The sequence below is a fragment of the Halosimplex amylolyticum genome, assembly GCF_051414035.1.
Classification (GTDB): domain Archaea; phylum Halobacteriota; class Halobacteria; order Halobacteriales; family Haloarculaceae; genus Halosimplex; species Halosimplex amylolyticum.
In genome coordinates this window covers 1,918,256-1,973,967 of sequence record NZ_JBLKNW010000001.1, presented here as the reverse complement: position 1 = coordinate 1,973,967, position 55,712 = coordinate 1,918,256, and the positions used below count along the sequence as shown (strand labels likewise).

Below are 55,712 nucleotides of genomic sequence, written 5' to 3'. Positions count from 1 at the left end.
CGGCCAGTTTCTCGGGGTCGTCCCAGTTGTTGACGGCCTCGACGATGGCGGTGCCCATCGATTCGGGGTCCTCCGCGCCGAAGATGCCCGAGCCGACGAAGATGCCGTCGCAGCCGTGGTGCATCATCAGCGCCGCGTCGGCGGGCGTCGCGATGCCGCCCGCGGCGAAGTTGACGACCGGCAGGCGCTCCATCTCGGCCGTCTCGTGGACGAGGTCGGCCGGAGCGTCGTTCTCGCGGGCCCATGCCTCTCGTTCCTCGTGGGTCATGCCCTGGAGCTCGCGGATGGCGCTCTTGATGTTGCGCTGGTGGTGGACCGCCTGGTTCACGTCGCCGGTGCCGGCCTCGCCTTTGGTCCGGATCATCGCCGCGCCCTCGTCGATGCGGCGCAGGGCTTCACCGAGGTTGCGCGCGCCGCAGACGAACGGGGCGGTGAACTCGCGCTTGTCGATGTGGTACTTGTCGTCGGCCGGCGTCAGGACCTCGCTCTCGTCGACCATGTCGGCGCCGACGGCTTCGAGGATCTGGGCCTCCTTCGTGTGGCCGATGCGGGCCTTGCCCATCACCGGGATGGAGACCTCGTCGATGATCTCCCGGAGCGAGGCGGGGTCGGCCATCCGGGCGACGCCGCCGCGCTTGCGGATGTCGGCCGGGACGGCTTCGAGGTTCATCACCGCGACGGCGCCCACGTCCTCGGCGATGCGGGCCTGCTCGCGGTTTACGACGTCCATGATGACGCCGCCCTTCTGCATCTTCGCGAACCCGCGCTTGACCAGCTCGGTCCCGCGGCGGAGTTCCTCAAGATCCGTTTCGTCGGTCATGTCCTCGACTTGGCGACGGACTCACTTAACGGGTATCGTTTGCGCGTCTCCCCTCGCACCGCCCGCTCCGTCCGCCCCGCCGTATCGCCGTGTGTTAACACTCTTGAGTCGGTCGCTCGTTGCCGGGAGCATGACGGACGCGCAGCCGACGGACGGCCCGTTCGCGGCCGCGGTGACGGTCGACGTCGACGATCGGAGCGGCTGGTCGGTCTCGCCGCGGATCTTCGGTGCCTACGTCGAACACTACGGACGAGAGATCTACCCCGGCATCTACGCCGAGCACGCGACGAACAACTCCTTCGAGGAGTGGAACTTCGACCGGAAGACCGCCGAGCGGAGCCGCCTCGCCTACGACGAAGACGCGATCCCGGAACACGACAGTATCGCCTACCCGTGGCGACCGGTCGGCGACGCAGACTACGAGACGCCCAGCGGGGGCGTACACGGGGGTGAACAGCGCCGGTTCCAGCGCGTCACAGTTGCGGACGAGGCGGGTGGCGTCTCCCAGCGGATTCCCTTGCCGGACTACCGCACCGCCGAGTACGACCTTTCCGTCTCGGTTCGCGGTGAGGGCGTCGACGCCGTCGAGGCGCGACTCACGACTCTCGACGGGGAGGCGTTGGCCTCAACGGAGATTCCGCTCACTGGCGAGTGGGTCCGCCACGAGGACCTCCGACTCGCTCTCGCCGGCGAGAGCGACGCGCGCTACCCCGCCGAGGGGACCGACGGCCGCTTCCGCGATAACTCCGCCCCACACGGCGAGTTCCGGCTCCAGTTCGTCGTCGAGGGGGAGGGCCACGTCGACCTCGACTGGGTGACGCTCATGTCCGGCGACGCCGTCGACGGGACGTTCAACCCCGAGATGCTGGAGCGGATGGAGGAACTCGACGTGCAGTCGATCAAGTGGCCGGGCGGCAACTTCGCGAGTCACTACCGCTGGCGCGACGGCGTCGGGCCGCTCGAAGACCGGCCCGTCAGCGAGGCGCCCGGCTGGGGCGGCCTCGAACCGAACTTCCTCGGAACCGCGGAGTACGTCGAACTCTGCCGAAAGCTCGGCGTCGAGCCGATGATCACGGTCGGCTGGTGGGAGGAGATCGGTCCCGAGGAGGCCGCCGACTGGGTGGAGTACTGCAACGGCGACCCCGAGGAGACGGAGATGGGCGCGCTGCGCGCCGAACACGGCTACGAGGAGCCGTTCGACGTGCGCTACTGGGAGATCGGCAACGAGGTCTGGGGACCGTGGCAGTTCGGTCACACTTCCGACCCGTGGGAGTTCGCCCGCGGGTCCGACGACCGCGAAGGCGTCGACGCCTACGACGACGCGATGACCGCCGTCGACCCTGAGATCACGGTGTTCGCGGACGTGCTGGATCCCAGCTATACGCGCTTCGAGGCCGACGCCGACGAGTGGGCCGAGGCGCTGTTCACCGAGGTCGGCGACCGCATCGACGGCGTCGACACCCACCACTACAACTTCGGGATCCGACGCAGTGACGACGACAGTCCCGAGGAGTGGGTCGAGGAGCGAGACGCCGACCCCATCGACTACATGGAGACGCTGGTCGCGTACCCGACGCAGTACGAGCGGGAACTGGCCGGCCTCGCCGACGACGCGGGCGCTCACGGCCTCGACCCGTTCGTGATCAACGTCGGCGAGTGGGGGCTGTACCCGCATCTCGGCCAGGACTGGCCCGAAATCGGGATGGGGACGACCGCCAGCGCCGCCTACACGGCGGGGATGTTCGGCGCGTTCGTCCGACAGGGCGAGGCGGTCCGCCGGGCCTCCCACACGCACATGCCGGTCAAGCAGTTCCCCGACACCGGCGGGTCGAACTCGTCGCCGCTCGACCCCGTCGCGCGGGTCCAGCGACTCTACGCCGAGGTGCTCGCCGACGGCCGCTCGTGGCACGCGCTCGGCGTCGACGTCGACGGCCCGACGCGCACGCTCCCGGAACTGGGCACGCGGATCGAGCGCATGGAGGGCGTTCCGTACGTCGACGCGACGGCCGTCGTCACCGACGCGGGCGAGGAACTGGCGGTCTTCCTGGCCAACCGCAACCTCTCACACGAGGGGGCGGTGACCGTCGACCTCGGATCTGCGGCGGCCGGCCGCTCGGTCGCCGTCGACGCGCTGGAACCGACCGGGAGCCCGCACGACGTCCAGGAGTCCCGCTCGGAACCCGACGCCTACCGGATCGAGCGCTCGACCGGGACGGCGAGCGACGACGGGACGGTCGAGGTGACGCTCGCCCCCTCGGCGGTGGCGCGGCTGCGAGTCGACTGATCGGGGGTCGACGGCCGTTCGAATCCCGTCGCCCGGATCACTACCGTTTTTGCCGGCGGGGGCCGTCCCGTCTGCCATGTCCGCCTCCGACGGGGTCGGCCGACGGGTCGAACGGGTCGTCGCCCGGTACTTCGACGCATCGCTGCCCGACTCCGAGGGGCTCCCCCGCTACGTCGCGCCCCTCCCCGACTGGGTCGAGGACGTCGGCCTGCGACTCGCCTGGCCCATCGCGCTGGTCAACCTCGTCGGCACGCTGTTCGGCTTCTGGTACTACGCGGGGCAACCGACAGACTTCGCGCCCCCGCTGCTCGGAGGCCAACTCGGGGCCGCGCCCCTGGTCGCCTACCCGCTCATCCCCGACTCGCCGGTCGCGACCATGTTCATCGGCCTCTCGCTGGTCGCCTGGCGGCTCGATATCGACGCCGGCCCGCTGCACATGCTGGCCTTCTTCGGTTGCATCAAGCTCGGTCTCTGGACGCCGTACGTCCAGCTCGTCCTCAACGGCCCCGGAGGGATCGCCGCCTGGCTCTACTGGTTCCTCATCGTGAGCCACCTCGCGATGGCCGTCGAGGCGTTCCTGATCCACCGCTACGCGGCGTTCTCCGTGGGATCGGTCGCCGTCGCGCTGGCGTGGTACGGCTTCAACGACGTCGTCGACTACTTCTGGCCCATCCTGGAGGGGCCCCACCACACGTGGCTGCGGGCCGAACCGTTCGCCGCCGTCGGCGTTCCAGAGCACGCCGTCCTCGCCCACGACCTCGCCGCGGGGTGGGCCGTCGCGCTCACGCTCCTCGCGACCTTCCTCGCGCTCGCGACGCGCGTCGAGAAGGTCAAGCGGGGCGCCAGCTAACTCGCTTCGGTCGGTGTCGTCGCCCCGGACGCGACTCCGGGAACGTCCTTCCGCAGTCCGAAGCTATACCCACGACTCCCGCTAGCACGTGATATGGTATCGATTACCGACGCGGAGCGCAGGTCGTTCGCCCGGAACGGGTTTCTCGTTCTCGACGACCTCCTCGACGCCGGCTCGGTCGCGGCGGGACGCGAAGCGGTCGTGGACGCTATCGACGTCGACCCGGACGACCCCGAGCAGGTCGTCGGCCACGGCTACGACGTGGACGTCGAGGGCGTCGACCAGGCACCGTTCACCCGGATCGCGGAGGCGCTGTTCCCCGCGGCCGAAGGGCTCGTCGGCGAGGACGTCCTCGCGCCGCCGGGTTCGGGGATGCAGGTCGCGCTCAACTTCCCCGACGAGGACGCCGGTGCGGCCACCACCGGCCCGAAGTCCGTCGACGGCCACCTCGACGGCTACGCGAGTTTCGACGAGAATCCCGAAGTGACCACGTTCCAGCTGGGGGCGGCCGTCTACCTCGACGACGTCGGGCCGCGCGGCGGGGGCTTCACCGTCTGGCCCGGTTCCCACCGTGTGGCCGCGGAGTACTTCGACGACCACGCGCTCGAAACGGTCGGCGGCAAGCCGAACAACTCGCAGATCCCGGCGCTGGGCGACGAGCCCGGCGAGTGGGACTACGACGAGCGGCTGCACGACCAGTGCGACCCCTACGAGATCGCCGGCGACGCGGGGACGGTCGTCCTCTGGCACGGCCTGCTCACGCACAACGCGGGCATCAATAACGGCGAGCGGGTCAGGATGGCCGCCATCTCCCGGTTCGCGCGCGAAGACCAGGACGAGATCCGCCGCGACGCCGCCGCGAACCTCTTCGAGTACTGGCCGGCGATGGCGGGCGTCCCGATGGTCGCGGGCGGAGAGCCGGTCGTCCCGGAGTGACCGGCATCGCCGGACGAGGGCGGAACGGAACCCATACGCCCGTTCGCTGGCTACACCGCGGCGATGACCGACACCCTCCTCTCGCGCGAGGGCGACCCCGTGGCCGGCGAGTTCGTCGAGCGCGAGAACCGGTTCGTGATCCGGGTCGACTTCGGCGACCACGTCGGCGACGTGTACCTCGGCGACCCCGGGAAGCTCCGCAACGTGCTCGTCCCGGGCTACGAGATCCTGTGCGAACCCGTCGACGACCCCGACCGCACCACCGACTACGACGCCATCGCGATCCGCGTCGACGGCGACGGCGGGAGCGATCCCGTCCAGGTGAGCCTCCGCGCCGCGCTCGCGAACGACCTGTTCTTCGCAACCTTCGACGCTGGCCACCTGCCGGCGTTCGACTGGGCCGGGGAGGTCACGCCCGAGCCGTCGCTTCCTGATCACGGGCGCGCGGACTTCCGGCTCGAATCCGCTGACGGCGACCGGACGGCCTACGTCGAGGTGAAGTCCACCACCCACGTCGACGAGGGCGTCGCGAAGTTCCCCGACCGCCCGACCGAACGGGGCCGACGCCACCTCCGCAGTCTCGAATCGCTCGCCGCCGACGGCGTCGAGGCCCACCTCGTCTTCGTCGTCCAGCGGCCCGACGTCGAACGGTGGGAGCCGTTCCGCGAGGTCGACCCCGAGTTCGCGGACCTGCTCGCACAGGTCGCCGACGCCGGCGTCGAAGTGCACGCGCTGGTCACGGAGTTCGATCCGCCGCACTACCGTCTCCGGGAGACGGATCTCCCGGTAAAACTCGACTGAAGGGACTCGAAAACTGAACACCGAGAGATGATGGCATCGCAACTGTCTTCCCTCGGTTTTACGACGTTACTCGGTCTTCTTGCCGATCGCCCCCTCTAATTTCCGGCTCGGCGTCCTCTTGCCAGGAGTTCGCGCAGCGGCGACAGTTCCAGTGGTTGTTCGTCGGTGCGACCTTGTGCCCGAACGGGCAACGGAGCCGCCAGCTATCCGCCTGCGTCTCGATCTTCAACTTCTCGGCCGACATATCCGGTCATCTGGTTTCTCATGGAGTATATAAAACCCAAGTCTGAGGGTCTCAGTGACAGTGGAATACAAAATTATGGCTCTGTTGAACTCCTCGGAGAGTTACAGGTTCGGTCGATAGTTTGACCGGATGCAAGCCCTCCCAAAGTCGCGGGTACTCCGGTTTGTTGAGCAGGCATTTCACTTGGCTCGTCGAGCTGTCGCTCGGTACTCTTCGAAGTTCTCGAAACGACGGTACTCAGGTCATCAGCACATCCTTCTCCTGTGTCTCAAAGTGCGGAAGGACACGACCCATCGAACTCTCCTTGACGAACTCGTCGAGATGCCCCGCATTCGGAAAGCGATTAACCTCACCGAACTCTCTGCGCCGTCAACGCTGTGCAAAGCGTTCGACAGGCTTGGTATGGATGGTTGGCGCGTCCTGCTCAACCTCTCGATCACACGACTCCCGACTATCGGTGTCGTCGGGATCGGTGCCTCTGGCATTGACCGGAGTCACGCCTCGAAACACTACACGAAGCGAACGAAGCTGACGATTCAGCAGTTGAAAGTTACACTTCTCGTGGATACGGGAGCGAATGCCATCCTCGACCTCCACGTGACGACGACCAGAAAACACGACTCGAAGATCGCGCCGTCGCTCATCGAGCGGAATACCGGTAAAGGAGCGATTCTCATCGGCGACAAGGGATACGACGACCAGAATATTCGCGCGTTAGCCCGTGAAGATGGCACTCGTCCCCTGATCAAGCACCGAGAATTTTCGTCGCTCCACAAAGCGTGGAATGCTCGGCTAGACGCCGACCTCTACGGGCAACGTAGTCAGAACGAGTCGATGAACTCTCGCCGTAAACGGAAATATGGCGCATTCATCCGCTCACGGCGCTGGTGGAAGCAGTTCCGTGAACTCGTTGTCGGCTGTCTCACTCACAACATCGAAAAGTCACTCTGAGCGTTCAATAGAGAGCGTAGATATAACAGTTCATACCAGACGAGGCTCACTCACCCGGGTTTTGAGCAAACAGAATCTCCGCCGCATGCTGGTGCGGTTCGTTCCCAGAGTCATCGTCAAATACAACCTCGTCGTATTGAATTGTCTTCCAGTCTTCGTAGTGGTCTGCCAGTTCGCCCGGATCGTAAAAGTACTCGTTTTCCGTCCAGTCCGGCGGCGTTGGGATTTCGGGGTGGTCGACGAACGCGAAGATAACGTGAACCCCGTTGGCATTCGTTTGAGACTTGAAATTGTCGAACTGTCGTTTCCGGTTTTCAGGACGGATATACTGGACTGTCCCTGCCGAGTAGACAACATCAATGCTCGTAGTGAGGGCCAGTTCGTTCGCATCTGCCCGAATCGTTTCAATATCGACGGCTCGACGCTCGGCGAGTTGTTTTGCCTTTTCCAAACCGTTCCGAGACACATCGACAGCATACACTTCCCACCCGTGCTCGGCGAAGAGAACGGAGTCTCTCCCTTCGCCAGCTCCGATATCGATAGCTGTTGGTTCGTTCGCTACGCTGGACGCGATCTCGACCGTTCGTTCGGCCATTTGGTTCGGTTCCGTTCCCCAGTAATACTCTTCCCTTCCATAGACCTGTTCTCGCTCTTCAGAGTTCATCGCTCGATGCTTCTTAGCTAACCCGGTTAATAGTGGTAGACTCGCAGTCCTATCTAATGGCTGTTTCAGCGAAAAAGTATCGGACTACTAGGATTTCAACAGAGCCGAGGATTCAGAAATCATCTCTAGAGGAGGCTCGGGGGGGAACCGCCTATGCTTATACCTCTGAACAATATCCACTTTCGTGTTTACACACAAGTGGGAAATACAGGTTTGCTACCCTTCGTGCTGGACAACGATCGTGTACTGAATTTAGAGGTTGTATTTGGGGCTATCCGAGAGATAGCTTTCTAACTGTCTTTACCTCGGTTCTTGCTCAACCAAACCGCGATCAGAACGAAGGCGAGTCCTTCGAGTCTGGCGACTTTGTACACCCACGGCTTGAATTCGTATGTAGTCTCCCCCATAGTTGTCACATCCATCATGTAGTCGATGAGCTGTCTGGGGAAGAACAACTCGAGGACGCCAAAGACTGCCAGAACGATGCGAAGTAACATACTCCAATGGTTGGTCGCCAACAGCAAATACCCAGCGCTAGTTCCAATCATCTGAAAAATAAGTGGATACGTTATCTGAATCCAGACTCTGTTCGCACTGCTGAATATGCGCCCTGTATTTTGCATGCGAGTCTTGACAAGACCTGGATAGATGGAGCGTGCAAGACATAGCGGCTGTATACAGCAAACTGCTGCTGTTCGTTTCACGTGCCCAGTGACGAAACAGCCGGGGGAAATACGTATCAATCAGGTCCACTCTCCACTTAAGAAGGCACTCACGGCGGCATGTGATTCGAGAAGCGTTCGGCTCATGCCCCGTGTGAACAAAAGGGAGTGGATCTCAGTCTGATCGGTCGTTCGTTTCACTCAGGAAGCCTGAGTTTCCATCCTCCCATTTTGCGAGGGTTTGACAACCAGGCGTTCGACCCCCACCAGGACGGCCAGCGCGGCGAGCGCCGTCGCTAAGAGTGGAACGAGGGGTTGCTGGTACGCCGTAAGTTGCCCGGAGTCCGATAGCGAGGAGACGATACCGAATAATGCCATGCAGTTGTGAAAGACGAGCGCCCCATAGAATGACCCGCCAACGAAGTAGAAGAGTCCGGTCCCTACACCGACTACGGTGAGTAGACCGACCATCTCGACCGTGTTAAACGGTGGACTGTGGGCGAAGTGGTAGATGCCGAAGAGCACCGTCGAGACGACCAGTGCGCTTCCAATCGTAAGGGAGCGATGTACACCACGGTCGCGCAATAGCGCTGCTATACTGCCTCCAACGACAACATAGCAGACGACCACCTCGGCAATCGAAACAGGGAGCACCTGTGCGAACACGTTCGTGACAACGACCGGGTCGGTCGTCGCTGGCTGTTGCAGGACGTAAAGCCCTAATCCGAGGATGCCACCGACGAGAATTGCGGCGACGGTGCGGGGAACTGACCGGAAACCGAGATCCGCTCGAGTTGTGAAGTCTGATGCGACGAACTCCCGAACGACAAGCAAGGCCAGCACCGTCCCGACGACAATGTTCGCCACACCGGTGTAGACCAACCGGTCCGTCACGGCTTCTGGACGACGTAACGTCTGAATACGCCCCTCTAAAAGCCACGTCAGTGCCGTCCATGCAACGTAGGTTCCGAGCGCCACGACCGTCTTCGCGATAGGGGAAAAACTGCGCAGTGAGAAGATCTTCAGCGCCTTCGCGGGTGATTGGGCAATCGAGGCCATATGCAACGATACGTCAAGGTGTGACATAACAGAGCACCTTGCATCTCAGTGCAAGGAATAGAAAGGGCACGTCAACTTCGTGTTTACGAAGAAGTGTGAAACCCGATTTCAGCCGACGATGACGACGGCGTTCTCGGTCTCGATCATCTCGCCTTCGCCCGAGTAGGTCCGGGCCTCTTCGATCTCGTACATCTCCGCGTCTAGTTCGACGCCGGCGACCTGGAGTTTCCCGTCGACTTCTTCGAACTCGCCGGCCTCGATGGCGGCGTCGATGTCGCCGACCTCGCTGCCGTATTCGGGCCCGACCAGCGAGTAGTCCAGGTCGACGCCGGTGACCTCGGTCGAGACGTCGGGCGCCTCGTCGAGCGTCTCCAGCGAGTCGACGTGCATCGCCTCGGCGATGGCGTTCTCGAAGCCGGCGACCCCGCCGTAGATCCGGACGCGGTCGAGGTCGGCGTTCAGCGGCAGGCCCTCGTCGGTCTTGTACCGGCGGAGCGCGGCGATGACCTCCATCGCCCGCTCGCCCGCGTCGAGGTCGGCGTCGTAGCCGCGAGTCTCCGGCCAGTCGGTCGTGTGGACGGAGTCCAGTTCGTCGCCGTCGTCCGTGTCACCGTCGCCGTCCGCGTAGAGCCGTTGCCACAGCTCCTCGGTGACGTGCGGCAGGAACGGGGCGAACAGCTTCAGGAAGGTCCGGTGAGCGGTGACCAGCGCGTACTCCGTCGAGGGGTCGCCGCCGTCGCTGAGTCGCTGTTTCGCGATCTCGAGGTAGTCGTCGCAGAAGGTGTTCCAGAAGAACGACCGGAGTTCGTTGCGCGCCTTCGAGAACTCGTAGGCCTCGAACTGCTCGGTGAGCGAGGCGACGGCGTCGTCGAGTTCGGCCAGGATCCAGCGGTCGACGGCCGCCAGGTCCTCCTCCGCGGGCGCCTCGACGGCTTCGGGGGCGGGAGTCAACTGGTCGATCAGCCGCGAGGCGTTCCAGATCTTCTGGAGCAGGCGCTCACCCGCTTCGAGGTCGCCTTCCTTGTAGGGGAAGTCGTCGCCGACCGAGGCGCTGGCCGACCAGAAGCGGATCGCGTCGACGGGGTACTCGGCCATGACCTCCTCGGGGAGGACGACGTTACCCTTCGACGAGGACATCTTCTCGCGGTTCTCGTCGAGGACGTGGCCGTTGATCATGACGTTCTCGAAGGGCACCTCGCCGGTGTGCTCGTAGCACTTGACGACGGTGTGGAACAGCCAGAAGGAGATGATGTCGTGGCCCTGCGGACGCAGGTCGAACTGGTAGAGCTCCGGGTGCTCCATCGTGAACTCTTCTTCCTGTGCGTCCCAGTCCCAGCCCGCGTTGATCAGCGGCGTGAGCGACGAGGTGGCCCAGGTGTCGAAAACGTCCTCCTCCGGGCGGAAGTCGCTGCCGCCGCACGCCGGACAGGAGTCGACCGGCGGGTCGTCCGAGAGCGGGTCGACCGGCAGGTCTTCCTTCTCGGCCATGATCGTCTCGCCGCACTCGTCGCAGTACCAGACGGGGATCGGGATGCCGGAGTCTCGCTGGCGGGAGATGCACCAGTCCCACTCCAGGCCCTCGATCCAGTGCTGGTAGCGGGTGAACATCTTCTCGGGGTACCACTCCATCTCGCGGCCTGCTTCGAGGTACTCGTCCGTGCGGTCGAGCATCTCGACGTACCACTGCTCGGTGACGAGGTACTCGACCTCCGTCTCGCAGCGCTCGTGGACCTGGACGGTGTGGTCGTGGTCGCGGCTCTCGACGAGCGCGCCGACCTCGTCCAAGTCCTCGATGATGGCCTCGCGGGCCTCGACCGTGGACATGCCCTGGTAGTCGCCGGCGAGGTCGGTCATCGTCCCCGACTCGTCGATGGCGATCCGGAGGGGCAGGTCGTGGGCCTGGTACCACTCGATGTCGGTCTGGTCGCCGAACGTACAGGACATGACGACCCCGCTCCCGGTCTCCATGTCGACGCGCTCGTCGGCGATTATCGGGACTTCCTGCCCGAAGATGGGGACCCGCGCCGTCCCGCCGACGAGGTGCTGGTTCTCGTCGTCGTCGGGGTGGACGAACACGGAGACGCAGGCCGGCAGGAGCTCCGGACGCGTCGTCGAGATGGTGAAGGTGGCGTCGTCGTCGGGTTCGTCCTCGCCCTCGCCGGTCTCGACCAGGTCGAACGCGATGTCGTTGAACAGCGTGTGCTTGTCCTTGTCCTCCTGTTCGACCTGGGAAATGGCCGTCTCGCAGTCCGGACACCAGATCGTCGGGGCGCGCTGGCGGTACTCGCGGCCCTGCTCGTAGAGGTCAACGAAGGAGAGCTGCGAGATGCGCTGGACGCGCGGCTCGATGGTCTTGTAGGTGTTCGTCCAGTCGATGGACATCGCCAGCGACTGCATCTCCTCGGTGAACTCCGCCTCGTAGTCGGCGCAGACCTCGCGGCACTTCTCCTGGAACTCCCGCCGAGTGTAGTCCTGGTGGCGGATGCCCAGTTCTTGCTCGGTGAGCCGCTCGGAGGCGATGCCGTTGTCGTCGTAGCCGAACGGGAAGAACGTGTGCTCCCGGGCCATCCGGTGGTAGCGGGCCGTGAAGTCCTGCAGCGTGTGCGCGTAGAGGTGACCCATGTGCAGGCTCCCCGAGACCGTCGGCGGCGGGGTGTCGATAGAGTAGACGAGGTTCGGGTCGACGTCGGCGTCGCCGTCGTACTCGTAGGTGCCCTCGGCGACCCAGCGGTCCTGCCACGTCGGCTCGACCGTTTCGGGGTCGTACTCGCCCGGCAGCGCGTCGCCGCCGTCGGCGCCCTCTCCGTCGGCCGCGTCGGCGTCCGCGGCGTCGCTATCGGTGCTCATCGCGAGTCACTCCCCTGGAGTAGCGAGCCGGCGTTCTCGCCCAGTGGCGAGCAGGCACTCCTGCGGAGTGGCGCAGGCGTTCGGGCGGCTCGTGCGGTGGTTATCGGTCGATGCGGTCGGTCGGGTTGCAGTGTGGCGTCGTCCATTGGTCTGTATCGGGTGCTAGTCGGAGCGTCGATGCGAACGCGTCGTCAGAATGGAGGTGTGTGGGGCTAGGGGGCCCCTACACGTACCGCGACGGCTGCGGACGCCGGGGGCTCGTTCGTCGCGCGAGCGTGGAATCCGGCGAACGGCCCTGTCATCGGTACAGAGTGGACGAGGCGGGAAAATAACTCTTACGTCATGCCGACGGCCGCGGTCGACGGCTCGTCGACCGGCGCCCGCGTCAACAGAAGTTCTGCGTGGCGTAGACCTTCGTTTCGCCGTCGACCTCGGCGGTGGCGACGCCGATCCCCTCGTAGTCCCAGTACGACCGGAGGACGTTCTCCCGGTGACCCTCCGAATCCATCCACTGGTCGACGATCCCGCGCCCGATGGCGGTCTCGTTGCCGTCGTAGGAGGCCGACCCGTCGTCCGACTCGACGGTGACGTTCGCCCAGGTGTAGGCGATGTTCTCGGCGCCGGTCACGTACTCGTTGCCCACGCCGGTGTCGATCCGGCACTGGTACCCGAAGCGCTCGTAGCGGTCGGCGCGCGTCTCCCCGCCCGGCGAGGTGTGGGCGAAGTACCCGGCCTCGGCCATGTCCCGACTGTGATACCGCGCGGCCGCCCGCAGTTTCGGCGCCATCCGGAGGCGGGAGTGACCTCGCTCCGTCCGGATCTCGTTGACGCGGTTGTGGATGGCGTACTCGACCTTCGAGACGTCGAGGTCGCTCTCCCCGCCGTCGGTCGGCGGCGCCGTCGGGGGTTCGGGAGTCGGCGTGGGGTCGATCGACGGGGGATCGGTCCCCTTCACGCCGGGCTCGCGCCCCTCGGCCGGCGTGGCGGTCGCCTCGTCGAGGAGGCTGATCCCCTCCCCGTCGTTCGGCACGTCGTCCCCGTCTTCCCCGTGATCGCTGGAGCCGTCCAACTCGACCGCGACCTGCACGGGGCCGACGTCGGTGACCGCGACCACACCCGTCACTGCCAGCGCGGCACCGAGCCCGACGAGCAGCAGTTCCTTCGTCGCCATCTACGTGTCAGCGTATTACTAGTCTGCCCTTCTATACTTTTGCTGTCGGGGATATAACACGACCGGACTTCACGAGTCGACGGCGAATCTCTCCTCACCACCGTGCCCGACATGCGCGCTCCAGAACCGCCCGTCGCCACCCGTCCAGTCCACTGCTGGCTGTGAGCGAACGCGAATTCCTGCTCCGTGCCGGTCGACGACCAGGATGGAGCAAGACCGACAATACCCTGTCGACGGCCGGGACGGAGCAGGACCGAGAAAACCCACGTGATTTACTGTGTATGTTTATGGGAGATTCGGCCCAATATTCGGACGATGCGCGCAGCCAGACTCCACGAGTACACGGACGATATGTCGAACGGGCTCACGGTCGAGGCCGTCGACCGGCCGGAGGTCACTGGGGCGAGCGACGTGTTGGTCGCGGTCGAGGGTGCCGGATGGTGCCAGACGGACAACCACATCATCGAGGGGATGTGGGACGATTACGTCACGCAGGACCTCCCGATGACGCTCGGTCACGAGAACGCCGGGACCGTCGTCGAAGTCGGCGAGGGCGTGCGGACCGTCTCGGAGGGGGACCAGGTGATCTGCCACCCGGTCCAGACCTGCGGGACCTGCCGCCCGTGTCGCCAGGGCGAGACCATGTACTGCGAGAACCAGTCGTTCAACGGGCTGACGGTCGACGGCGGGTTCGCCGAGTACCTCCTCACGGACGAGCGGTCGGTCGTCGCGCTCCCCGACGGCGTCGACCCGATAGACATCGCGCCGCACGCCGACGCCGGGATCACGGCCTACCACGCCGTGAAGAAGGCCGTCGACGACCTCGATCCCGGCGACACCGCGGTCGTGATCGGTGTCGGCGGACTCGGGCACATCGGCCTCCAGTGTCTCGACGCGATGAGCGCCGCCGACATCGTCGCGCTGGACGTCAAGGAGTCCGCCCGCGACCTCGCGAGCGACCTCGGCGCTCGCCACACCGTCGATCCGTCCAGCGAAGACGTGCCGCAGGTGATCGGGGACATCACCGACGGGACCGGCGCACGGCAGGTCCTCGACTTCGTCGGGGCGGACTCCACGACCGCGCTCGCGCCCGACGTCGTCGCGGCCGGCGGCGACCACCACGTCATCGGCTACGGCGGTCACGTCCACGAGCCCACACAGGCGCTCGTGAACGGCGAGTTCGCCTTCCAGGGCAACATCGTCGGCCGATACACCGAACTGCAGGAACTCGTCGCTCTCGTCGAGCGCGACGCGGTCGACCTGCACACCAGTCGCTACGACCTGGACGAGATCAACACCGTCGCCGAGAAACTCGAACACGGTGAGATAGACGGCCGCGCCGTAATCACGCCGTGAGCTGACGACGTGCGTTTCGCGTACCGGCGCGTGCGGCGGTTGGCTCCGCGGCCAGTCACGACCGCTCGTCTGCGGCGTCGACCTCGCCGTGCTCCCTCCCCGACCCGGGGCGTGCTGCGACTCACCACAGCGCCGAACCCACCAGCAACAGCGCTCCGACGGCGGCGAACGCGGAGACGAACTACTAGTTACAGCCGTCCACCCAGACGGACGTCACGCCGGAGAGGCCGCGGAATCCGGGGTCCCCGCCGTGGCGCGCGCCACCGCGGTCTCGCTGACGACGCCGGGCGTCGTGACGAACCAGAGAGCGACGAACAGCAGCCCGAGACCGCCAGCCACGCGACTCGTGCGTCGTCGATCCATCGTCAATCGTCCGAGTGTGCGCGAACCCAGAGTTCGCCGATGCGTGACAGGCGCGTCCGGTAGGACTTCCCGTGTTCTTCCTGTTCGATGTAGCCTTTGCCGCCCGGGCCCAGTCGGTCGACGTTGTAGATGACCTTCGAGCGGAAGCTGTCGGTGTACTCCTCGCCGAGTTCGCGCGCGAGCCCCTGGGCCAGCTCCGAGACGGACTCGAATTCGCCGTGCTCGCCGAGGGTGAAGAGGATCAGCTCCTCGAAGGGCTTGACGTTGGAGAACGAGGCGACGGGGAGTTCGAGGATGTGCTTGCCGTCGAACTCCTTGGCGCCGATGGTGGTGCCGCGCTCGTCGAACTCCGAGAGGAGTTCCTCGGCGGCGTCCAGCCGCTCGGTGACTCGCTCGGCGAGGTCGGGGTCGTCGACTGCACCCTGGAGGTCCGAGAGCAGGTCGATGCCGCGGTGGAGTTCCTCGGCGAGTTCGGTCTCGAGGTACTTCTCGGGGACGGTGTAGTAGGTGTGGATGCGCTGGCGGTCCTCCTCGCGCTCGACCATGATGGAGTGGGCGGCGGTGGCGAAGGCGAACGAGACGGTGCGGGGCATCGCGGAGATGTTGACCCAGACGCTGGCGTCGTCCTCCCTGTCGAGTTCGGCGTTGATGAGTTCGAACGCCTGCTCGAACGCCTCGTCGTAGTCGTAGACGTCCTCGACGACGAACCGCTCGGTGGTCGCGCCCAGGAGGTTCCGGTAGTCCTTCTCCAGTTTGGCGGCGAGGTTCCGCGAGTACTCGACGTTGGCCTCGCTGCCGACCGCCCCCTCCAGCAGCACGACGCGGTCGACGTCGAGCCTGTCGCGCACGAGCGGCGCGATCAGCCGGTCGTAGTCGAACCCGACCGGGACGATGTGGGTCTGCATACGCGGAGAGACGGCCGGTGTTGATAAAAAAGGCCAGTCTCGGCCCCGGCGGCGACGGGCAGTGGGACACCGACGATAGCGTCATACCGATCAAACACGATCGATCATCATGGAGCGCACCGTTGAGGTCGTGCCGGAGGCGGGGATCCACGCCCGTCCTGCGGCGGAGTTCGTCCAGACCGCGAACAGGTTCGGAGCGGAGCTCACGGTCGGCCGCCCCGACGAGGAGATGGTCAGCGCGAACAGTATGCTCGCCGTCACCGGTCTCAACGTCCGCAACGGCGAGACAGTTCGAATCGTCGCCGAGGGCGACGACGCCGCCGAGGCCCTCGACGCGCTCGAAGCGGTCCTGACGACCCCCGTAGCGGGGGACGACGGGGAGACGGCCGACGGCGAGGGAGGCGAGACGCCGTGAGGACCCTCTCCGGAGTCGGGAGCACGCCGCTGTCGGGCGTCGGGCACGCCCACTGGTACCGCCCCGAGACCGACGTCTCGTTGCCCGACCGACCCGATACGGACTCGGTCGACCCCGAGACGGAGGCGATGCGCTTCCAGCGGGCGCGAGACGAGGCGGGCGAGGCGCTCGATGCGGCGCGCGACCGGGCGGCCGAGCGCGTCGGCGAGGCCGAGGCGGCCGTCTTCGAGGCCCAGCGGCAGTTTCTCGACGACCCGCAACTGGTCGGGGAAATCGAGGACTCGATCGCCGACGGGACGCCCGCCGAGCACGCTGTCGCCGACCGTTTCGGGGAGGCGGTGGCGCAGTTCGAGGGGATGGAAGGGCAGATGGCCGAGCGCGCGGACGACCTGCGTGACGTGCGCGACCGACTCCTGCGCGCGCTGCTGGACGTCGACGCTGTCGACCTCGCCGCCCTGCCGGCGGGGACTGTGCTGCTGGCCGAGCGGCTGACTCCCAGTGACACGGCGACACTGGACCCCGACGCCGTCGCGGGAATCGCGACCGCGACCGGTGGCCGAACGGCCCACGCGGCGATCATCGCCCGCGCGCTGTCGATCCCGGCCGTCGTCGGCGTCGGCGACGAACTCGCGGAAATCGAGGACGGCGCCGCGGTGCTCGTCGACGGCGAGGCCGGTGAAGTCGTCGTCGACCCCGACGAGCACAGACGCGCCGCCGCCGGCGGCGTCGAGGCGTCCGTCCGCACCGGAGGCGTGAGCACGGTCGACGGCCGCGCGGTCGAGGTGGCGGCCAACGTCGGGAGCGTCGCGGAACTCGACCCGGCGGCCGAGCGGGGGGCCGACGGCGTCGGCCTGTTCCGGACGGAGTTCCTCTTTCTCGACCGCGAGTCGCCACCTGGCGAGGACGAGCAGTACGAGGCTGTCACCGCCGCGCTGGAGGCGTTCGCCGACGAGCGGGTGGTCGTCCGAACGCTCGACATCGGTGGCGACAAGTCGGTTCCCTACCTCGACACGCCGACCGAGACGAACCCGTTCCTGGGTCGGCGGGGCGTCCGCCTCTCACTGGGCGACCACGCGGACCTGTTCGAGACGCAGCTGCGGGCGCTGCTGCGCGCGGCCGGCGGCGACCACGGCGACGGCCTGGCGGTGATGTTCCCGATGGTCGCTCGCGTCGAGGAGGTCGAGGCCGCCCTCGATCGGGTGGGAGCCGTCGCGGACGACCTCGCGTCGGAGGGGGTCGACCACGCGCTGCCGGAACTGGGGGTGATGGTCGAGACGCCGGCGGCGGCGTTCCTCGCGGACGCGCTGGCCGAACGGCTGGACTTCCTGAGTATCGGCACGAACGACCTCACGCAGTACGTCATGGCCGCCGACCGGGAGAACGACGGCGTCGCGGACCTTCACGACCCGCTGCACCCGGCGGTCCTGCGCGCGATCCACCGCACCGCCGAGGCCGCCGACGGGAGGGACGCGTGGGTCGGAATGTGCGGCGAGATGGCGGGCGATCCGGCGCTGACGGAACTGCTCGTCGGCCTGGGGCTGGACGAACTCAGCATGAGCGCCGTGACGGTGCCCGCGGTGAAAGAGCGCGTCCTCGAGACCGACGCCGACGAGGCGGCGGCCCTCGCCGAGCGAGCACTGGCGTGTCGGACCCGCGAGGCCGTCCGAGACCTGCTCGAACGGGAGTGACGGCGGTCGACGGGCGGTGTCCGTCACGGCGGACGAGCGCTACAGCTTGTCGATATCGCGGGCGTCTTCGGCCTGCTCGCGGACCGTGTCGAGCGTGGCCGTCGGGCTGGTGGCGGCGACAGCGGCGTTGACCGCGCCTTCGAGGACGGGCGCGTCGGCGATGACCGCCTCCGCGTCGGCCGTCTCGATTGCCACCTCGGCGTTCATCACGGCGCTCCCGAGGTCGACGAGGACGACGACGCCGTCGCCGTCGTCCGCCGCCGCGAGCGCCGCCTCGATGTCGTCGGAGACGGTCCCGATGCCACCCTGACCGTCACCACCGACCGCCTCGATGCGCGTGTCTCCGCCCATCTCGGCGGCGATCTCGGCGATCCCCTCGGCCGCCCGCTTGCTGTGGGAGACGACGGCGAGTCCGACCATCACTCCTCCGGGTCCCCTTCGTCGGGGACCGTCGGCGACGTGGCGTCGACATCGGCCGCGCCGGCGGCGTCGAGACGGTCGCGGGCGGTCTCGAGAAGCGCCTCCATGATGAACAGCGTACTCGTCGCGCCCGGGTCCTGGTGGCCGACCGAGCGCCAACCGAGGTACGACGCGCGACCCTTGTTGGCGCGGATCGGGACAGTGAACGCCGCGCCGCGCTCGGCGGCGTCGACGGCCTTCGCGAGCGCCTCGACCGGCGGCAGGTCGTCGACCTCGACGGACTTCTTGAACGTGTGGACCGCCGGGACGAGCGCGTCGACCATCGTCTGGTCGCCGACGCTGGCGTCGCCTCGGTCCCGGACTTTCTCGAGGTACGTCTCTGCGAACGCGACGGCGGACTCGGGGGTGAGCCCGTCTTCGAGTTCGGCGCTGGCGAAGACCAGCGACCCGCCGTACAGCGGACCGGACGCGCCGCCGACTTCCGACATGAGCGTCTTTCCGGCCGTCTTGGCGACCGTCGCGGGGTCGGGGTCGTTCAGGTCGCGGACGGCCTCGGCGGCGCTCGCCCAGCCGCGGGCCATGTTCCCGCCGTGGTCGGCGTCGCCGATGGCCGAGTCCAGTTCCGTGAGGCGCTCGCGCTCGCGTTCGATGCGCTCGGCGACGCGCTCGACCGCGGCGACGGCCGCCTGCCCGTCCGCGCTCATCGCACCGTCAGTGCCGGCGTGTCGACCGGCGCGCCGAGCAGGTCCTTCAGTTCGTCGTCGACGGCGCAGACCGTGATCGAACAGCCCGCCATGTCCAGCGAGGTCATGTAGTCGCCGACCCACGCGTCCCAGGTTTCGAGGCCGCGCTCGTCGAGGAGCTCCTGAAGCCGGCGGTTGACGACGAACAGTTCCATCAGCGGCGTCCCGCCCATCCCGTTGACGACGGTGACCACCTCCTGCCCCTCGTCGAGATCCAGGTCCGCGAGGACCGATTCGGTCAGCTCGTCGGTGACCTCGTCGGCGCTCATCGTCCCCGTCCGTTCCGTGCCGGGTTCGCCGTGGATGCCGATACCGAGTTCGATCTCGTCCTCGCCGAGGTCGAAGGTCGGTTCCCCCTTCTCGGGCGTGACACACGAGGTGAGCGCCGTGCCCATCGTCCCGACGTTGTCGACGACCTTCTGGCCGACGCGCTGTACCTCTGCCAACTCGGCGCCCTCGGCGGCCTTCGCTCCCGCGGCCCTGTGGACGAGGATGGTCCCGCAGACGCCGCGGCGACCGGAGGTGTACAGCGAGTCCTCGACCGCCACGTCGTCGTCGACGACGACCGTCTCGACATCGACCCCCTCCATCTCGGCGAGTTCGATCGCTGTCTCGAAGTTCATCACGTCCCCCTCGTAGTTCTTGACGACCGCGAGCACCCCCTCGCCGCCGTCACAGGCGTCTATCAGTTCCTCGAACTCGTCGGCGGTGGGCGAAGAGAACACGTCGCCCGCCGCGGCGCCGTCGAGCATGCCGTCGCCGATGTAGCCGGCGTGTGTCGGCTCGTGTCCGCTGCCGCCCCCGCTGACGACACCGACCTTCTCGAGTGGTGCGTCTCCCCGGACCACTACCTGCGTGTCCGGGAGCCGGCGGAGCCGGTCGGGATGGGCCGCTATCATGCCGTCGAGCATCTCGTCGACGACGTCGTCCGGGTCGTTGATCAGTTTCTTCATACAGTCTATAATAATGAATCGTGAATGAATAAGTGTTGAGTCGGGCACGGCGTCGGCCGAGACCGATAGGGTGGACGGTGGATTCCGGCGTGCGAATCAGGTGGGTCCAGTCAGTCCGCGCCGGTCGCGTAGACAGAGGCGTCTTCCTCGGGCGCCGGACTGGTGAGCAGCGAGACGCCGACCGTCAGGACCAGCCCGAGGACCATCCCGACCACCGAGGATGTCCAGCCGCCGAGATAGCTCCCGGGGACGACTTCGAGGAAGACGCTGGCGAGGTAGAACGCCTGGCTCGCGCCGACGCCGACGTACATGCCCCACCTCGTCGTCCTCGGCCAGTACAGCGCGACGGCGACCGGCAGCGCGAGCTGGGCGAACCCGCCGAAGGCGGTTTCGCCGATCTCCAGCAGCGTCGCCGGCTGGAACAGGCTCGCGACGAACGAGAGCGTGGCGAAGACGGCCACGCCGACGCGGCCCAGGAACGCCTCGCGCCGTTCGGTCGCTTCCTCGACCAGCGGGCGGTAGACGTCGCGGGTGAAGTACGACGACCCGGAGAGGAGCATCGAGTCGCTTGAACTCATCATCGCGGCCATGGCGCCGGCGATGACCAGCGCGGCGAACCACGCGGGCGTGTACTCGGCCAGGAGCAGGGGCAGGACGTTCTCGTTCGGCCCCGCGGAGATGCCGAGGCCCTTCGCCCACGCGCCGAGCATGAACGCGGGGACGAAGAGGAGGACGACCAGCACTGGCCACAGCGGAAGCGTCCGCTTGATCACCGCTCTCGACTCGGCGACGAAAAAGCGCTGGTTGACCTGGGGGAACATCGTGACGCCGAACGCGATGGAGATGGCCGTCGAGAGGACGTACTCGGGCGTGTAGAGTCCACCGCCGAGCGCGAGGAAGTTGCCGTCGACGTCGCCCAGTGTCGCCGTCGCGGCACCGACGCCGCCGACCGCGCTCGCGATCCAGACGAAGGCGGCCCAGACCATCACGAGCATGAACGCGCCTTGCAGCGTGTCGGTCCAGGCGACGCCGCGCATCCCCGAGAGGGCGACGTAGACGATCATGAACAGGGTGATCCCGCCGGCACCGACCCAGTACGGGACCGCGCCGCCGGTCAGCGCCTCGATGGCGGTCCCGGCGCCCTGCTGCTGGAGCATCACGTACGGGAACAGCCAGAAGATGCTGATCGCGGCGACGAGCACGCGCAGGGGGAGCGACCCGAAGCGGTCGCCGAGCATCTCCCCGAGGGTGACGTAGCCGTTTGCCTTGCCGACGAGCCACTGCTTGTACCCCAGCACGTACCAGAGGATCCCGAAGATGACGCCGTCCATCAGCCCCATCACGAGGATCCACTCGGGCCCGGCGCCGTAGCTGATGTTCGGGCCCGCGAAGAACGTGAACGCCGAGAGCAGGGTGGCGAACGTCGTGAAGAGGAGGACGACCGTCCCGAGCGTCCGGGACGCGAGGTAGTAGTCCTCGGCAGTCCGCTCCGTGAGTCGATACGCGACGAGACCGATCGCCAGCGCGACGATCATGTAGCCGACGATGATCCCGACCTGCAGCGGCACGTCAGCCATCGCGGCCCACCTCCTCGACCCCGAGGCCCCACGCGCGACGCGAGAAGACCCAGAAGACGACGGCCGTGAGGCCGAGCCAGCCGACGTGGTACCAGACCCAGATCGGCAGACCGGCGGTCACGCCGTCTGCGCCCCACATGAACCACGGTACCGCCAGCGCCGCGAGCAGTATCCCGACTGCCGACCAACCGAGTACGCGTGCCCGTTCGTGCATACACTGCGTGTTTGACTACACTCCCGTTAACCTTTCGTCGTTCGTGAACGAACAACTTGATCGAAGAGTTATTCTCTTCAATATCGTTGGCCGCCGACCGTCGGTCGTGCGGGTCGGTCTCGGGCGACGACGCTGCTATCGGACAAAACCGAAGCGAGCGCGGGGCATCGCCGGACGCGCGTAGCGGAGGACTCGTGGACAGTGGGCCGATCCGCAGATATTAGAGTCTTCGAGTGACAAGTTAGGAGTGTTCCATGAGACGGTTCATGGACGGACATTCACCATCACATGGCCCCGGACAGGGGCAGTTCATCAATGTACGATTCAGCGAAATATCTCATTCACGCGGACATCAGGACGAGCGGGGTGGTCGAGCGGAGTGACGTCGTCGGCGCGGTGTTCGGCCAGACCGAGGGCCTGCTGGGCGACGAACTCGACCTCCGCGACCTGCAGGAGTCGGGGAAACTCGGTCGTATCGACGTCGAAGTCGAGTCCGAGCGCGGGAGTTCCTTCGGCGAGATAACGATCGCCAGCGGACTCGACCGCGTCCAGACCGCCATCCTGGCGGCCGCCCTGGAGAGCATCGAACGCGTCGGGCCGTCACAGTCCGACGTCGAGATACGCGACATCGAGGACGTGCGCTCGGCCAAGCGGAGGCAGGTCGTCGAGCGCGCGAAAGAACTCCTGGCGGAGTTCGACGCGACGACCATGTCCAGCGAGGACCTGGTCGAGGAGGTCCGCCGGAGCGTTCGCGTCGAGGACATCACCGAGTTCCACGGGCTGCCGGCCGGCCCGCGAGTCGCGGACAGCGACGCGATCATCGTCGTCGAGGGCCGCGCCGACGTGCTGACGCTCCTGAAGTACGGCATCAAGAACGCCATCGCGGTCGAGGGGACGGACGTGCCCGACGCCGTCGCGGAACTGACCGCGGACCGCACGGTGACCGCCTTCCTCGACGGCGACCGCGGCGGCGACCTCATCCTGAAGGAACTCGCGCAGGTCGGCGACGTGGACTACGTCGCGCTCGCGCCGACGGACCGCTCCGTCGAGGATCTGTCGCGCGGGGAACTCATGAGCGCCCTCCGCGACAAGGTCCCCTTCGAGACCGTCTCGGCCGCCGACGCCAAGACCGACGAACCGCACGGGCTGGCTGCCACGGACGGGAGCGCCCAGCCCTCGCCCCCCGACGGCGATTCCGGGACGACCGATCCGGATTCCCCGGTCGAACCCGACCGTCCCGAGACGGCCGGCGAACCCGACGACGCCGACGAGGGCGACGCCCCGCCGGCTGCCGACGCGGAGAAAGTCGACCGCGGCGACTCGTCGCCGGAGTCCTCCGGACCCGACGGCGATACGCAGACGGCGAGTTCGGCGGGCGGGTCCGCGGAGGCCGCCGTCGCCGAACCTGCCTCCGAGACGACCGAGCGGGCCGCCGGCGCGGCCGCGCCGGACACGCTCGCGAGTCACGTCGAGGCGGTGATCGGAGGCGCCACCGGGGAGGTGCGACTGCTCGACGCGACGTACGAACCGATAGCCGAGGGCACGGCCGACGAGGCGTTCGCCCTCCTGGAGTCGTGCGACCAGATTCCGGCGTCGGTCGTTCTCGACGGCAAGCTCTCCCAGCGCCTGCTCGACGTGGCCGCCCAGCGTGGCGTCGACGTCTTCGTCTGCGCCGAGGAAGGGGAGTTCGTCAAACAGCCGGTGAACGTCCGGGTGCTCACCGCGGACGAGGTCTGAGCACCGGACTCACTCGTTTTCGTCGATCTCGCGGACCAGCAACACGCCGTCTCCGCTCTCGTAGTGGGCTTCGAGTCGTTCGCACCGCTCGAACCCGCGGTCGCGGTAGAACTCGCGGGCGCGCTCGTCGACCTCCCGGACGGTCACGCGCAGTTCCGCGACGCCGGCGTCGCGGAGTCGCTCGACCAGCGCGTCGACCAGTGCGGAGCCGTGGCCGGCGCCCTGGGCGCCGGGGGCGACGGCGAGTTCGGCGAGGTAGCCCGCGTCGTCGTCGCCGTCCGCGACGGCGAGCGCGTAGCCGACCGGCGTCCCCGCGTCGCCCCCCGTCTCCGATCCGGTCGCGACCAGTAACGTCGGCGGGCCGTCGACGGCCACGGTCAGCAGTTGCTCCCATGGCTCGGCGAGTACCGTCTCCTGGATCGCGCGCAGCGCCGGCAGGTCGTCGGGTCGGCCGTCGCGGACGACGGTCATAGTGCGACGGAGCCGACGACGGCAACGGCCGCGAGCCCCGCCGCGACGCCCGCGGCCAGGGTCGCGAAGAAATTGACGCCCTCGTTCTCGAGGAAGACGCCTTCCACGGTCGCGCCCAGCAGGCTATCGACAGTCATCCCGACGACGCCGCCGAAGACGACGACGCCGGCGCCCAGGGCGCCGACCGTCTCGAAGACGCCCAGCGAGATGGCGGCGATGAGGACGGCGCCAGCGAACCCGGCGACCTCGCCCTGCCAGGTGACCGCGCCGTCGGTCCCCGGCTCGACGCGCTGGAACGTCGTAATCAGCCGCGGATTGTCGAAGACCCCGCCGATCTCGCTGGAGAGGGTGTCGCTCATCGCCGCCGAGATGGAGCCGGCGAACGCGAACAGGAACAGCTCCGGTTGGAGCCCGGTCAGCGTCGGGCTCGCCGACCACCCGAGCAGCGCGAACAGGCCGACCAGCGAGTTGGCGAGGACGTTCCCGCTGCCGCGGGCGCCGTCGTTCTCCTCGGCGATGCCCCGGGCCTGTTTCTCCTCGTAGCGGAACTTCGTCGAGAGTCCGCCGACTCCGAAGAAGGTGACCAGCAGGAGGAACCAGCCGACGTCGCCGAGCACGATGGTCTGCAGGCAGAGGAAGACGCCGGTGATCATCCCCGGGAGCGACGCCGTCTCCAGGGCGTACGCGAGCGCGCCGAGCAGGACCGCGACGGCCAGCGCGACGGCGACCCCGGAGGTGTGGACCGACAGCGGCAGGTCGGCGAACAGCCAGAGGAGCAGGCCGATGGATATCATGACGAGGGGGTCGTCGCGCTCGAAGAGGACGGCGCGCAGGAGCGCACCGAGGAGCGCGCCGCTCGCCGAGAGGAAGGCGACCAGCGGCCAGTCGACCGCGGCGTCGACGAGCAGCGCAGTGGCGTACTGTCCGACGCTCCCGGCGATGGCCCCGGAGACGACGAACCCGGCGGTCGCGAGGACGGGCTCGTCGCGGACGGTCCGGACGAGGTGGCCGCCGAGGTTCCCCCACGATAGCAGGAGGACGGTGCCGACGAAGACGGGCAGCGGCATCGCGAACCGGACCGCGAGGAGCGAGAGCGCGGCGGCCGCGAGGGCGAAGCCCGCGAGACCGTAGAGCCGACCGTCGCGGCGGTCACCCGGTCGGGCGAAGAGTTCGAAGAGCGGTCCCTCGTCGACGACGTAGAGCGCGATGGCGGCGACGAGGAGGAACGGGCCGGGCGCGGCGACGGTCGCGAGCGCCCGACTCGTGTTGCTGGCGATCGGTGGGACGGCCAGCGCGAGCGTCCCGACGAGGGCGAACGCGCCCGCACGTCGGACTGTGTGTGTCACGCTACTGTCGGTATCCCGCGGAGAGCTACTTACCGTTTCCGAACCGTCCCGCCCGTGCAGACGCCGTGACACGTTCCCGACCAGGTCGGCACGCGAGAGCGGCGACCGCCGGTGGCGGCGTCCCCGCCGCTGACCCGCCGCGGGCCCGCCGACGCCGAACGTGAGATTTAGGGCGCATCCGTCGGAATGGCGGGTGTGGGCCTCTACGAATGGTATCTCACCCTCCGCCTGCGCAACAGCGACGCCGACCTCCCCGAGACCGTCGCGGTCATCGTCACCGAGCGGGACCTGCTCGAAGCCGACGCGTACCTGACGCTCGAACGATTCTTCGAGTGGGCCGTCGAGTTCGGCGTCGACCGGATCGCCGTCTACGTCAGCGTCCTCGACGCCGAGGTCGTCGACACGATCCGCGAGGAACTCGCGGACGTGCGGGCGCCCCGTGAACTCGCCGTCCGCGGCCCCGAAGACGAGGAGCAGGCCGACGCCCCCATCGTCGTGAGCATCGGCCTCGGCGGGAAACACGAGTTCGCGACCGCCGTCCAGGCGCTCGCGGAGGAGGTCGAGGCCGGCGAGTTGGCCCCCGAAGACATCGACGAGACCGCCATCGAGCGGGAGCTGGTCTTCCCCGTCCAGCCTGACCTGGTCATCAAGACCGGTGCCGAGCGCCTCTCCGATTTCATGATCTGGCAGTCCGTCTACTCCGAGCTCTACTTCACCGACGTGAACTGGCGGGACTTCCGTCGGCGCGACTACCTCCGGGCGCTGCGGGACTACCAGAATCGTCAGCGGAGGTTCGGGCGCTGAGCACCGCGAAGCGCCCGAACGTCGAGAGACGAGCGGAGCGAGTCTCTCGGAAGTTCGGCCGATAGGCCGCACCGATTGCGGGGCGTTTCGCGGTGCGGACGCGCGACCGATGCGGCAATTTATGCCGCTGGTAGCCGAAGTGACGATTGTCATGAGCGACCCACTCCAGCCGCGGATCATCGACGAGTTACTTCGCAGGGGTCGGTACCTCTATCCGACCGACGTCGTCGACGTGATCGAGCGCTTCCACGGGGTAGCGGGGCCCGGCGTCCCGCGGACGGTCGTCAGGCAGTACGTCGCCGAGTTGTTGGACCAGTTAGGTACCAGGGCGCCGTACACCCTCGAACGGTTCGAACGGATCCTCGACGGTCGCATCACTGACCTCGATCTGTGGCTTCCCGACGCCCTCTACGAGGTCGGGGCCGGTCGGGTGAGCGTCTACCCCGCCCACTGGCACCGGGCGCTCGGCGGCGTCCGCGATCCCGTTCGGTACGTCGAAGTCATCGCCGCCGACCTGGCGGCCGCCAGGGGCGCGACCCCGGACGAACCGTCGCCGCCCGTGCCGAGACCGATCCTGATCGACGCGATGATGGTCCTGGGCGGGACGAGTCGCCCCGAGGCGGGCGGAGCCCTCCAGACGGCCCGCCTCGACGGCCGGCTCGTCGTCGAACCCTTCCAGAACCCGGAAGCGGACGTCTGGGTCGCCAAGGCGAGTAGGCGTCGACCCGCGCCGGTCGACTCGACCCCGCCGATCCGCTCGACGGGCACGGTTGACCCGACAGTTCGACCGGCAGACCCCGACGTGGGTCGACCGTAACTGGCGTTCGGTCCGACGGTCGAGTTGGGTGATACTGGCCGACCCGGAGAGTAGGCGGCTGGGGTCGGGGGAGGAACGACCCGCCGTCGGACTCGCGACGAAACGGGAACGGGTTCAGTGAAAGGTCGCGCCGTCGCCGATCCGCGTCTGGTAGACGCGGGACTCCACGCCGACGTCCTCGAAGGCGTCGACCATGGCGGAGGCGATGGCCCGCTGGTCGGAGTCGTAGCAGGCGGCGATCACGCTCGGACCGGCGCCGCTGATGGTCACGCCGGTCGCACCAGCGTCGAAGGCGGCCTGCCGGACGTCGTCGTAGCCGTCGATGAGTTTCGCGCGGGCCGGCGTGACGACCGCGTCTTCCATCCCGCGGCCGACGAGTTTCGGGTCCGAGCGGTGCATCCCCGTGGTCAGCGTCGCGGCGTTGCCGACGGTCTCGACGATGTCGCTGACGCGCGCGCCCTCGGGGACGACCTCCCGGGCGTCGCGGGTCGAGACGACGATGTCCGGCAGGCAGGTTACCAGCGGGATGTTCGCGTCGACTTTCGAGACGCCCCGGGGGGTCGCGATCGTGAACCCGCCGAGGATGGCCGGCGCGACGTTGTCGTCGTGGGCGTCGCCGGAGACGACGGCCTCGCCCTCCGCGGCGATGGGCACGAGTTCCTTGCGGGTGAGGCCGCGGTCGTAGAGGCGGTTCAGCGCGACGGCCGCGGCGGCCGCGCTCGCGGCCGAGGAGCCGAGTCCCGAGGCGGGACGGACGCCCTTGTCTATCTCGATGTGCGCGGGCGCGTCGAGCGCCTCCGCGACGGCCCCGACGGTGTTGTCGTCGGGGTCTTCGGGGATGAACTGGCTGCCGGCGCCGGTCACGTCGATCGTCGTCTCCGCGGCGCGCTCGACCCTGACCACGTCCGCGGGTCTGTCCAGCGCCACACCGAACACGTCGAAGCCACTCCCGAGGTTCGCGCTCGTCGCCGGCGCCCGCACCGTCACCATATGCGACGCAATTCCCGGAGTGCGGGCAAAAAGGTAGCGGAGTCACGTACCGACGGTCGATCGAACCGTCGGACGGCGGTCCGGTGGTTGCGACTCGATCGCCCGGGCAGAGCGCCTCCGGGGCGGTTACCGCGTGTCGGCCCGTCACAAGCTCTAATACGGAGAAGTCGAAACTCGGGGGTCGTGACTCGGCTCGATGGCTAACGAGGCGCTCTACTGGTTGGTCGCCGTGACCGCCGTCGGGGGCGTCGTCGAACTGTCGCTGGCGCTCGTGGCCGTTCGCAACCGCGAGACGCCCGGCGCGCGGGCGTTCGCCTGGTTGACGTTCGCGGCCGGTGGCTGGTCGTGCCTCCAGGTCGTCTACCTGGTGACGGCGAGCGGTGCGGTCGCGCGGGTCGCCTATCAACTGACCGCGCCCGTCTCCTACCAGGTCGCGATGCTGTGGTTCGTGTTCGCCGTCGTGTACACCGGACGCCGCGAGTGGCTCACTCCGATGCGACTCGTCGGCCTCTGGACGCCGCTGACGGTGTATCTCTTCGTCCGATGGACGGCGCCCGTCCACGGCGTGTTCCCCGCGCCCGTCACTGTCCGGACCGTCTCCGGGATCACGGCGCCGGCGGTCGAGCTGACGCCGAGCGTCCTGGGTGCGACGCTGGTGGCGTACTGTTACGTGCTCGCGGGGTTCGTCCTGCTGCTCGCGTTCACGTTGCGCTCGCGGAACGTCTACCGCAAACAGGCGGCGGCGATCGTCGTCGGAGGCCTGTTTCCGGCCGTCGGCACGGTGGCTTACACCGCCGGGACCAGCGTTCATCCCGGCGTCTCGCTCTCCCCGCACCTGTTCGCCGTCCACGGCGTCGTCACCGCGCTCGCGCTCTTTCGCTACAACTTCCTCAGCGTCGCCCCGGTGGCCACCGACCTGCTCGCGGAAGAACTCGACGAACCGGTACTCGTCCTCGACGACGACGGGGTCGTCCTCGACCACAACCCCGCCGCGACCCGTCTCGTCGCCGACGAACGGCTGGTCGACGAGGCCGCCGGGGACGCCCTCCCACAACTCTCGGGACCTCCGGAGGACGGGACGCAGATATCGGTCGACGCACCGGGCTACGACCGGGACCGCTCGGTGTTCTCGCTCACGGTGACCGCGGTCGAAGACCAGTTCGACCGCTCGCGGGGGCACCTCGTCCTCCTGCGGGACGTCACGGACCAGAAACGGCGACTGGAACAGCTGACCGCGGTGCAGGCGGCGACCAGGCGCTTCATCAGCGCACGGACGACCGCCGAGGTCGCCGACATCGCCGTGGCGTTCGCGAGCGACGTGCACGACCAGCCGTACGCAGCGTTGTTCCGATACGTGGAGGGGGCCGACGCGCTCGTCGCGAGCGCCGTCACCGACCACCTCGCCGCGGAACTCGGTGTGGAAGACAGCGCGTCGCTACGCGTCCCGCGCGGGTCGGGGCCGCTCTGGCAGACGTACACCGGCGGCGAGTCGGTCGCCTTCGAGGGCGAGCGCGACGTGGTGGTCGGCCCGTACGCGTTCGGGTCCGTCTCGGCGCTGTTCCTGCCGCTGGGAGACCACGGCGTGCTCGTCATCGGGACCGACGCGGCCAGCGACTACACGGCGGTCGACGAGCAACTCGGCGGGATCCTCGCGCGCACGACCGAGACCGCGCTGACCCGCGTCGAACACGAGGGCGAACTCCGCGCGAGCCGGATCGCCGTCGAGCGGCGCAACGAGCAGATCGAGTTCTTCAACGGCGTCCTCCGCCACAACATCCGCAACGCGATGCTCGTCGTCGACGGCCACGCCGGGCACCTCCGCTCGCGCGTCGACGGGGAGGCCGACCGCGAGAAGGTCGACACCATCCGCGAGTGGTGCCGGGAGCTGACGGAGTTGACCGAGAAGATACGCGCGATCAACGACACGGTCACCGCGAGCGAGAGCGAGCGGCTCGAACGGGTCGACCTCTCGGCGATGTTGCACGAGCGGGTCGTCGACCTGTCGGACCGATACGAGGGGGTCGCCATCGACTACGACGCCGACGGGGGGCTCACCGTCGCGGCGAACGACCTGCTCTCGGACGTCCTCTCGGGCGTCCTCTCGAACGCGGTCGAACACAACGACGCGGCCCGACCGCGGGTCTGCGTCGACGCCGAGCGAGCGGACGGGTGGGTTCGGGTCACCGTCGCCGACAACGGTCCCGGACTCTCCGAGGACCTCAAGACCCGCGTGTTCGAGCGCGAACTGGCGACCGGCCAGACCGCCAACGGCTTCGGACTCTACTTCGTCTCGGTGATGATGGACCTCTACAACGGGAACGTCCGCTTCGACGACAACGACCCGCGCGGGACAGTGGTCGTCCTCGAACTCCGCCCGGCCGACGACGCGCTGGCCGAGTCGCCCGGGTGAGCGGCCTGCGTGGTGGTCGCCGGCCGTTCTGGGCACCGACTCGTCTTGTCGCCGGCTGTTCTGGGTACCGACTCGTCTTGCCGCCGGTTCGTCCGGCCGCTGGATCGCCGCCCCGGCGGGGTCGACCGAGCGAAAGGGCTTTTCCCGTGACCGTGGAACCGGCGGGTATGATCGGAGTCGTCGGCGGCGGAATCGCCGGGCTCGCGGCCGCGTATCGCCTCCAGCAGCGCGGCCGCGACGTGCAGGTCTTCGAGGCGAGCGACCAGGTGGGCGGGCTGGCCGCCGTCTACGAGACGGCCGGCGACCCCATCGAGACGTTCTACCACCACCTCTCGGCTTCGGAGGGGACCATCGTCGAGTTGATCGAGGAACTCGACCTCGGCGAGGACCTGGAGTGGCGCTACAAGACCGACTCCTACTACGTCGACGGGGTGGTCCACCCGATGGAGAAGGCGTGGGAGATCCTCGCCTACCCCCACCTCTCGATCTACGACAAGTTCCGCCTCGCCATGCTCGTCAAGGAGATCGACGTGCGCGGCGGCTGGCCGAAGTTCGACACCTACGACGACATCACCGACTTCGAGGACGTGCCCATCAAGGAGTTCCTGCTGGAACACACGACGCGGCACGTCTACGAGTCGTTCTGGGAGCCGCTGCTCGACGCGAAGTTCGGCTCGCGCAAGGAGGACGTCTCCGCCGCGTGGCTGCTGGGCCGCGTGAAGTTCCGCGGGGAACGCGATCCGATCCGGGGCGAGCAACTCGGGTACCTCGACGGCGGGTTCGGCCGTCTGCTCGACGAACTGCTCGCCGCCGTCGGGCGCGACACCGTCACCACCGGCGCCCGCGTGACGGAGCTGACCCAGTCCGGCGGCGCGGTCGAGTCGTTGACCGTCGAGCGCGACGGCGAGCGGGCGAGTCACGAGGTCGACGGCGTCGTCGTCGCCGCGATGCCGAACGTCCTCGAGGACCTGACGGGCTACCCCTGCGAGATCGACTTCCAGGGGACCGTGTGCTCGGTCTGGAGCATGGAGGAGTCGCTGTCGGACACCTACTGGCTCAACATCAAGGACGAGGCGCCGTTCGGCGTGTTCATCGAGCACACGAACTTCGTCCCGCGCGAGCGCTACGGGGGCGAACACCTCTACTACACGGCGAGTTACATCCAGGACCCCGCGGAGGACCTCTGGCAGATGTCCGACGCGGAGGTCGAGGCCCACTGGCGGGAGGGGATCGGCGACCTGTTCCCGCAGTTCGACCCCGATAGCGTCAACTGGGTGAAGACGGCGCGCAACCCGCGGACCGCGCCCATCTACGAGCGCGGGTACCTCGACATGGTCGTCCCCTACGACCTGAGCGACGAGGTGGCCGAGGGCGTCTACTACGCAGGCATGGCCTCCCGGGCCCAGTACCCCGAGCGCTCGCTCAACGGCGGGATCGAGGCGGGCTACGCGTGCGCCGATCTGATCACCGGCGAGTGAGGGACTCGCGATCGGACGTTCCAGGCACCGATTCGTCTTTCGCGGGCCGCGCGACGGGTGCGCCAGGTAGGGCACCGAACTGAAGCAATTGGCACGTATTTTGCAAGTAACTGAACGTAATTCGGGTGCACGTGTTTGTATTTGGTATTCTCTTTCTGTGAGAACGGGGGTATGACAGCAATACTGAAGTTGTAGTAGACAATAAATTCCGTCGGCGGTACTGAATGAGCGGAAACCTCTCCCTGGCGGTCTCGAAGCGGCTGGTGACCGACGAGTACGCGTATCCGTCGGTCCGCCTGCGCGTTTCCATAGGCGCGGGCGAGCCGGTCGCCGTTCGGCTCGTCGAGTCGCTTCCACCGGGTGTGGACGAGACCGCCGTGGGATTCCACGCGGACGAAGGGTACGAACACTGGTCCGTGGCGGGTGGGGGTCGGATCGTCTACGAGGACGTCGTTCGGGAGTCGCAGCCGGTGTCGACGCTATACGGGATCGCCGACGCCGATCCAGACCAACTGGCAGCGTGTCTGGACCTCCCGACTGTCGAAATCGCACGGACGGACGACCTCGACGCGGTCGACGCCGCCGACTGGATAGCGATCGACGACGAACGGATCGACGCGTCGATCGGTGACGCGGACGGTGGCTACGCCCGCCCTGCGGACCGACAGACCAGTCCGACGGGCGGGGATTGGGGCGGTTCGGAAACCACGATGAATCAGAACGAAGAGCGAACGAACGGCGAACAGGACGGCGAATCGATCGAGCGGGACGAACGAACGGAGCAGGACGAGCAGACCGAGCGGGACGAACGAACGGAGCAGGACGAGCAGACCGAGCGGGACGAACGAACGGAGCAAGACGAGCAGACCGAGTGCGTGGACGAGTCCAGCGAGCAGCCGGGTGATCCGGAGCCGGGGGTCGGCGACGGGGAAGCAGCGGCTCTGACCCGTGGCGGGACGGCAGCCGATTGCGACGTGTCGACGCCGACGGACCGGACGACCGAGCCGGGGGCGAGTGCGCCCGACGAGTCGACCGGTCCTGCGGTACCGACGCAGCCGGAACCGCACGATTCGGTGGTCGAGCGCTTCGCCGAGGAACTGCGGCGCGACGAACCGTCGTCGCAGGCGGTCGCGACGCTCCGGAGCCACCTGGGCGCGGACACCTCGGGCAGCGTCGACGCGAAGCTCGACCACTGCATGACGCGGATCGGCGAACTCGACGCGTACGTCGACGCCCTCGAAGCGTTTCTCGACGACGAGGGAACCGCCGAACAGGTGCTCGGGGAGGTCCGCGACGACCTCCGGACCGTCGAAGCGCACGTGGAAGACGTCGAACGGCGCGTCGAATCGGTCGAGAAGGCCCAGTCGCGGCTCGACAACCGGCTCGCGTCCGTCGAGGCTGACCTCGACGAGGTCGCGGAACTCGACCACGCTGTCGACGACCTCGACGCGACGGTGACCGAGACGAGGGCCGAACTGACCGACGCGGTCGCCGAGGTCGAAGCGGAGGTCGCGGCGCTCGGCGACGACCTGGAGAGCGTCGAGGAGTGGCGCTCGACGGTCGTACAGGCGCTCTCGGCGGCCCAGGACAGCGCGCCGGCGGACGACTCTGACGCGGGCTGACTGGCGAATCCACGGCGGTCCGACAGGACCGTTCCGCCGACGATTTCTCGCCACCTGACGATGACCGGGGCGGGTACCGGGTTCTGCGACGACGCCGAACCCGGTCCGTGGCCGCGCCTCACTCGGTGACGAGGCCGTCGGCGACGACTTCGATGAGCAGGTCCCGGACGGCCTCGTAGTTCTCGCCGATGTCGTCCCGGTGGAGCGTCAGGAAGACGACTGCACGGACGACGCCGGCGATGGCATCGGGGTCGCCCTCGCGGATCCGACCCTCGGCTTGCCACTGTTCGACGTACGGGCGGATGAACGAGAGTTCCTCCTCGCGTTCGGCCTGCCGTTCCTCTTCCGAGTACTGCCCCTCCAGCCTGTCGAGTTCGTCTTCTCGGATCCGAGCCTGCTCGGGTTCTACTTCGTCGCAGCGCTCGTTCTCTTCGAGAAGGGCGAGGGCGTCCTCGACGCGCTCCCGACGTCACCGCTCTCGACGCGAGCGTACCTCTGGTCGAAGGCGATCTCGCTGACGTTGCTCGCCCTGCTGGCCACGACGGCTATCACGGCCCTGGGGTACGGGGTCGATCTGCGGTGGGCCCCGCTCCTGGCGAGCGTCGGTCTCACGTCGCTGCTGTTCGTCTTCGTGGGGTTCGTCGCCGTCGCCCGCTTCGATTCCATCAACGCCTACTTCATGACCGCGCTCGCGTACACCAGCGTCCTCTGTGCGCCCGTGCTGGAACTGGTCGGGTTCGTCGAGACGCCGCTGTTCTACCTCCTGCCGGCGAAACCGTCGCTGGTGTTGCTCGAAGCGGCCGTCGGTTCGGTCCCAGCGATCGAACTCGCCTACGCGGTCGGGTACCTCGTCGCGGCGACCGGCGTCGCCTCGATATCGGCACGGCGTTCGTTCGACCGTCACGTCGTGGCCGACGTAGCGGCGCCCGGGACCGACCGACCGCCGGTCGGTAGCGGTGTCGGCACCGGCGGTGGCCCGGTTCTCTCGCTGGCCGTCGCCGACCTCAAGAACTGGCTTCGCGACCCGCTGCTCGTCTACATCGGGCTCGCGCCGGTCTTGCTCGGCGTCGTCGCTCGATTCGGGATCCCCGTGGCCGAGCGCTCACTCGCAGGGACCGTCGAGCTGTCGGCGTACTACCCGGAACTCGCGGCGGCCCTGTTCCTGTTCGGACCGAACATCATCGGATTCGCCGTCGGGTTCCTGATCCTCGAAGACCGCGAGCAGGGCACAGTGGTGGCGCTGGCGCTGACCCCTCTGGGAGAGCGCGGCTATCTCGCGTACCGACTCGTTGTCACGGTGGCGCTCTCGATAGCTGCTGCTGCCGTCGTCGTTCCGCTTTCGGGAGTCGTGTCGGTCTCACTGCCCTCGTTGTTCGCCACGGCGGTCGTCGCGGGGCTGTACGGACCGATCACCGCACTCCTGCTATCGGGGCTGGCCGCTAACACTGTCGAGGGCATCGCGGTCAGCAAGTTCCTCGGCTTTCTCGTCGTGATCCCGGTCGCAGCCATCGCCGCCGTTCCGCCGCCCTGGCAGCACGTCGCCGGCGTGTTCCCCGCGTACTGGCCGGCGCTCGCACTCACCAGTGCCGCGGACGGAACCGGCTCGCTCCCCGTCGCACTCGCCGTCGGCATCGCCGTCCAGACCGGATCACTGGCGGTGCTCGTCCGTCAGTTCCTCCGCCAGTGACCCGGCGGCGGCCCGCGCGTCAGCCGGTCGTCTCCTCGGATTCGTCGCCCTCGACGCCCGGCGCCGCGTCCACGTCTACGTCGTCGGGTTCGTCCCGCCCGCCGACGACGAGTTCACCGTCCGGCGTCTCGACGTAGGCGTCGTCGGCGAAACCGCCCTCGGCGTGGGGGTGTTCGGGGTCGTCGAGCTTCTCGGGGGTCGATGGGGCTTCGGCGACGCCGTCGGCGGGACGAAACTCGCCGAGGGGGTCGTCGATGGTGATCCCGTGGCGGTCGAAAAAGTCCGCGTACCGTTCGTAGTGGGCCTCCAGTTCGTCGACGGGGAACTCCATCATCTCCGTCCAGCCGTGGTTGTAGAAGTCGAAATTGGCCTGAACGTGCGTGATTTCGCGAGCCTCTGCCTCGGGGTACCCCTCCCGGAGTGCGGCGACGTAGGTTCCCATCGTCGCGGCGAAGAAGTCGTCGAGGTGGTCCCGCCGTTCGTCGCGTCGTCCTTCCTCGGCCTTCCCGGCGAAGATGTCCGTGTGCATCCCGACGAGCCGATCGGTGACTTTCTCCCCGACGACCGGGAGCGTCAGCGCCTGTTTCGCCGCGAAGTGACGGACGTTCTGGCGGAGTTTCATCTCGTCGGAGCGGTTAGGACGGGACGCTCTTGAACGTCCCGCTCGCGCCCGGGTGGACGGCCGGTCCGTGTTCACTCCCGGGTGTAAACGCCGTTCCAGATGACGGAACGATCAATATTTCCGTTCGTGGCGTGCGTTTGGCAACCAACCGCATGGAGAGATAGCAACCCACATTAACCACGGTTACGAAGATGTCGGGCATGAGCGCATCCCACGTCATCATCGGTGATGGCATCGCGGGGAGTTCGGCAGCGGAGACGATTCGCGAGGAGGACCCCGATGCGGACATCACCGTGATCACCGATGAGGGGGAGGCACTGTACAACCGGATTCTGATCAAGGAATTCGCCAAGGGGAAACTCCCCGAGGCCCCTATTTCTATCCACGAACCGGAGTGGTACGAGGAGCGTGACATCGACCTGCAACTCAACACGTACGTCACGACCATCGACACGGAGGCCAACGAGGTACACACCCACGAGGGGACGGTCTACGACTACGACAAGCTCCTCGTCGCGACGGGCGGGACACCCGCCAGCCTCGCGAGTTTCGGGATCGAGAACGCCGACGCCGACGGCATCGACCACTTCTGGACGTTCCAGGACGCCCGTTCGATCAAGGAGAACGTCGAGAACGCCGACAAGGGGATCATCGTCGGTGCCGGCCTGCTCGGGATCGACCTCGCGGCCATCTGCGGCGCCCAGGACCTGGAAGCCAACTACCTGATGCGCGGCGAGTGCTGGTGGCGCTACGCCCTGGACGCGGAGGGCGCGGAGATCCTCCACGAGGCGATGCGCGAACGCGGCGTCACGCCGGTGTTCGAATCCGGCGTCGACCGCTTCGAGACTGACGAGACGGGGCAGGTCGAGGCCGCCGTCGACCCCAACGGCGAGCGCTACGAGGGCGACTGGGCCGGCGTCGCCATCGGGCTGAGCTTCAACACGGAGTTCCTGCAGGACACCCCCGTCGAGACGAACGACAACGGCATCGTCACCGACGAGTACCTGCGGACCAACGTCGACGACATCTACGCCGCCGGCGACATCACCTGGTTCTACGACACCATCCTCGACGACATGGGCGAGAACGGTTCGTGGGGCTCCGCCAAGGAGCAGGGCTCGGTCGCCGCCCAGAACATGGTGGACGACCTCCGCGACGGCGGAACAACCGACGACCCCGAGGAGTTCCGCTGGGTCTCGTCGTACTCGATCACGCACTTCGACTTTCCCTTCCTCTCCTTCGGCCACCCGACCATCGGCGACGACGAGGTCAGTCGCAAGTACAGCGACACCGAGTGGCGCCGCCTCGCCTTCAAGGACGGCAAGATCGTCGGCGGCGTCCTGATCGGCGACCTCTCCCAGCAGTCCAAGTACAAGAAGCTCATCCGCGAGGAACGCGAGGTCGCCCAGCACAAGGACCTGCTCATGGAGGAGGACGTCGACATGGACAAACTCGAAGAAGCGGCGCCCAAGCCCGAGTAAGGCCCGTCCGTCTGTTCGACCCCGCGATTTCTGTCGCCCATCGCTGCCTTCGTGTCTTCGTGCGTTCTGTCGCCTGTCACTGCCTTCGTGACTTCCTGCGTTCTGACACCCGTCTGCGTCCCCGCCCCTGGGAATCTCTCTCGGGCGCTGGTACCGCACGGATCGGTCTGGCGAGCAGTCAGTCAGACTGAATGAGATGAGATCCTTTAAGTGACAGAGCCGTCCAGTCCGCGTCATGTCAGTGTCGGTGGGTGACACGTTGGAGGACGCGGTGCAACGACTGTTGACCGTCCCGGGGCTACTGGTGGTGGCCCTGTTCCTCGGGTTCAGGCTCACGAACCCGGTGATCTACGAGACGTTCTTCGCGCGCGGGATCGAGTTCGCGCTCAGGGAAGCGGGGGGATACACGGTCAGGGAACTGGAAGCCGAACTGATCGAGCGGGGGTACAGCTCCGCGCTCCCGCTCCTCGACGGCCTGACGGAGACGGGGATGGACGTGTCCTTCCCGGTCGCAGTCGCGATGCTGGCGGTGCTCCCCTTCGTCGCGGAGTTGCTCCACGTCGTCGGGGTGCGGGCGCTCGCGGCGCGGGACCCCAACAGCGTCCCGGTGGAGGAGATCACGTCCGGGCTCGGCGGTGCCTACGTGAAGTCGCTGGTCGCGAACTTCGTCGCGGTGGTGCTGATCGCCCTCGGGACGCTGTTTTTCCTGGTTCCGGGCGTCGCGCTGTTGATCCTGTTTTTCTTCGTGCGGCATCGGATCGCGCTGGCGGGCGACGGGATCTTCGAGTCGCTCTCGCAGAGCTACGCGCTGGTCGAGGAGAACGCCGTCCCGATGGTCGTCCTCGCTGTCGTCTTCTGGCTGTCGTGGGCCGTTGCGACGTTCGTCGCCGGGCTGGTCCCGCTGGGTGACCTCAGCGGGGCGTTCAATCGGGCGGTGGAGACGGGCGTCATCGTCTTCGGCATCTCGCTGTTGACGAGCGCGTACCTCCAGGCGGTCGGCGGCGTCGGCGCACAGGCCAGCGCCGCGCCGGCGGGCCAGAGCGACGGGCTCGGGGCCTGATCGAAGCCGTTTTCCCCCGTCCTGTGCGTCTGTCGAGTATGGACAGCGGCGGCAGCAGCGACATGACGCTCGCGTTCGATCTGGACGCGTTGAAGGAACTGGCCTACCCCGATCGCGTGTTCCAGGACGCGCGCCAGTGGAGCGAGTACGTCGGCGTCGTATCCGACCAGCCGACCTACGTCGTGACGAACTTCACGCGCAAACACCGGATCCGACAGGACTTCTTCTCGGGTCCCCGCAGCCGCGCCGAGAGCCTGGAGAACGTCCAGCGCCAGTTCGGCACCGAGCGCCACGTCTTCGTCGGCACCGACGAGGAGGACGCCGAACTGGCCGAGGAAGTCGGCTGGGAGTTCCTCGCCGTCGAGGACGCCGCGGAGGCGGCCGACTGGGAACTCGGCGAGCCGGAGACGCCCGACGACACCGCCGGCGACGACGAGCGCGACGACTGGCCCTGAGTCCCCGGCGCGTCGGCCGCGACCCGTACCGCGGCGTTTAAACGGCTGACTGCGGTAGGACCGACAATGGCAGAGCCGCGCGTCCCCGGGAGCGAGGGGGCCGACATCGAGTTGCCCTGCGGCGAGACGGTCGCCGTCCACGACCTCGACATGGGCCTGCGCGAGTACGACTGCGCCTGCGGGGAGGTCCACGCCGTCGTCATGGACGTCCACCCGCTGGGGCGGTTCGTCCCGGAGTTCCTCGTCGAGGTGCTCACCGAGACCATCGAGACCGCCGACGAGTTCCCCGAGTTCACCACGGCCCACGTCATGGCCAGCGTGATGGAGGAGTTCCCCGAAGAGGTCGTCGTCGAGGACGTCTCCGAGGACGGCCAGGCGGGGTACTCGATGGTCTGGCTGGCGGACTTCGACGCGCGCCGCCTCCACGAGGTCGTCGTGGAGCTCCTCGTCGAACTGATGGACCACGCCGTGAGCCACGCCGACGACGAGGAGGCCACCGCGCAGTTCGAACAGTGGCTCCACGAGTTCGACGTCGCCGCGTTCGTCGACCAGTACCGCGAGGAACGCGAGTTCGAGACCGAACACGACTCGGCGGTCTGACGGGACGTCCGCGGGATACCAGATTCATGGCGTCTGACGGCTGTCTGACGGCATTTGATAGGTGTCCGGCGGGAACGGCCCTCCCATGCGCGCACGTCAGCGCGAGTTCGAGCGGATCCGTTCGGTACTCCGGGAGGCCGACGCCGAGGAACCGCTGACGGCGCGAGAGATCCTCGACGTGCTGGAGGCACACGGCGAAGAGTTCGACAGCGCACACCGCGTCGCGACAATCCTCGGTCGCCACGCCCAGTCCGGCGAGGTCGAGATCGTCCGCGAGCAGCCCTATCGGTACCGGGTCAGCGACCGGACGAACTGACCGACTGGGCGCGGTCGCCACGCCGCTTGTGCCGCTTCACGAGGCGTCGGTCGACCTGAACCGTCGGTGATTTATGCGTCGTCGCACTTGACTCGGTAGCGACGCGACCCCCCGCTGGACCGCAGAGAGGTCGGGCGGATCGCGGGTGGTCGGCCCCGTTCTCCGCGAATCCGTGGAGTAGACTCACGACGCGCGTAGGATACGATTTTCGAAACTCGGTTTCGATATCCGTATTCTTTCGCCGGGTTTATTACGACGAACGAACTCTCCCCGGGTAATGACACAGCAAGAGGACCGCACGATCCTGCTCATCGGGAGCGGCCCGATCAAGATCGGGCAGGCGGCCGAGTTCGACTACTCGGGAGCACAGGCGTGTCGCGCACTGCAGGAAGAGGGCGCTCGCGTCGTGCTCGTCAACTCGAACCCGGCGACGATCATGACCGACCCGGAGATGGCCGACGCCGTCTACATCGAGCCGATCAACACGGAGGCCATCTCGGAGATCATCCGGAATGAGAACCCCGACGGCGTCATCGCCGGCCTGGGCGGCCAGACCGGCCTGAACGTCACCGCGGAACTCGCCGAACAGGGCGTCCTCGACGAGTACGACGTCGACGTGATGGGTACGCCGCTCGACACCATCTACGCCACGGAAGACCGCGACCAGTTCCGCCAGCGCATGGAGTCCATCGGCGAACCGGTTCCCGAGTCAATCACCATCGAGTCCATGGACGAGGTCGAGGACGCCGTCGAAGCCGTCGGCGGCCTCCCGGTCATCATGCGCACGACCTACACCCTCGGCGGTGCCGGGTCGGGCGTCATCGACGACATGGAGGAGCTCAAAGCCGCCGTCCACAAGGGGCTGCGCCTCTCGCGCGACGACCGCGTGATGATCACCGAGTCCATCGACGGCTGGATCGAACTGGAGTACGAGGTGATGCGCGACGCCGACGACTCGTGTATCATCATCTGCAACATGGAGAACCTCGACCCGATGGGGATCCACACGGGCGAGTCCACGGTCGTAACCCCCTCGCAGGTCATCCCCGACGAGGGCCACCAGGTCATGCGCGACACCGCCCTCGACGTCATCCGCGAACTCGGTATCCAGGGCGGGTGTAACATCCAGTTCGCGTGGCGCGACGACGGCACGCCCGGCGGCGAGTACCGCGTCGTCGAGGTCAACCCGCGCGTCTCGCGTTCCTCGGCGCTCGCGTCGAAGGCGACGGGCTACCCCATCGCCCGCGTCACCGCGAAGGTCGCGCTCGGCAAGCGCCTCCACGAGATCGAAAACGAGATCACCGGCCAGACCACCGCGGCCTTCGAGCCCGCCATCGACTACGTGGTCACGAAGGTGCCGCGCTGGCCCAAGGACAAGTTCGGCGACGTCGAGTTCGAACTCGGGCCGGCGATGAAGTCCACCGGCGAGGCGATGGCCATCGGTCGCACCTTCGAGGAGTCGCTGCTCAAGGCGCTGCGCTCCTCGGAGTACGACCCGGCCGCGGACTTCTCGACGGTCTTCAACGACGAACTCGAGGACCACTACCTCGAACGCCCCTCGCCCGACCGCCCCTACGCCATCTTCGAGGCGTTCAGCCGGGGCTACAGCGTCGAGGAGATAAACGAGATCACCGAGATCCGCGAGTGGTACCTCGAACGGTTCAAGCGCATCGCCGACGCAGCCGAGGCCGCCCAGAACGGCGACTACCAGGCCGCGGCCGACGTGGGCTTCACCGACCAGGAGGTCACGGCACTGGCCGGCGGCGAGTTCAACGACACGCACGTGTCGTGGCTCCCGGTCGTCGAGGGACCGGACGCACCCGACGACGACACAGCGATGGCGGACGGCGGTCTCGCGAGCGACGCGAGCGAGACCTCGTCGGAGCCACGCTCCGACGGCGGGGCGGAAACGGAGTCCGCCGACGCTGCCAGTTCGCCCGGCCCCGACGCGACCGTCGAAGAGGTCGACGCCCAGACGTCGGACCGCGACTTCAAGCTCGTCGACACCTGCGCGGGCGAGTTCGCGGCGACGACGCCGTACTACTACTCTTCGCGCGACCCCATCTCGGGACTCGGCCGGAACGAGGTGCAGGTCGACCGTGACGTCGAGAGCGTGGTGGTCGTCGGCGGCGGCCCGATCCGCATCGGTCAGGGCGTCGAGTTCGACTACTGTTCGGTCCACGCCGTCCGCGCGCTCGAAGAGGTCGGTATCGACGCGCACGTCGTCAACAACAACCCCGAGACCGTCTCGACGGACTACGACACGTCCGACGGCCTGTTCTTCGAGCCCATCACGGCCGAAGAGGTCGCCGACGTCGTCGAGGAGACCGGCGCCGACGGCGTGATGGTCCAGTTCGGCGGCCAGACCTCGGTCGACATCGGCCACCCGCTGGAAGCCGAACTCGAACGCCGCGGCCTCGACTGCGAGATCATGGGCACCTCGGTCGACGCGATGGACCTCGCCGAGGACCGCGACCGCTTCAACCGCCTGATGGACGACCTGGGCATCGCCCAGCCCCAGGGCGGTTCCGCCACGAGCGAACAGGAGGCGCTCGACCTGGCTCACGAGATCGGCTACCCCGTCCTCGTGCGTCCCTCGTACGTCCTCGGCGGGCGCGCGATGGACATCGTCTACAGCGACGAGGACCTCAAGGAGTACATCGAGGAAGCCGTCCGCGTCAGCCCGGACAAGCCCATCCTCGTGGACGAGTTCCTCGAAGGCGCCGTCGAACTCGACGTCGACGCCGTCTCGGACGGTGAGGACGTCCTCATCGGCGGCATCATGGAGCACGTCGAATCCGCCGGTGTCCACTCCGGCGACTCGGCGTGTATGATCCCGCCGCGCTCGCTCGGCCGCGACGTGAACCGGAAGGTACGCCAGGTGACCGAGGACATCGCCCGCGCGCTCGACACGGTCGGGCTGATGAACGTCCAGCTCGCCGTCAAGGACGGCGAGGTGTACGTCCTCGAAGCGAACCCGCGCTCCTCGCGTACCGTCCCGTTCGTCTCGAAGGCGACCGGCGTCCCCATCGCGAAGCTCGCCGCGAAGGTCATGGCCGGCGAGACCCTCGAAGACCTGGATGTCCACGAGCAGGTCCCCGAGCAGGTCTCGATCAAGGAGGTCGTCCTGCCGTTCGACCGCCTGCCGGGCTCGGACCCGCGCCTCGGCCCGGAGATGAAGTCCACCGGCGAGGTCATGGGCACCGCCGACTCGTTCGGCAAGGCCTACCAGAAGGCCCAGATGTCCGTCGGCAAGGCGATCCCCCTGGAGGGGACCGCCGTCGTCGACCTCTCCGAGAGCGAGTTCCCCGGCCGCGAGACGGAGGCCGGCGAAGAGCTCATCGAGGGCTACGCCGAGCACTTCGACCTCGTCGAGTTCGACAGCGAGGAGGCGTTCGTCGAAGCCATCGAGAACGAGGAAGTCGACCTCATCGTCTCGCGCCAGCGCGCCCCGCTCCAGACGGCCGTCGAGGAGGAGATCACCTACTTCTCGACGCTGGCGAGCGCCCGCGCGGCGCTGGAGGCCATCGAGGCCGCCGACGAACCGCTGGACGTCCAGCCCGTCGGCCAGCGCGTCAAGCGCGACGAGTACTGGGGCCAGCCCAAAGACGACTGAGCGGCGGCCGGCCGCGGCGTGCGGCTGAGTACCCCGCCCCGCCTCCGTTTTCACTCCGGTTCGGTCTGCCGGCCGAGCGCCTTTCCGTTCGCGCCCCGAATCGATCGTATGGCCTATCGGACGACGATCGGGTGGTCGCTCGTCTCCTCGGGAGTCGTGACGCTCTTGCTCAAGGCGATCCCGGGCGATTCGCTCTGGTGGGGCGTCCTGTTGCTGGTGGTCGGCGCCTTCGTCCTGCTGTATCGGCAGTTCTGAACGCCGTCGATCGGACGGCGGCGGGAGCGTCCGTCCCGGTCGCTCAGTAACCGCCCGAAGAGAGATTGAGCCCGACGATGCCGACGACGATGAGCGCGATGAAGGCGACACGGACGGGGTCGCCCGATTCGTCGAAGAGGACGATCCCGAGTACGGCGGTGCCGACCGCGCCGATACCGGTCCAGACGGCGTAGGCCGTCCCGACCGGCAGGGACTCGACGGCCTTCGCGAGCAGGACCATGCTGATCACGAGCGCGACGACCGTGGCGGCCGTGGGGAGCGGTCGCGTGAGCCCCTCGGAGTACTCCAGCCCGATGGCCCACGCGATCTCGAAGAGGCCGGCGACGCCGAGCAGATACCAGGACATGTCGCGGTCCTTCCGGCGGGCCAGGCGTGTGACTTCCGGTTCGCTACCGGAGTTCCGTTCGGCCACCCGGCGGCCGCGTTCGCCGCCTCGCGGTCGATCGATATCGTCGGTGTTTATATTCCTGATATGTATAGTGGTGACTATGGACGACATCTTCGTCGCTCGACTGATGAGTTCGGGCATCCAGACGGTGCGGCCGGACACGCTCGTCGAAGACGCGGCAGACCAGATGCTGACCCACGAGATCGGGTCGCTGGTCGTCGTCGACGAGGACAACCAGTTGCTGGGCATCCTCACGACGACCGACTTCGTCGACATCGTCGCCAAGAGCAAGCCCAAGGCCGAGACCACCGTCGAGCGCTACATGACGACCGACGTGATCACGACGACGGCGCAGGCCTCGATCGTCGACGTCGCGGACACGATGATCGAACACGGGATCCACCACGTCCCCGTCGTCGACGACGAGGAGGGCGTCATCGGCATGATAACGACGACCGACCTCACGGGCTACATCTCGACCGTCCAGACGCCGTCACCGGCCTGACGCGGCCACCAGGCGCTTCTCGACCGCGCTGCGCACTCCGGCGATCCGAGAGACGGCCGTTCGTCGGCGATGAGCGGATCGGCATCGGCCGCCGCTCGGCGGCACCGGCAGCGGCCAGGCGGTATCGCCAGCGTATCGGTGCCGTCGGCCGTCGCCACTGGTGAAGCTATTTCTCCGCGGCTGACCAAGGAAACGCTATGGCACTTCCGACGTGGCCCGAGTACTGGAACGAGATCGAACCGAGTCTCCTGATCCTGATCGGGTTCGTCCTGTTCGTCTTCCCGGAACCGGCCACTTCGGCGCTGGGCGCGGGGTTGATGCTCTTCGGCGCCGCGTGGTGGTTCTACGAGTGGGAGCGCTGACGGCCCCGCGCCCGATGCGCGCGCCCGACGCGGAAAACGTGTATTAGGTGATTCCCCCACCAATAGGAATAATAGAGCTACGCTGATGCCCGGCCGGGAGAGACACCGGATCCATGGGTCACCTGTTCGCGATCTGCGTATCGTGCGGGGCGATAGATGACTGACCGAACGGCACTGGACAGGGCGGTGACACTGGCCGAGATGGCCCCCCATCCGTCGGTGTCGGTCGGCGTCCTCGCCGGCCGGGAGGAGTCGTTCCCGGACGGACGGCTGCACGACCCTCCGGTGACCTATCTCGACGGGACCGAGGCCCCCGCGTACGTGCTGACGAATCGAAAGCGGGGCGTCGGACTCGGGACGAAGCGGAACACGACGTCGCCGGCCGCCGGTCGGGGCACGGTCGTCGTCGTGACCGACAGGCGAACGCTGTGTCTCGTCGGCGGCAAGGCGGACGACACGCTCGTGGAGGTTCCCCACGAGTCCGTAGCCGACGTCTCCTATCGGACGGGACTGCTGGCCAACCGGTTCGTCCTCCGGGCGCCGCACAAGCAGTATCACTGCTGGGCGAGTCGGGGCACCGACGAGTCGCTGCTGGCCGACGCGACCGAGTACGTGGCGCAACGGACCGTCGACTCGCCCGAGGAGGTCGAGGCCGACGACGGCGCGAGCCAGCTGACCTACCGGGGACAGCCGATCAGTCGCGAGAACCATCCCGGAATCCCGGACGAATCACCGGAACAGCGGTCAGAAACGGAGAGCGAGTCTGATGGATCGGGCGACTACGGCGCGTCGGATTCGGAGATCCAGTACAGAGGACTCCCCGTCGACCGCTCGTCAGAGTAATCGGTCGGGCGTCGAAGAAAAACAGACCGTCGGAGTCAATTGGCCGTCGAAAGCCGTGCAGTCGAGAACCGTCCCGTCGTCAGTTCGTCTTCGTCGCGACGGCGTCGTCCTCGGCCATCGCCAGCACGTCGTCGAAGAAGCCCTTCGAGTCGTTGGGGCCGGGGTTGGCCTCGGGGTGGTACTGACGGGTGATGATGTCGAGTTCGTCGTTCTCCAGGCCCTCGGGCGTGTCGTCGTTGACGTTGATCTGGGTCACGTCGAGGTTGTCGCCGGGGTCGGCGACGGTGTAGCCGTGGTTCTGGGTGGTCATGACCACGCGGTCGGTCCGCAGGTCGCGGACGGGCTGGTTGACGCCGCGGTGGCCGAACTCCATTTTCTCGGTCTCGCCGCCGAGCGCGTTGGCGACGACCTGCTGGCCGAGACAGATGCCAGCGATGGGTTTCTCGCCGACGTAGCTGTCGACGAGCTCGTTGGCCTGGTCGAAGTTCTCGGGGTCACCGGGGCCGTTCGAGATGAACAGCACGTCCGGGTCGAGGTCGGCGACCTCCTCTTCCGTGGTGTCGTGGGGCATGAGGTGGACCGTCGCGCCGCGCTCGACGAGCGACGAGATGATCGACCCCTTCGCGCCGCAGTCGATGAGCGCCACGTCGGCGCCGTCGCCGTCCTCGTTGTAGACGACCGTCTCCGGCGTGGTGACCTGGTCGCCGATGTCGACGTGGTCGCTCATGTGCTTGCACTGGTCGAGCTCGTCGAGCGCGTCCTGTTCGGTGACGCCCTCGCCCGCGGCGATGCCGCACTTCATCGCGCCGGAGTCGCGGATCTCGGTGACGAGGTCGCGCGTGTCGAGTTTGTCGACGGCGGGGACGCCCTCCGCTTCCAGCCACTCGGCCACGTCGTCGGTGAGGTCGCGCGCGACGACGCCGCGCGGGTGGACGCGGTCGGACTCGAATCGCTCCTCTCGGACCCCGTAGTTGCCGATCAGGGGGTACGAGAAGGTCAGGATCTGCTCCTCGTAGGACGGGTCGGTGAGGCTCTCCTCGTAACCCGTGTACGCTGTCGTGAAGACCAGTTCACCGCGAGTCGTGCCCGGAGCGCGAGCGCGCGCCTCGACGACGCGTCCTCCCTCCAGTGCCACGTAGGCGTCCGTCATTACGAGATGCGTATACCATCTCCGTGCATAAGCCTTGCTTTCGAAGCCAGGTTACGAATTTCGTAACGGTCAAGTGGGGGCGGGGGGAAGGCACGGGTATTCGATGGACGACCTCGACCGGGAGATCCTGAACATCCTCCGCAGGGACGCGCGGACCCCGTACACGGAGATCGCCGACAGCGTGGGGACCTCCGAGGGGACCGTCCGCAACCGCGTCGAGTCGCTGGTCGACGACGGCGTCATCGAGCGCTTTACCGTGGCGACGCGGACGGGGAACGTCAAAGCGATGATCGAGGTCGGCGTCGACGTGAGCGTCGACACCCACGACATCAGCGAGCGCGTCGCCGAGTGGCAGGAGGTCGACTTCGTCTGGCAGGTCTCCGGCGAGGAGGACATCGTCTTCGTCGTCGACGCCCAGGACACCGAACGGGTCAACGAGATCATCACCCAGACGCGCGAGCTAGAGGAAGTCGTGAGCACGAAGACGAGGTTGATCCTGGACGAGCGAGTCGGGTGACCGACGCGGCGCTTCGCGCCGCGCAACTGCGAGCGGCGGGGCCGCGTCCGCGGCGAACCGACGCGTAGACGCGAACGGCGAAGCCGTGCGCCGCGCGGCGTCGATTTCCGAAGAGAACGAGCAGGCCGTCAGCCCGGGATCGTCCGCTGGGCGAAGTCCCGAACGTCGTGGATCGCGTCGTACATCGGGAGCAGTATCCTGTCGGTGAGATACGTCCGCCGCCCGGGTTCGACGCGGCCGTCGCGGATCGCCGCGACGAGGCTCTCGGGCGTGAGTTCGTCGGCGTCGACGAGCGTGTGCACCCGCCCGAGTTCGAACGGGAAGTGGGCGTCGCTCCCGCCGACGACGGGGATCCCCCGCTCTTCGGCGATCCTGTCGATGTTCGGCTTCCGTTCGGGGTGTTTCCCGTTGATCTCGACGGCGTCGAAGGGGGCGTCGACCTTCATGACGCTGCTGTCGCGGAACGGGTGCGCGATGATGGCCGCACAGCCACGCTCGTGGGCGTCTTCGACGACGTCCGCCGGGTGGGGATTCTCGTCGTGGGTCCGCCTGGGCGGGTCCGGGCCGACGACGAGGACGTGCCCGTGCTGGGTCGTCACTTCGATGCCCGGGACGAACACCGGATCGCCGTTGCTGTACGGGACGCTGTAGTCGTGATTGGTGAGCGCGAGTCCGTCGAGCCCCCTGTTGCGGGCCGTCGCGGCCATCAGCTTCGCTCCGTACGGGTCGAACGCCGTCGGAGCCCCACGCGGGTTGTGGAAGGGCCGCGTGTGCAGGTGGAGGTCGACTGCGTACACGTGTTAGCAAGGGGCGACACGCGTAAAGACCTGCCGCCCCGTGTGTAGACATGGACCGCGTGATGGTCCGGAACCCGACGAGCGGCGACGGGACGGACACGGAAGACGCGCGCAGGCGTGCGGAACTACTCGGTATCGAGGTGCTGGATAGCTCCCAGCCCGGCGACGCCGTGTCACTCGCGCGCTCGGCCGCCGGAGAGGCGGACCAGATCCTCGCCTGCGGCGGCGACGGGACGGTGAACGAGGTGGTCCGCGGCGTCGCGGCCGCGGACGCGCTGGGTGAGGTCGAACTCGGTGTCGTGCCCGCCGGCACGGGCAACAACTTCGCGCTGAACCTCGGCGTGGAAACCGTCGAGCAGGCGTTGGACGTCGCAGAAGGGGGCGACCTCCGGCGACTCGACGTCGGCGTCGCGGACGGCGACGTCTTCGTCAACTCCTGCATGGGCGGCCTGATCGCGGAAGCCAGCGAGGACACCTCCGACGAGACGAAAGCCCGTATCGGCTCGCTCGCCTACGCGCTCCAGACGCTCGCGGACGCGCGGAACTACCAGGGCACGTCACTGGACGTCCGGGTCGGCGCGTCCCACGACCCGGCGTGGACCGGCGAGGCGGTCGTGTTGCTCGTCGGCAACGGGCGCCGGTTCCTCGCCGAGGGTCGCGGCCAGGCGAACCTCGAAGACGGGAAACTCGAAGTCGTCATCGTCGAGGAGGCGCCGGCCATCGACTACCTCGCCGAGGGCGCGCTCGACCGGCTACTCCACCGGACTTCGTCGCACGTCACGCGGCTCACGACCACCGAGCTCGCCGTGTCGACGCTCGACCGGCCGATGGAGTTCAGCTTCGACGGGGAGATCGAGGAGCGGTCGGAACTCGACGCGACGGTCCGAGACGGCGCGATGCGGTTTCGCGTCGGCGAGGCGTACGAGCCGAGCCCGCCCGCCTGGCCGAACGAGTGAGCGCGTCCACCCCCGGCGCCGTTACCGTGACTGGTCAGCGACGGGCGCGTCGAGTAGGCCTCCCTCGTCGATAGCGCTGACCGATAGCAGCGCCGAGCGGGCGTTCGCTGCGACCCGGTCGTCGGTGTCGGCCGTCGCGTCCAGGACGTCGTCGACGCGGAGAGCCACCGACAGGGGAGACGACCGGGCCAGCCGTGCGAGCGCGAGCGCGGCGGCAGCGCGCACGTCCTCGTCCGGGTTCGAGAGGAGGGATGTGAGCGTGTCGCGAACGGGATGCACCGACGCCGGACGCGTCCGCGCGACGCCGGCGACCGCTTCGACCGCGTTTTCGCGGAGTTTGTCGTCCGCGCCGTCGAGGTGCGGGGTGACGGCGCCGAGCGACGGCTCGACCGCTTCGGGGTACGCTTCTGCGAGCGTCGCGAGGACCGACGTCGCGTTCACCCGTTCCGCGCGCGAGCCCTCGCGCTGGGTCGACAGGACGTCGTCGAGGTGACGTGCGACGAGGTCCGGTCGTTCGTCCGCGACCGCCGTGAGGACGCCCAGTGCGTTCGCTCGGACCGAATCGACGGGGTCGTCGAGCCGGGCAGCGACCGTCTCGACGGACGCGCCGACACGGCGGGGCGCGACGTCCGCCAGTTTCCAGAGGGCGAGCGCGGCGTTCGCCCGAACGTCCCCGTCGTCGTCGCGAAGTCTCTCGACGAACGGGTCCGGATCCGGGTCCGGTCCGGAGTCCCCGAACGTTCCGGGAACGCCGTCTGCGACCCGCGCCAGTGCCAGCGTCGCGCTACTCCGGACGGCGTCGTCCTCGTCGTCGAGACGGTCGCGGAGGTCGGTTCGGGCCGATCGAAGCCCGTCGGGGTCCGTGTCGGCGAGCGTCGCGCACGCCCTCGCCGCCCCTCGGCGGACTTCGACGTCTTCGTCGCGGAGCAGCGCGGTGATCTCGTCCAGTAGCCCGACCACCGCGTCCGGATTCGCCTTCGCGATCCGTGAGAGCGCTCTCAGGGTCGCCGAGCGAACGGCGGCCGTCTCGTCTTCGAGGGGCGGTCCGAGCAGGTCGACCAGCGTCGCGGCCGTCTCCGGACGGGCACCGCTGACGACGCCGAGTCCGGCGACCGCCTTCGAGCGGACGGGAGTCGAGCCGTCCAGACCGCGGAGCAGCCGTTCCGTGACGCCGCGTTCGGGTTCGGGGAGGGAGGACAGGACCTCCGCGTGCCGGTCGTCCCCCGACTCCCGGACGGGCGCTCCCGCGGCGCTCTCTCCCTCCGTGGGGCGGTCGGTGTTGGCGGCGTCCGCGGTGGCGACGAGCGACATGGCGTACAGGAGGTTGCCGCGCTGGGTCGGCGAGACGGTCGCGGCGGCGCGGCTGATCTCTTCGAGGTGGTCGGTCAGCAGGGCTGGGGAGTCCCGAGCGATCCGCGTCACTAGCGGCGGGGCGTGGGTCGCTTCGTCGAACTCCTCGGAAGCGAGCGCCTCGATGCCGACGGACGCGGCTCGCTCGGCGTCGACGTACTCGTAGGCGTCGAAGAGCGCCGCGATCGACCGACGACGGACGGTCTGCGACCGGTCCGACTCGGCGCGTTCGAGGACCGTTCGCCCCCACTCGCGCAGCGTCTCCGGGTGGTGTTTGGCGACGTGTCTGACCGCCAGCGCGGCGTCCTCCCGCAGGGTCTGGTTCGGCTCCGACAGCGTCTCGACCAGGAATTCGACCTCGTCCGAGTCGAGTCGCTCCCCGCCGGTCGCCCGGTTTGACAGTCGGTGGACCCGATCCAGACGGTCTCGTTTCCGGTCGGGCACCCAGGAGGTCTCCCCGCGAGTCACCCGCCATCCGAGGAAGACGAGACCGATCAGGAAGAACTCCAGCACCACGTCGCTCGGGACGGTGAGCAGCGCACGCGGGCCGAACAGCCCCACGACGGTGACGGTGATCGTGTAGAGCGACGACAGTTCGAGGTGGACGTGTTCGAGCGCGTACGTGACGCCCCGTGAATCGCCCGCAGCGCCGCGGAGACGCCCCAGGAACCCACCGACGTTCCGGAGGTCCTGTCTGCTCGGGAAGCCGGCGAACGCGAGCGAGAGGCCGAACCAGGTCAGCGCGAGCGCGGCGAGCGTCGACCCGAGACCGAGCCGCGATAGCTGCGCCGATACGTATGCGTCCACCGCGACGAGGGACACCTCCGTGGTGCCCGGGCCGACGGTGTCGAGGAGTCTCCCGGCGAGCGTGAGGCTGGCCAGCGACGCCGCGGTGTTGGTCGCGATCGGCGCGACGCCGATCAGTACCCGCTTCCACGTCGACTCCGCCGGAGCGTGTTCGACGTACCCGCCACCGCTCCGGTCTCTCGTGAAGTCCGCCGGCCACCGGTAGAGGACGACGGTCTCGACGTCGACCCCGAGCAGCCGACAGACTGCGGCGTGACCGAGTTCGTGGGCAACCACCCCGGGGAGCGTGAGCACGGACAGCAGGTTCGAGAGTACCGTCGCGGTCCGCGCGCTCGCCGAGCGGACCCGCCCGTTCTTCACCGATGCCATACCGAGCGGTGTCACCGCGATACGTCTTAGTATTTCGTCATTACGGCGGGTGGCCAGTCGCGGGAACCGACCAGCGGCGACCCGACGGCGTCGGACCCGAGTGGTCGAAGTCGAAGACTGTTTGAACCCGCTCGCCGATGTAAATCTCATGAGTTCGGAGGATGCGGGGGCTTCCAGCGGTCCCGACGAGGCGCCGGGTTCCGGTGCGGACGACGAGTACCACGAGAACGCGGAGCAGGCAGTGATCGCCGTCGACGAGAACGACGAGGAACAGGGCCTCGTCAACCGACTCGACGCGCACACGGGAGACGGACGACGCCACCGGGCGTTCACGTCCCTGCTGTTCGACGAGGAAGGGCGGATCCTGCTCGCCCAGCGCAGTCCGAAAAAACGGCTCTGGGACACGTACTGGGACGGCACGGTCGCCTCCCATCCGATCCAGGGACAGACCCAGGTCGAGGCGACCCGTCAGCGACTCGAGGAGGAACTCGGCGTCACGCCCGACCAGTACGACGACCTCCGGGTGACCGACCGCTTCGAGTACAAGCGCTACTACATGGACGAGGGCGTCGAACACGAGGTCTGCGCGGTGCTGAAGGCGACGCTGCTCGACACGTCGCTCGATCCCGACACCGACGAAGTGGGCGGGCTGATGTGGGTTCCGTACGAGCGACTCCACGAACACCCGCGGTGGTACCGGCAACTGCGCCTCTGCCCCTGGTTCGAGATCGCGATGCGTCGCGACTTCGAGTAACCGCGCCCACCCCGTTTTCGGGCCAAAACTACATTCGGCGTCGCCGCGCTAGCCAACGTATGGCACGCGTCAACCCGGCGACCGGCGAGCGGCTGGAACCGGTCGCGGCCGACGACCGAGACGACGTGGAGACGGCGCTCGCGACCGCGACGGATGCGTTCGCGTCCTGGCGGCGACGACCGATCGAGGAGCGGACCGAACTCCTTGAACGTGCAGGTGAGGTCCTCCGCGAGAACGTCGACGAGTACGCGGCGCTGATGACGAGGGAGATGGGCAAACCGATCGACAGCGCCAGGGGTGAGGTCGAGAAGTGCGCGTGGGCCTGCGACTACTACGCCGAGCGGGCGCCGGAACACCTGCAGGACCGGCGGATCGGCGGCCAGTCCGGCGCGAAGACGTACGTCGCCCACGAGCCGCTCGGACCGATCCTGGCCGTGATGCCGTGGAACTTCCCGTTCTGGCAGGTGTTCCGGTTCGCCGCGCCGCACCTCACCGCGGGCAACGTCGGCCTGCTGAAACACGCGTCGAACGTCCCCGGCTGCTCCCGCGCTATCGCCGAGGTGTTCGAGCGGGCGGGGTACCCAGAAGGCGTCTTCCAGTCGCTCGTGGTCGATTCGGACGTCGCGAACGAGGTGATCGCCGACGACCGCGTCGCCGCGGTGACGCTGACCGGGAGCGAACGGGCGGGCCGCGCCGTCGCCGAGACGGCCGGTCGCGAACTGAAGAAGTCGGTGCTGGAACTCGGCGGGAGCGACCCGTTCGTGGTCCTCGACGACGCCGACCTGGCGGCGGCGGCCGCGACGGGCTCGCAGGCCCGCTGCATCAACTCGGGGCAGTCCTGCATCGCCGCCAAACGATTCGTCGTCCACTCGGCGGTCGCCGACGAGTTCACCGAACGGCTGGTCGCCGAGATGGACTCGCTGACGGTCGGCGATCCGACCGACGAGGGGACGGACCTCGGGCCGCAGGCCCGCGAGGACCTCCTGGAGGATCTGCACGACCAGGTCGAACGGAGCGTCGACGCCGGCGCGACCGTCCAGTGCGGGGGCGAGGTGCTCGACCGCGAGGGGTACTACTACCCGCCGACGGTCCTCACGGACGTCCCTCGCGACGCGGCCGTCGCGACGGAGGAAGTGTTCGGGCCGGTCGCGGCCGTCTTCGAAGTCGACGACGAGGCGGCGGCGGTCGAACTGGCGAACGACACGAACCTGGGGCTCGGCGCGTCGGTCTGGACCGACGACCTGGACCGCGGGGAGCGGGTCGCCCGCGAGATAGACGCGGGCTGTACCTTCGTGAACGAACTCGTCAAGTCCGACCCGCGGCTCCCGTTCGGCGGCGTCGGGGACTCGGGCTACGGCCGCGAACTCGGCCGGGACGGGATCCGAGAGTTCGTCAACCGCAAGACGGTGTGGGTCCAGTCGGCCGACGAGTGAGCGGCGGGAGTCTCAGTCGTCGGCTTCCAGCCCTGCGCGCTCGTCCGGGTCGTCGGCGTGACTGTCGCCGGCGTGGGCGTCGCCAGCGTCGGCCTCGCCACCGAGGCCGCCGTCGGCGGTAGCGACGGGAAGTGTGACGACGACGGCCGTCCCCTCGTCGGTCGCCGCGAACTCGATGTCCCCGCGGCACTCCTGGACGATCCAGTTGACCAGCCAGAGGCCGACGCCGCTGCCGTGTTCGAGCGCGGTCTCGCGGCCCTCCTCGATGACGACGCGCTCTTGCCGGTCGATCCCCGGCCCGTCGTCTTCGATCCTGACGGCGGTGAACCCGTCGCCGGTCCGCTCGGCAGTGACCTCCACGGTGGGGGCGTCGCCGCCGTGTTCCGCGGCGTTCTCGAGGAGTTCCTCGAAGGCGCGTTCGAGCGATGGGCCGCCGACGACGGTCAGATCGTCGGGGATCTGGACGCGTACCGTCGCGCCGGGGTACCGTTCCTCGACCGATTCCGCCAGACTCGCCAGTCGCACCGCCGCGTCGAACCCGTCGTCGCAGTCGCGGTCGAGCGCCCGGGAGACCTGCCCGATCTTCTCGCTGCGGGCGGAGACGGTGTCGACCGTCCCCTCGATGCGGTCGAGTCGGCGCTCGACGTCCGGGTCGGCCGGTTCCACGTCGCGACGGAGCAACTCGGCGTTGCCGCGGACGACGTTCAGTTCGTTGCGGAGGTTGTGCCGGAGGACGCGGTTGAGGACGTCGAGGCGCTGTTCGTGCTGACGCCGGCCAGTCACGTCGCGGACGCTGACGACGCGACCGGCGACGCCGCCGTAGCTGCGATACAGCGGGGACACGCGGACGTCGTAGTACCGGCGGCCGTCGGGACCGTCGAGCGTGAGCTCGGCCTGGCCACCCTCCAGGGAGCCGATCGCGTCGGCGAGCTTCGCGCCGATGCGCTCCAGCTTCGCGCCGACGACGTCGTCGGGATCGACGTCGAAGAGGCGGGCGGCGGCGGGGTTGACGTCGATGATCCGATCGTCGCCGTCGAGGATGACGATCCGGTCGTCCATCTCGTCGATGACGGCTTCCCGGCCGAGCTGGCGCATCGCCGGCGTGATCGACAGGAGCCGTCCGCGGAAGAGCGCCGCCGTCATGACGAGGCCGGCGAAGACGAAGCCGAGCCCGATCAGGTCGTACTGCTCCGGGACGACTCCGTACATCGAGAGCGCGACGATGCCCACCGGGACGAACACGGAGGCGAGGAGAGCGGTGCCCTGGCTGCGAAAGTACCCGCTCGTCCGGACGGTAACGCGGACGAGTTCGAGCCCGCCGAGGGCGATCAGCAAGTAGGAGTACCCGACGTGGGCCCACATCGCGAGCCCGAACTCGGCGACGAGCACGGAGGCGCTCCCTGGAGTCTCGATCCACCGGTCGGTCCAGACGAGCGCGTGGTCGGCGTTCGTCCAGACGAGGGCGACGAAGACGACCGGTTCGACCAGCAGGACGGCGAGCGTGCGACCGCGGACCGCGCGGTCGCTCTCGGCGTAGGCGAGGACGGTCGCCAGCCACGCCAGCGGGAGCGCCGGCGAGACGGTCGCGGCGACGTTCGACCAGAAGATCTTGCTCGCGAGGGGCGGCGTCGCGAGCGACAGCCCCTGCGCGAGAGCGAGGACGCTCGCGGCGATCATGAACACGCCGAGCGACTTCGCCCCCGGCGTGTCGCGGAACGCCCACACGAACGCGGCCACGCCGCTGCCCACGATCGCTCCGAGCAGCACGAT

At 67.8% G+C, this 55,712-nt stretch carries 51 protein-coding genes (2 of these 51 running past the window's edge); 29 read left to right on the top strand and 22 right to left on the bottom strand.

What is annotated here, in order from left to right; genetic code table 11:
* On the bottom strand, window positions 1–820 hold the 5' portion of the coding sequence (gene pdxS, locus ACMGFE_RS09385) for a pyridoxal 5'-phosphate synthase lyase subunit PdxS (protein ID WP_436924892.1). The gene continues 89 nt to the left of window position 1, outside the view; the window shows 820 of its 909 coding nt (coding positions 1–820); it begins with the start codon at window positions 818–820; the stop codon falls past the left edge of the window.
* Between the two features lie 130 nt (window positions 821–950).
* On the opposite strand from pdxS, the gene ACMGFE_RS09380 reads away from it, so the two are divergent.
* The 5 genes from ACMGFE_RS09380 to ACMGFE_RS09360 all read left to right on the top strand — a co-directional run bounded on the left by ACMGFE_RS09380 (window position 951) and on the right by ACMGFE_RS09360 (window position 6,886).
* On the top strand, window positions 951–3,104 hold the full coding sequence (locus ACMGFE_RS09380; RefSeq protein ID WP_436924891.1) for an alpha-L-arabinofuranosidase family protein: 2,154 nt from the start codon (window positions 951–953) through the stop codon (window positions 3,102–3,104).
* A gap of 76 nt (window positions 3,105–3,180) precedes the next feature.
* A complete protein-coding gene (locus ACMGFE_RS09375) occupies window positions 3,181–3,954 on the top strand; it encodes a DUF1405 domain-containing protein (protein ID WP_436924890.1) in 774 nt (257 codons plus the stop codon).
* Window positions 3,955–4,047: 93 nt separating this feature from the next.
* On the top strand, window positions 4,048–4,890 hold the full coding sequence (locus ACMGFE_RS09370) for a phytanoyl-CoA dioxygenase family protein (RefSeq protein ID WP_436924889.1): 843 nt from the start codon (window positions 4,048–4,050) through the stop codon (window positions 4,888–4,890).
* Between the two features lie 63 nt (window positions 4,891–4,953).
* Complete coding sequence (sfsA, locus tag ACMGFE_RS09365) at window positions 4,954–5,691, top strand: DNA/RNA nuclease SfsA (RefSeq protein ID WP_436924888.1); 738 nt, start codon at window positions 4,954–4,956, stop codon at window positions 5,689–5,691.
* 373 nt (window positions 5,692–6,064) lie between these two features.
* The gene (locus ACMGFE_RS09360) at window positions 6,065–6,886 is read left to right on the top strand and encodes an IS5 family transposase (protein ID WP_436924887.1); all 822 of its coding nucleotides are present in this window, start codon (window positions 6,065–6,067) and stop codon (window positions 6,884–6,886) included.
* Window positions 6,887–6,932: 46 nt separating this feature from the next.
* Here the strand turns inward: ACMGFE_RS09360 and ACMGFE_RS09355 are convergent, their stop codons facing one another.
* From ACMGFE_RS09355 to ACMGFE_RS09335, 5 genes are all read right to left on the bottom strand, one after another.
* Window positions 6,933–7,550: a methyltransferase domain-containing protein gene (locus ACMGFE_RS09355; protein WP_436924886.1), complete on the bottom strand. Its 618-nt coding sequence runs from the start codon at window positions 7,548–7,550 to the stop codon at window positions 6,933–6,935.
* Between the two features lie 290 nt (window positions 7,551–7,840).
* Window positions 7,841–8,047, bottom strand: coding sequence for a hypothetical protein (locus ACMGFE_RS09350; RefSeq protein ID WP_436924885.1), 207 nt, complete (start codon window positions 8,045–8,047; stop codon window positions 7,841–7,843).
* 366 nt (window positions 8,048–8,413) lie between these two features.
* Entirely contained in the window at window positions 8,414–9,271 is an 858-nt protein-coding gene (locus ACMGFE_RS09345) for a hypothetical protein (protein WP_436924884.1), read from the bottom strand.
* 108 nt (window positions 9,272–9,379) lie between these two features.
* Window positions 9,380–12,118 (bottom strand): valine--tRNA ligase, encoded by a 2,739-nt coding sequence (locus ACMGFE_RS09340; RefSeq protein ID WP_436924883.1) that lies wholly within the window; start codon window positions 12,116–12,118, stop codon window positions 9,380–9,382.
* A 385-nt stretch (window positions 12,119–12,503) separates the two neighbouring features.
* Window positions 12,504–13,289: a CAP domain-containing protein gene (locus ACMGFE_RS09335; RefSeq protein ID WP_436924882.1), complete on the bottom strand. Its 786-nt coding sequence runs from the start codon at window positions 13,287–13,289 to the stop codon at window positions 12,504–12,506.
* A gap of 315 nt (window positions 13,290–13,604) precedes the next feature.
* Here ACMGFE_RS09335 and ACMGFE_RS09330 point away from each other — a divergent pair, with 315 nt between their 5' ends.
* Window positions 13,605–14,645 (top strand): NAD(P)-dependent alcohol dehydrogenase, encoded by a 1,041-nt coding sequence (locus ACMGFE_RS09330; protein ID WP_436924881.1) that lies wholly within the window; start codon window positions 13,605–13,607, stop codon window positions 14,643–14,645.
* Window positions 14,646–14,858: 213 nt separating this feature from the next.
* Here ACMGFE_RS09330 and ACMGFE_RS09325 read toward each other — a convergent pair whose 3' ends face one another.
* Window positions 14,859–15,008, bottom strand: a complete 150-nt coding sequence (locus tag ACMGFE_RS09325; RefSeq protein WP_436924880.1) for a hypothetical protein — start codon at window positions 15,006–15,008, stop codon at window positions 14,859–14,861.
* Between the two features lie 2 nt (window positions 15,009–15,010).
* Window positions 15,011–15,913: an HFX_2341 family transcriptional regulator gene (locus ACMGFE_RS09320; RefSeq protein ID WP_436924879.1), complete on the bottom strand. Its 903-nt coding sequence runs from the start codon at window positions 15,911–15,913 to the stop codon at window positions 15,011–15,013.
* Between the two features lie 109 nt (window positions 15,914–16,022).
* Here ACMGFE_RS09320 and ACMGFE_RS09315 point away from each other — a divergent pair, with 109 nt between their 5' ends.
* Both ACMGFE_RS09315 and ptsP read left to right on the top strand, forming a co-directional pair.
* The gene (locus ACMGFE_RS09315; protein WP_436924878.1) at window positions 16,023–16,328 is read left to right on the top strand and encodes an HPr family phosphocarrier protein; all 306 of its coding nucleotides are present in this window, start codon (window positions 16,023–16,025) and stop codon (window positions 16,326–16,328) included.
* Complete coding sequence (gene ptsP, locus ACMGFE_RS09310) at window positions 16,325–18,016, top strand: phosphoenolpyruvate--protein phosphotransferase (RefSeq protein ID WP_436924877.1); 1,692 nt, start codon at window positions 16,325–16,327, stop codon at window positions 18,014–18,016. The genes ACMGFE_RS09315 and ptsP overlap by 4 nt, the downstream gene beginning before the upstream one ends.
* Window positions 18,017–18,055: 39 nt before the next feature.
* Here the strand turns inward: ptsP and ACMGFE_RS09305 are convergent, their stop codons facing one another.
* From ACMGFE_RS09305 to ACMGFE_RS09285, 5 genes are all read right to left on the bottom strand, one after another.
* Window positions 18,056–18,436, bottom strand: a complete 381-nt coding sequence (locus ACMGFE_RS09305) for a PTS sugar transporter subunit IIA domain-containing protein (protein WP_436924876.1) — start codon at window positions 18,434–18,436, stop codon at window positions 18,056–18,058.
* Window positions 18,436–19,140: a dihydroxyacetone kinase subunit DhaL gene (gene dhaL, locus ACMGFE_RS09300; protein ID WP_436924875.1), complete on the bottom strand. Its 705-nt coding sequence runs from the start codon at window positions 19,138–19,140 to the stop codon at window positions 18,436–18,438. Before dhaL ends, ACMGFE_RS09305 begins: the two co-directional genes overlap by 1 nt.
* Entirely contained in the window at window positions 19,137–20,132 is a 996-nt protein-coding gene (gene dhaK / locus ACMGFE_RS09295) for a dihydroxyacetone kinase subunit DhaK (RefSeq protein WP_436924874.1), read from the bottom strand. The genes dhaL and dhaK overlap by 4 nt, the downstream gene beginning before the upstream one ends.
* Window positions 20,133–20,242: 110 nt before the next feature.
* A complete protein-coding gene (locus ACMGFE_RS09290) occupies window positions 20,243–21,709 on the bottom strand; it encodes a sodium:solute symporter family protein (protein WP_436924873.1) in 1,467 nt (488 codons plus the stop codon).
* Window positions 21,702–21,923, bottom strand: a complete 222-nt coding sequence (locus tag ACMGFE_RS09285) for a DUF3311 domain-containing protein (protein WP_436924872.1) — start codon at window positions 21,921–21,923, stop codon at window positions 21,702–21,704. Before ACMGFE_RS09285 ends, ACMGFE_RS09290 begins: the two co-directional genes overlap by 8 nt.
* 315 nt (window positions 21,924–22,238) lie before the next feature.
* On the opposite strand from ACMGFE_RS09285, the gene dnaG reads away from it, so the two are divergent.
* On the top strand, window positions 22,239–23,660 hold the full coding sequence (gene dnaG / locus ACMGFE_RS09280; RefSeq protein ID WP_436924871.1) for a DNA primase DnaG: 1,422 nt from the start codon (window positions 22,239–22,241) through the stop codon (window positions 23,658–23,660).
* A 9-nt stretch (window positions 23,661–23,669) separates the two neighbouring features.
* Here dnaG and ACMGFE_RS09275 read toward each other — a convergent pair whose 3' ends face one another.
* Window positions 23,670–24,131 (bottom strand): GNAT family N-acetyltransferase, encoded by a 462-nt coding sequence (locus ACMGFE_RS09275; protein ID WP_436924870.1) that lies wholly within the window; start codon window positions 24,129–24,131, stop codon window positions 23,670–23,672.
* Window positions 24,128–25,477, bottom strand: a complete 1,350-nt coding sequence (locus ACMGFE_RS09270) for a DUF92 domain-containing protein (RefSeq protein WP_436924869.1) — start codon at window positions 25,475–25,477, stop codon at window positions 24,128–24,130. Before ACMGFE_RS09270 ends, ACMGFE_RS09275 begins: the two co-directional genes overlap by 4 nt.
* A gap of 195 nt (window positions 25,478–25,672) precedes the next feature.
* Here ACMGFE_RS09270 and ACMGFE_RS09265 point away from each other — a divergent pair, with 195 nt between their 5' ends.
* A complete protein-coding gene (locus ACMGFE_RS09265; RefSeq protein WP_436924868.1) occupies window positions 25,673–26,281 on the top strand; it encodes an undecaprenyl diphosphate synthase family protein in 609 nt (202 codons plus the stop codon).
* Window positions 26,282–26,432: 151 nt separating this feature from the next.
* The gene (locus tag ACMGFE_RS09260) at window positions 26,433–27,098 is read left to right on the top strand and encodes a hypothetical protein (RefSeq protein WP_436924867.1); all 666 of its coding nucleotides are present in this window, start codon (window positions 26,433–26,435) and stop codon (window positions 27,096–27,098) included.
* 114 nt (window positions 27,099–27,212) lie between these two features.
* On the opposite strand, the gene ACMGFE_RS09255 is transcribed toward ACMGFE_RS09260, so the two are convergent.
* Entirely contained in the window at window positions 27,213–28,088 is an 876-nt protein-coding gene (locus ACMGFE_RS09255) for a homoserine kinase (RefSeq protein WP_436924866.1), read from the bottom strand.
* A 196-nt stretch (window positions 28,089–28,284) separates the two neighbouring features.
* Here ACMGFE_RS09255 and ACMGFE_RS09250 point away from each other — a divergent pair, with 196 nt between their 5' ends.
* The 4 genes from ACMGFE_RS09250 (at window position 28,285) to ACMGFE_RS09235 (ending at window position 35,285) form a co-directional block, all read left to right on the top strand.
* Window positions 28,285–30,498, top strand: coding sequence for a sensor histidine kinase (locus tag ACMGFE_RS09250; RefSeq protein WP_436924865.1), 2,214 nt, complete (start codon window positions 28,285–28,287; stop codon window positions 30,496–30,498).
* A 167-nt stretch (window positions 30,499–30,665) separates the two neighbouring features.
* On the top strand, window positions 30,666–31,976 hold the full coding sequence (locus ACMGFE_RS09245; protein ID WP_436924864.1) for an NAD(P)/FAD-dependent oxidoreductase: 1,311 nt from the start codon (window positions 30,666–30,668) through the stop codon (window positions 31,974–31,976).
* 224 nt (window positions 31,977–32,200) lie between these two features.
* Complete coding sequence (locus ACMGFE_RS09240) at window positions 32,201–33,598, top strand: hypothetical protein (protein ID WP_436924863.1); 1,398 nt, start codon at window positions 32,201–32,203, stop codon at window positions 33,596–33,598.
* Window positions 33,599–33,797: 199 nt separating this feature from the next.
* A complete protein-coding gene (locus tag ACMGFE_RS09235) occupies window positions 33,798–35,285 on the top strand; it encodes a fluoroquinolone export ABC transporter permease subunit (RefSeq protein ID WP_436924862.1) in 1,488 nt (495 codons plus the stop codon).
* A gap of 19 nt (window positions 35,286–35,304) precedes the next feature.
* On the opposite strand, the gene ACMGFE_RS09230 is transcribed toward ACMGFE_RS09235, so the two are convergent.
* The gene (locus ACMGFE_RS09230) at window positions 35,305–35,907 is read right to left on the bottom strand and encodes a DUF6149 family protein (protein ID WP_436924861.1); all 603 of its coding nucleotides are present in this window, start codon (window positions 35,905–35,907) and stop codon (window positions 35,305–35,307) included.
* 200 nt (window positions 35,908–36,107) lie between these two features.
* On the opposite strand from ACMGFE_RS09230, the gene ACMGFE_RS09225 reads away from it, so the two are divergent.
* From ACMGFE_RS09225 to ACMGFE_RS09195, 7 genes are all read left to right on the top strand, one after another.
* Complete coding sequence (locus tag ACMGFE_RS09225; RefSeq protein WP_436924860.1) at window positions 36,108–37,388, top strand: NAD(P)/FAD-dependent oxidoreductase; 1,281 nt, start codon at window positions 36,108–36,110, stop codon at window positions 37,386–37,388.
* Window positions 37,389–37,623: 235 nt separating this feature from the next.
* Window positions 37,624–38,448 carry a DUF7847 domain-containing protein gene (locus ACMGFE_RS09220; RefSeq protein WP_436924859.1) on the top strand — a complete coding sequence of 275 codons (825 nt, stop codon included), beginning with the start codon at window positions 37,624–37,626 and terminating at the stop codon, window positions 38,446–38,448.
* 38 nt (window positions 38,449–38,486) lie between these two features.
* Window positions 38,487–38,903, top strand: coding sequence for a DUF7124 domain-containing protein (locus tag ACMGFE_RS09215; RefSeq protein ID WP_436924858.1), 417 nt, complete (start codon window positions 38,487–38,489; stop codon window positions 38,901–38,903).
* A gap of 66 nt (window positions 38,904–38,969) precedes the next feature.
* A complete protein-coding gene (locus tag ACMGFE_RS09210; RefSeq protein WP_436924857.1) occupies window positions 38,970–39,503 on the top strand; it encodes a DUF5815 family protein in 534 nt (177 codons plus the stop codon).
* Window positions 39,504–39,588: 85 nt separating this feature from the next.
* Window positions 39,589–39,819 (top strand): hypothetical protein, encoded by a 231-nt coding sequence (locus tag ACMGFE_RS09205; RefSeq protein ID WP_436924856.1) that lies wholly within the window; start codon window positions 39,589–39,591, stop codon window positions 39,817–39,819.
* A gap of 277 nt (window positions 39,820–40,096) precedes the next feature.
* Window positions 40,097–43,435: a carbamoyl-phosphate synthase large subunit gene (carB, locus tag ACMGFE_RS09200; RefSeq protein WP_436924855.1), complete on the top strand. Its 3,339-nt coding sequence runs from the start codon at window positions 40,097–40,099 to the stop codon at window positions 43,433–43,435.
* Window positions 43,436–43,543: 108 nt separating this feature from the next.
* Window positions 43,544–43,690: a hypothetical protein gene (locus tag ACMGFE_RS09195; RefSeq protein ID WP_436924854.1), complete on the top strand. Its 147-nt coding sequence runs from the start codon at window positions 43,544–43,546 to the stop codon at window positions 43,688–43,690.
* A gap of 43 nt (window positions 43,691–43,733) precedes the next feature.
* On the opposite strand, the gene sugE is transcribed toward ACMGFE_RS09195, so the two are convergent.
* Window positions 43,734–44,057 carry a quaternary ammonium compound efflux SMR transporter SugE gene (gene sugE / locus ACMGFE_RS09190; RefSeq protein ID WP_436924853.1) on the bottom strand — a complete coding sequence of 108 codons (324 nt, stop codon included), beginning with the start codon at window positions 44,055–44,057 and terminating at the stop codon, window positions 43,734–43,736.
* Between the two features lie 142 nt (window positions 44,058–44,199).
* On the opposite strand from sugE, the gene ACMGFE_RS09185 reads away from it, so the two are divergent.
* The 3 genes from ACMGFE_RS09185 (at window position 44,200) to ACMGFE_RS09175 (ending at window position 45,809) form a co-directional block, all read left to right on the top strand.
* Window positions 44,200–44,604: a CBS domain-containing protein gene (locus tag ACMGFE_RS09185; protein ID WP_436924852.1), complete on the top strand. Its 405-nt coding sequence runs from the start codon at window positions 44,200–44,202 to the stop codon at window positions 44,602–44,604.
* Between the two features lie 197 nt (window positions 44,605–44,801).
* Complete coding sequence (locus ACMGFE_RS09180) at window positions 44,802–44,966, top strand: hypothetical protein (protein ID WP_436924851.1); 165 nt, start codon at window positions 44,802–44,804, stop codon at window positions 44,964–44,966.
* A 156-nt stretch (window positions 44,967–45,122) separates the two neighbouring features.
* Window positions 45,123–45,809: a hypothetical protein gene (locus ACMGFE_RS09175; protein WP_436924850.1), complete on the top strand. Its 687-nt coding sequence runs from the start codon at window positions 45,123–45,125 to the stop codon at window positions 45,807–45,809.
* A gap of 79 nt (window positions 45,810–45,888) precedes the next feature.
* Here ACMGFE_RS09175 and carA read toward each other — a convergent pair whose 3' ends face one another.
* Window positions 45,889–46,959 (bottom strand): glutamine-hydrolyzing carbamoyl-phosphate synthase small subunit, encoded by a 1,071-nt coding sequence (carA, locus tag ACMGFE_RS09170; protein ID WP_436924849.1) that lies wholly within the window; start codon window positions 46,957–46,959, stop codon window positions 45,889–45,891.
* A 103-nt stretch (window positions 46,960–47,062) separates the two neighbouring features.
* Between carA and ACMGFE_RS09165 the strand changes: the two genes are divergently transcribed.
* A complete protein-coding gene (locus ACMGFE_RS09165; protein WP_436924848.1) occupies window positions 47,063–47,476 on the top strand; it encodes an Lrp/AsnC family transcriptional regulator in 414 nt (137 codons plus the stop codon).
* Between the two features lie 128 nt (window positions 47,477–47,604).
* Here the strand turns inward: ACMGFE_RS09165 and ACMGFE_RS09160 are convergent, their stop codons facing one another.
* The gene (locus ACMGFE_RS09160; RefSeq protein ID WP_436924847.1) at window positions 47,605–48,273 is read right to left on the bottom strand and encodes a CehA/McbA family metallohydrolase; all 669 of its coding nucleotides are present in this window, start codon (window positions 48,271–48,273) and stop codon (window positions 47,605–47,607) included.
* Between the two features lie 50 nt (window positions 48,274–48,323).
* On the opposite strand from ACMGFE_RS09160, the gene ACMGFE_RS09155 reads away from it, so the two are divergent.
* The gene (locus tag ACMGFE_RS09155; protein ID WP_436924846.1) at window positions 48,324–49,229 is read left to right on the top strand and encodes a diacylglycerol/lipid kinase family protein; all 906 of its coding nucleotides are present in this window, start codon (window positions 48,324–48,326) and stop codon (window positions 49,227–49,229) included.
* Between the two features lie 21 nt (window positions 49,230–49,250).
* Here ACMGFE_RS09155 and ACMGFE_RS09150 read toward each other — a convergent pair whose 3' ends face one another.
* A complete protein-coding gene (locus ACMGFE_RS09150) occupies window positions 49,251–51,755 on the bottom strand; it encodes a hypothetical protein (protein ID WP_436924845.1) in 2,505 nt (834 codons plus the stop codon).
* Between the two features lie 148 nt (window positions 51,756–51,903).
* Between ACMGFE_RS09150 and ACMGFE_RS09145 the strand changes: the two genes are divergently transcribed.
* Both ACMGFE_RS09145 and ACMGFE_RS09140 read left to right on the top strand, forming a co-directional pair.
* A complete protein-coding gene (locus ACMGFE_RS09145) occupies window positions 51,904–52,509 on the top strand; it encodes an NUDIX hydrolase (RefSeq protein WP_436924844.1) in 606 nt (201 codons plus the stop codon).
* 59 nt (window positions 52,510–52,568) lie between these two features.
* Window positions 52,569–53,942, top strand: coding sequence for an NAD-dependent succinate-semialdehyde dehydrogenase (locus ACMGFE_RS09140; protein WP_436924843.1), 1,374 nt, complete (start codon window positions 52,569–52,571; stop codon window positions 53,940–53,942).
* 12 nt (window positions 53,943–53,954) lie between these two features.
* Here ACMGFE_RS09140 and ACMGFE_RS09135 read toward each other — a convergent pair whose 3' ends face one another.
* Window positions 53,955–55,712 carry the 3' portion of a sensor histidine kinase gene (locus ACMGFE_RS09135; protein WP_436924842.1) on the bottom strand. Its footprint extends 24 nt past the window's final position, so the window shows 1,758 of its 1,782 coding nt (coding positions 25–1,782); its start codon lies beyond the right edge, outside the window — the gene reads right to left on this strand; the stop codon is at window positions 53,955–53,957.

Excerpts from the sequence above, each read along its gene's own strand:
- ACMGFE_RS09380 (WP_436924891.1), top strand. The coding sequence starts at position 951 with ATGACGGACGCGCAGCCGACGGACGGCCCGTTCGCGGCCGCGGTGACG.
- ACMGFE_RS09375 (WP_436924890.1), top strand. The coding sequence starts at position 3,181 with ATGTCCGCCTCCGACGGGGTCGGCCGACGGGTCGAACGGGTCGTCGCC.
- ACMGFE_RS09370 (WP_436924889.1), top strand. The coding sequence starts at position 4,048 with ATGGTATCGATTACCGACGCGGAGCGCAGGTCGTTCGCCCGGAACGGG.
- sfsA (WP_436924888.1), top strand. The coding sequence starts at position 4,954 with ATGACCGACACCCTCCTCTCGCGCGAGGGCGACCCCGTGGCCGGCGAG.
- ACMGFE_RS09360 (WP_436924887.1), top strand. The coding sequence starts at position 6,065 with ATGCAAGCCCTCCCAAAGTCGCGGGTACTCCGGTTTGTTGAGCAGGCA.
- ACMGFE_RS09355 (WP_436924886.1), bottom strand. The coding sequence starts at position 7,550 with ATGAACTCTGAAGAGCGAGAACAGGTCTATGGAAGGGAAGAGTATTAC.
- ACMGFE_RS09350 (WP_436924885.1), bottom strand. The coding sequence starts at position 8,047 with ATGTTACTTCGCATCGTTCTGGCAGTCTTTGGCGTCCTCGAGTTGTTC.
- ACMGFE_RS09345 (WP_436924884.1), bottom strand. The coding sequence starts at position 9,271 with ATGGCCTCGATTGCCCAATCACCCGCGAAGGCGCTGAAGATCTTCTCA.
- ACMGFE_RS09340 (WP_436924883.1), bottom strand. The coding sequence starts at position 12,118 with ATGAGCACCGATAGCGACGCCGCGGACGCCGACGCGGCCGACGGAGAG.
- ACMGFE_RS09335 (WP_436924882.1), bottom strand. The coding sequence starts at position 13,289 with ATGGCGACGAAGGAACTGCTGCTCGTCGGGCTCGGTGCCGCGCTGGCA.
- ACMGFE_RS09330 (WP_436924881.1), top strand. The coding sequence starts at position 13,605 with ATGCGCGCAGCCAGACTCCACGAGTACACGGACGATATGTCGAACGGG.
- ACMGFE_RS09325 (WP_436924880.1), bottom strand. The coding sequence starts at position 15,008 with ATGGATCGACGACGCACGAGTCGCGTGGCTGGCGGTCTCGGGCTGCTG.
- ACMGFE_RS09320 (WP_436924879.1), bottom strand. The coding sequence starts at position 15,913 with ATGCAGACCCACATCGTCCCGGTCGGGTTCGACTACGACCGGCTGATC.
- ACMGFE_RS09315 (WP_436924878.1), top strand. The coding sequence starts at position 16,023 with ATGGAGCGCACCGTTGAGGTCGTGCCGGAGGCGGGGATCCACGCCCGT.
- ACMGFE_RS09305 (WP_436924876.1), bottom strand. The coding sequence starts at position 18,436 with ATGGTCGGACTCGCCGTCGTCTCCCACAGCAAGCGGGCGGCCGAGGGG.
- dhaL (WP_436924875.1), bottom strand. The coding sequence starts at position 19,140 with ATGAGCGCGGACGGGCAGGCGGCCGTCGCCGCGGTCGAGCGCGTCGCC.
- dhaK (WP_436924874.1), bottom strand. The coding sequence starts at position 20,132 with ATGAAGAAACTGATCAACGACCCGGACGACGTCGTCGACGAGATGCTC.
- ACMGFE_RS09290 (WP_436924873.1), bottom strand. The coding sequence starts at position 21,709 with ATGGCTGACGTGCCGCTGCAGGTCGGGATCATCGTCGGCTACATGATC.
- ACMGFE_RS09285 (WP_436924872.1), bottom strand. The coding sequence starts at position 21,923 with ATGCACGAACGGGCACGCGTACTCGGTTGGTCGGCAGTCGGGATACTG.
- dnaG (WP_436924871.1), top strand. The coding sequence starts at position 22,239 with ATGTACGATTCAGCGAAATATCTCATTCACGCGGACATCAGGACGAGC.
- ACMGFE_RS09275 (WP_436924870.1), bottom strand. The coding sequence starts at position 24,131 with ATGACCGTCGTCCGCGACGGCCGACCCGACGACCTGCCGGCGCTGCGC.
- ACMGFE_RS09260 (WP_436924867.1), top strand. The coding sequence starts at position 26,433 with ATGAGCGACCCACTCCAGCCGCGGATCATCGACGAGTTACTTCGCAGG.
- ACMGFE_RS09255 (WP_436924866.1), bottom strand. The coding sequence starts at position 28,088 with ATGGTGACGGTGCGGGCGCCGGCGACGAGCGCGAACCTCGGGAGTGGC.
- ACMGFE_RS09250 (WP_436924865.1), top strand. The coding sequence starts at position 28,285 with ATGGCTAACGAGGCGCTCTACTGGTTGGTCGCCGTGACCGCCGTCGGG.
- ACMGFE_RS09245 (WP_436924864.1), top strand. The coding sequence starts at position 30,666 with ATGATCGGAGTCGTCGGCGGCGGAATCGCCGGGCTCGCGGCCGCGTAT.
- ACMGFE_RS09240 (WP_436924863.1), top strand. The coding sequence starts at position 32,201 with ATGAGCGGAAACCTCTCCCTGGCGGTCTCGAAGCGGCTGGTGACCGAC.
- ACMGFE_RS09230 (WP_436924861.1), bottom strand. The coding sequence starts at position 35,907 with ATGAAACTCCGCCAGAACGTCCGTCACTTCGCGGCGAAACAGGCGCTG.
- ACMGFE_RS09225 (WP_436924860.1), top strand. The coding sequence starts at position 36,108 with ATGAGCGCATCCCACGTCATCATCGGTGATGGCATCGCGGGGAGTTCG.
- ACMGFE_RS09220 (WP_436924859.1), top strand. The coding sequence starts at position 37,624 with ATGTCAGTGTCGGTGGGTGACACGTTGGAGGACGCGGTGCAACGACTG.
- ACMGFE_RS09215 (WP_436924858.1), top strand. The coding sequence starts at position 38,487 with ATGGACAGCGGCGGCAGCAGCGACATGACGCTCGCGTTCGATCTGGAC.
- ACMGFE_RS09210 (WP_436924857.1), top strand. The coding sequence starts at position 38,970 with ATGGCAGAGCCGCGCGTCCCCGGGAGCGAGGGGGCCGACATCGAGTTG.
- ACMGFE_RS09205 (WP_436924856.1), top strand. The coding sequence starts at position 39,589 with ATGCGCGCACGTCAGCGCGAGTTCGAGCGGATCCGTTCGGTACTCCGG.
- carB (WP_436924855.1), top strand. The coding sequence starts at position 40,097 with ATGACACAGCAAGAGGACCGCACGATCCTGCTCATCGGGAGCGGCCCG.
- ACMGFE_RS09195 (WP_436924854.1), top strand. The coding sequence starts at position 43,544 with ATGGCCTATCGGACGACGATCGGGTGGTCGCTCGTCTCCTCGGGAGTC.
- sugE (WP_436924853.1), bottom strand. The coding sequence starts at position 44,057 with ATGTCCTGGTATCTGCTCGGCGTCGCCGGCCTCTTCGAGATCGCGTGG.
- ACMGFE_RS09185 (WP_436924852.1), top strand. The coding sequence starts at position 44,200 with ATGGACGACATCTTCGTCGCTCGACTGATGAGTTCGGGCATCCAGACG.
- ACMGFE_RS09180 (WP_436924851.1), top strand. The coding sequence starts at position 44,802 with ATGGCACTTCCGACGTGGCCCGAGTACTGGAACGAGATCGAACCGAGT.
- ACMGFE_RS09175 (WP_436924850.1), top strand. The coding sequence starts at position 45,123 with ATGACTGACCGAACGGCACTGGACAGGGCGGTGACACTGGCCGAGATG.
- carA (WP_436924849.1), bottom strand. The coding sequence starts at position 46,959 with ATGACGGACGCCTACGTGGCACTGGAGGGAGGACGCGTCGTCGAGGCG.
- ACMGFE_RS09165 (WP_436924848.1), top strand. The coding sequence starts at position 47,063 with ATGGACGACCTCGACCGGGAGATCCTGAACATCCTCCGCAGGGACGCG.
- ACMGFE_RS09155 (WP_436924846.1), top strand. The coding sequence starts at position 48,324 with ATGGACCGCGTGATGGTCCGGAACCCGACGAGCGGCGACGGGACGGAC.
- ACMGFE_RS09150 (WP_436924845.1), bottom strand. The coding sequence starts at position 51,755 with ATGGCATCGGTGAAGAACGGGCGGGTCCGCTCGGCGAGCGCGCGGACC.
- ACMGFE_RS09145 (WP_436924844.1), top strand. The coding sequence starts at position 51,904 with ATGAGTTCGGAGGATGCGGGGGCTTCCAGCGGTCCCGACGAGGCGCCG.
- ACMGFE_RS09140 (WP_436924843.1), top strand. The coding sequence starts at position 52,569 with ATGGCACGCGTCAACCCGGCGACCGGCGAGCGGCTGGAACCGGTCGCG.